The following is a 55100-nucleotide window of genomic DNA, read 5'->3' as shown; positions in this document are numbered from 1 at the left end:
CACTACGACGACGAGGCCGGCGTCCTGACGACCCACAACGCCGTGCACCTGGGGATCGCCGCCCAGACGCCGAACGGCCTGATGGTGCCGGTGGTCCGCCACGCCGAGGCGCGCGACCCCTACGACACCGCGCTGGAGATCGCCCGCGTCTCGGGCGCGGCCAAGGACGGCTCGGCCAAGCGCGAGGAGCTGTCGGGCTCGACCATCACCATCACCTCACTGGGAACCCTGGGCGGCATCACCCACACCCCCATCATCAACCACCCCGAGGTCGCCATCGTCGGCCCCAACAAGATCCAGGAGCGGGTCGTGGTCCGGGACGGTCAGATGGTCGTGCGCAAGATGATGAACCTGTCCTCCAGCTTCGACCACCGCATCGTCGACGGCCACGACGCGGCGGTGTTCGTGCAGCGGATCAAGGGGCTGCTGGAGCATCCCGCGACGTTGTGGATGGGGTGACATGAGATATGTGCTGTTGGGAGCGGTTTCGGCCATTTTGATCTTGGGCGCTTCGCCCGCCATGGCATGTTCAATCGCCACGTGGACGCCGTCTGAACGCGAGAAAATCTACAGGATTTCCCAGCGCAACTTGGCGGCTGAAGCCGACACCATCTTCGTCGCTCGCGCGTCTCCCAGTCGGCCATCCGCCGACGACCCGTTCAACTCCGTCCGCACGGTAACCCCCGTGGCCATGGCCAGGGGCGAAGGGCTTTTACCGCCGGTCGAGGACCAGACGCTTCACTGCATTACGCGCCCAAGGCGAGAGGAAATCATCGTCGTCTTTGCACGAAATGACGAGAACGGCGTCTCTCGCGAGATCTCGAGCTACCCGTTGCAAGACATACGAATACCCTCTGTTCACCGGCAGGCGCGGACTGCTCTTCGAGAAGCTGAACGTTGATGCAAACCCTCAAAACCAAAGTCCTCATCATCGGCGCCGGCACCGGCGGCTATGTCGCCGGGATTCGCTGCGGGCAACTGGGCCTGGACACCGTGCTGGTGGACGGCGGCGACGGGCTGGGCGGGACCTGCCTGAATGTCGGCTGCATTCCCTCCAAGGCGATCATCCACGCGGCCAACAAGTTCGAGACCGTGGCCAAGGCGGCCGCCGGCGGCACCCTGGGCATCACGGCGTCCGCACCGGCCATCGACATGACCCAGACGGTGGCGTGGAAAGACGGCATCGTCAAAAAGCTGAACGGCGGCGTCGCGGCCCTGCTGAAGAAGGCCAAGGTCAAGGTGGTGAAGGGATGGGCGACCTTCTCCGACGCCAAGACCTGCACGGTGAAAACCGACGACGGCGACATCACCATCACCGCCGAGCACGTCATCCTGGCCACCGGCTCCGAGCCGGTCGAGCTGCCGTTCCTGAAGTTCGGCGGCGACGTCATCTCCTCGACCGAGGCCCTGTCGCTGGACAAGGTGCCCGGCAAGCTGGTGGTGGTCGGCGGCGGCTATATCGGGCTGGAGCTGGGCATCGCCTATCGCAAGCTGGGCGCCGAGGTCACCGTGGTCGAGATGGCCGACCGCATCCTGCCGCTCTACGACAAGGCCCTGACCGACCCGGTCGCCAAGTGGATGGAGAAGCACGGCGTCAAACTGATGCTGGGCGCCAAGGCGGGCGGTTTTGAGAACGGCAAGCTGAACGTCACTGACCGCGACGGCCAGGCGATCAGGCTGGACGCTGACAAGGTGCTGGTCACCGTCGGGCGCAAGCCGCGCACCCAGGGCTTCGGCCTGGAGAACATGGGCGTGGCCATGGCCGGGCCCTTCGTGAAGATCGACGACCGCTGCGCCACCAGCATGAAGAATGTCTGGGCCGTCGGCGACCTGACCGGCGAACCCATGCTGGCCCACAAGGGCTCGGCCCAGGGCGAGGTCGTCGCCGAAATCATCGCCGGTCACGACAAGCGGTTTGACCCGGTGACCATCGCCGCCGTCTGCTTCACCGAGCCCGAGATCGTCTCCGCCGGCCTCGGCCCGCAGGAGGTCGAGGGCCGCGACGACGTAATCCAGGCGGTCTTCCCGCTGATGGCCATCGGCCGCGCCCTGGCCATTGAGGCGGGCGAGGACGGCGGCTTCGTGCGCGTCATCGCGTCGAAGAGCGATCACCGTCTGCTGGGCGTCCAGGCCGTCGGCCAGCACGTCTCTGAACTCTCGAACAGCTTCGCCCAGATGCTGGAGATGGGGGCGGTGCTGGAGGATGTGGCGGGCACCATCCACGTCCACCCGACCCTGGGCGAAGCCTTCCACGAAGCCAGCCTGCGGGCGCTGGGCCACGCGATTCATCTTTGAAGGGCCGCGGTCGTCGGCCCTGCGGGACCTCCCGACCCGACGCGGCCTGGCTCTAGTGTTCGCCATGCGTGGGGGCGGTGCTCGCGGCCTCACATGAACCTTTGTTCATGAATCGCTGTCGCGCGTTGCCGTGGGCGGAACGGTCGTTAAGGTTCGGGGGCATCATCGCCCACGAGGATTTTTCGTCCATGCGCCGTGTCTTTCCGCTTGTCGCCGCAGCCGCCCTTCTGGCGCCGACCACCCCCGTCCTGGCCCACGCCGCCGCAGAAGCCCCGCCGGCCCTGACGGCCGCCCAGGCCGCCGAACTGCGCGGCGCGCCGGTGTCGGAGCTGGTCGCCCGCGTCGACATTCCGTGGTCGCGCTTCCAGCTGGACAACGGCCTGACCGTGCTGGTCCACGAAGACCGCAAGGCCCCCGTCGTGGCCGTGTCGGTCTGGTACAACGTCGGCTCAAAGGACGAGCCTCAGGGTTCGACCGGCTTCGCCCACCTGTTCGAACACCTGATGTTCGGCGGTTCCGAGAACTCGCCCACCAGCCACATCCAGACCATGAGCGCCGCCGGCGCCACGGGCCTGAACGGCACGACCTGGTTCGACCGCACCAACTATTTCCAGACCGTGCCGACCCCGGCGCTGGAATACACCCTGTTCATGGAAAGCGACCGCATGGGCCACCTGCTGGGCCAGGTCGGCCAGGAGGTGCTCGATCTGCAGCGCGGCGTCGTCCAGAACGAAAAGCGCCAGGGCGACAACCAGCCCTACGGCCTGACCTACTACGCCACGCTGGAAGCGCTGTTCCCCGAGGGACACCCCTATCGCCACTCGACCATCGGTTCGATGGCTGACCTGGATGCCGCCAGCCTGGAGACGGTGCGCGACTGGTTCCGTGACAACTACGGCCCGAACAACGCCGTGGTGGTCCTCTCGGGCGATATCGACGAGGCGACCGCCCGCACCCTGATGAACCAGTATTTCGGCCACATCCCGCGCGGCCCGGTCAACGACCCGGCCCAGGCCGACGTCCCGACCCTGGCGGCCCCGGTCGAGCAGGTTCTGCACGATCGCGTGGCCCAGACCCGCATCAGCCGCACCTGGGCCGTGCCGGGCATGCTGGACGCGGATGCGGTGCCGCTTAGCGTCGGCGCCTCCATCCTGGGCGGCCTGGCCAGCTCGCGTCTGGACAACGCCCTGGTGCGCGGCGACCAGACCGCCTCGAGCGTGTCGGCCGGCAACTCGGCCTTCCAGCGCGTCGGAATGTTCAGCTATTCCGCCATGGTCAAGCCGGGCGAGGACGAAGCCGCCGTGGCCCAGCGCATGGATGCGGTGCTCGCCGACCTGATCGCCAACGGCCCGACGCAGGACGAGATCGACCGGGTCGTGACCCAGTACGCCTCGCGCCGGATTCAGGGCCTGGAAATGGCCAACGGCAAGGCGTCGGTCCTGGCCGAAGGCCAGCTGTATGCCGGCGATCCCGACTTCTACAAGAAGGAGCTGCAGGCCTATGCGGCGGTGACGCCGGCCCAGGTCCAGGCCGCCATGCGCAAGTGGCTGAGCCGTCCGGTCTACAGCCAGATCGTGCGCGCCGGCGAGCGCGAGGCCTATGTCGAGGCCGCCGCCACGCCGTCGGGCGCCACGCCCGCCCCAGCCGCCGAGATCCAGCGCGTTCAGCGCGACCCGGCGCCCCAGATCGGCCAGGTCGCCAACGTCGACTTCCCGGCCGTCGAGCGCGCCACCCTGTCGAACGGCGTGCAGGTCGTCTACGCCCAGTCGACCACCGTGCCGGTCACCCGCGTGTCGCTTGACTTCGACGCCGGCGTCACGGCCGACCGCGCCGACCGACTGGGCGCGCACACCCTGATGCTGAACGTGATGGAGGAAGGCACCACCACACGCGATTCAAACGCCCTGGCCGAGGCCAAGGAGCGTCTGGGCGCTTCGATCAACGTCGGCTCGTCCATGGACCGCACCTCGGTCAGTCTGTCGGCGGTGACGACCAATCTGGACCCATCGCTGGCCCTGCTGTCGGACGTGGTGCGCAACCCCGCCTTCGCCCCGGCCGAGGTCGAGCGTCTGCGCGCCCAGCGCCTGACCGCGCTCGCCAATGAGCGGACCCAGCCCGCCGGCCTGGCCGGCCGCGCCCTGCCGGGCCTGCTGTACGGCGAAGCCAACCCCTATGGCCGTCCGTTCAACGGCTCGGGCGACGAAACGGTCATCCGCGCCCTGACGCGCAACGACCTGGCCAGCGAGCATGCGACCTGGATCCGTCCGGACAACATGCAGCTGTTCGTGGTTTCGGACCTGCCGCTCTCGGAGCTGACGCCCAAGCTGGAGGCTGCCTTCGGCGACTGGCGCGCCCCGTCGACGCCCAAGGGGACCAAGAGCTTCGCGGCCGACATCCCGGCCACGACCAGCCGCATCGTCCTGATCGACCGGCCGCAGTCGCCCCAGTCGCTGATCCAGGGCGGCTTCGTCCTGCCGGTGTCGGGCACCAACGACAACCTCACCCTGACGACGGCAAACGTCGTGCTGGGCACGGACTTCCTGTCTCGGATCAACGCCGACCTGCGCGAGACCAAGGGCTGGTCCTACGGGGTGCGCGGCAACATCAGCCAGCTCCAGCACCGCATGCCCTACATCATCAATGCGCCGGTCCAGGCCAACCGGACCGGCGAGGCGATCCAGGCCCTGATGGACCAGTACACGCGCTTCCTGACCGCCGAGGGCGTCACCCCGGCCGAACGCGAGCGCACCGTGCTGGGCGACACCCGCGGCCTGGCGGGCAGCTATGAGACCTCGGCGCAGATCCTGGGCGCCCTGCGCTCGAACGCGCTGTACGGCCGTCCGGATGACTATCAGGAAACGCTGGCGGGCCGCATCAACGCCCTGACGGCGGCCGAGATGGACGCCGCCGCGCGCGCCAACATCGATCCCTCGCGCTTCGTGTGGGTGGTCGTGGGCGACGCCGCGACGGTCAAGCCGCAGCTGGACGCGCTGGGTCTGCCGGTCGAGGTGCGGTCCGCCGCTCCGGCCGCGGCCGCGCCGGCGACGCCTGCGGCTCAATAACCAGGGGCGACCTTGGGGGCACGGAAGGGCCGGTCGGAGTTCGCTCCGGCCGGCCTTTTCTTTTGCGTCAGAGCCAGTCGGCCAGGGGTTCGCGTGCCAGGATGGCGTCGTAGCTGGGACGCGGGCGCACCACGGCCCAGCGGTCGCCGTCGACCAGCACCTCGGGGACCAGGGGCCGCGTGTTGTATTCGCTGGCCATGACCGCTCCATAGGCGCCGGCGCTCATGAAGACGGCCAGGTCGCCGGCCTGGAAGGGCGGCAGGTCGCGGTCGCGCGCGAAGGTGTCGCCGGTCTCGCAGACCGGGCCGACGATGTCGTGCGGCGCGGCCTCTCCCGCGCGGGCGCGCACCGGCTCCAGCGCATGGAAGGCGTCGTACAGCGCGGGCCGCATCAGATCGTTCATGGCCGCGTCCAGCACCAGGAAGCGGCGGCCGTCGGTCCGTTCCGTGACCTGGATCACACGGCTGACCAGAACGCCGGCGTTGGCGGCCAGCAGGCGGCCCGGCTCGAAGGCGGCTTCGACCTTCAGGCCGTCAAGCACCCCGGCGACCATGGCGACATATTCGGCCGGCGCGGGCGTCGCGGCGTCCCCGAAATAGGGCACGCCCAGGCCGCCGCCCAGATCGAGGCGTGTCACCTCCAGACCCTGGCCGCGCAGCCGCTCGGTCATGTCGCGCAGAACCTGGAAGGCGGCGCGCAGCGGCTCCAGCGTCGTGATCTGGCTGCCGATGTGACAGGCCAGGCCCACCGGCCGAACGTGCGGCGAGGCCGAGGCGCGGGCGTAGAGGTCCATCGCCTCCTGAACCGGCACGCCGAACTTGTCGCCCTTGCCGCCCGTGGTGATCTTGGCGTGACCGCCGGCGCCGACGTCCGGGTTGACCCGCACGGCCACCTCGGGCCGCGCCTGAAGCGAGGCGGCGACGGCGATCAGCCGGTCCAGCTCGGCGCCCGACTCCAGATTGATCTGGCGCACGCCGGCCTGAATGGCGAAGGCCAGCTCGGCATCGGTCTTGCCCACGCCCGAGAAGATGATCCGTTCGGCCGGCACGCCCGCGGCCAGGGCGCGGCGGATTTCGCCCTCCGACACGGTGTCGGCGCCGCAGCCCAGCCGCGCCAGGGTCGCCAGCACCGACAGATTGGAGTTGGCCTTGACCGCAAAGGCGATCAGGGCGTCGCCCAGCGCGTCTCGATGGGCGTCGCAGGCGTCGCGCAGCAGGCCGTAGTGACGGCGCAGCGTCGCGGCCGAATAGACATAGACCGGCGTGCCGACCTCGGCCGCGATCGTCTCGAGCGAAGCGCCCTCGGCGTGCAGGGCGCCGTCCCGAACGTCGAAGTGATGCAAGGTCGGCTTCGCCCTAGCGCGGCTGTTCGCGGCCGGCGGCGGTGCCGCCGATCAGGTTGGGCGGGCCGCCGTCGATCGGCATCTGGCTGGACGGGCGATTGACCGTGGCGGGCTCAGGAAGTGCGGGAGCGTTGGCGTCGCGCGGCGCGCGCTCGGTCTCGCGCGGGCTCTCCAGATCGGCCATGCGGCCGCAGGCGCCGGTGGACAGCAGCGCGGCGGCGCCTACGAGGATCAGTATCTTTTTCACAGGCGCTCTCTCCAGGATGCGATGCGGGCCCGGACCTGGTCCGGCGCGGTGCCGCCGAAACTCTGACGGCTGGCGCAGGAAGCCTCGGGGCTCAGCACCTTGTAAACCGCTTCGGTCACGCCCGGTTCAAGCGATTGCAGTTCCGCCAGCGACAAATCGGCCAGGCCGACGCCCAGGGCCTCGGCCCGCTTGACCGCGGCGCCCGTGACGTGGTGCGCCCGGCGGAACGGCAGGTTCAGCTCCCGCACCAGCCAGTCGGCCAGGTCGGTGGCGGTCGAAAAGCCCGCCCCGGCCGCCGCCGCCATGCGGCCCGTGTCGGGGTGCAGTGCGCGGACCATGGCGGTCATGGCGTTCAGCGCCAGGTCCAGCGCATCGAACGCCTCGAACACCGGCGGCTTGTCCTCCTGCATGTCCTTTGAATAGGCCAGCGGCAGGCCCTTCATGACGGTCGACAGGGCGACGAAGCCGCCCATGATCCGGCCCGTCTTGGCGCGCACCAGTTCGGCGGCGTCGGGGTTGCGCTTCTGCGGCATGATGGACGAGCCGGTGGTCAGGTCGTCGGGCAGGCTGGCGAAGCCGAACATGGGCGTCATCCACACCACGATCTCTTCGGCGAAACGCGACAGGTGGCCGGCGCAGATCGAGGCGGCGGCCAGGCTCTCGAGCGCGAAGTCGCGGTCCGACACGGCGTCCAGCGAATTGCCCATCGGCCTGTCGAAGCCCAGCTCGGCTGCCGTCATCTGGCGGTCGATCGGAAACGGCGAGCCGGCCAGCGCGGCGGCGCCCAGGGGGCTTTCGTTCATGCGCGTCCGGGCGTCGGCGAAACGGCCCGCATCGCGGCCGAACATCTCGACATAGGCCATCAGATGATGGCCCAACGTCACCGGCTGGGCGGTCTGTAGGTGGGTGAAGCCGGGCATCAGGTCGCCCGCGTGCTGTTCGGCCCGGTCCAGCAGGACGGACTGCAGGGCCTGAAGCTGGGCCACCGTGCGGTCGCAGGCGTCGCGCACCCACAGGCGGAAATCGGTGGCGACCTGGTCGTTCCTGCTGCGCGCGGTGTGCAGACGGCCCGACGGCTCGCCTATCAACTCCGACAGGCGCGCCTCCACATTCATGTGGACGTCTTCGAACTGGTCGCGGAAGGGGAAGGTCCCGGCCTCGATCTCGGCCTGGACCTGATCCAGTCCGTTAAGAATGGCCTGGCCGTCGGCGGCGGACACAATCCCCTGCTGGATCAGCATGCGGCAGTGGGCGCGCGAGCCGGCCAGATCCTGAGCCCACAGACGGCGGTCCACGCCGATGGAGACGTTGATGGCCTGCATGATGTCAGCCGGCCGCGACGAAAAGCGCCCGCCCCACATGTCTTGACCCGCGCTGTTCGCGGGGGCGTTAGTCGCCGCATCGGCATCAGGACGCGAATTCATGACGGAACTCTCGAGGCGGCGGGCGTTGGCGATGACCGCTGGCGGCGGCCTGGCCCTTGCCCTAGCGGCGTGCGGCGACGGCGACAACCGTCAAGGCGGCCTGAACCGTCGCGCCCTGGGCGGCCTGGAGATTCCTGAGGCCGCGCCAGCGCCCGACATCCCCTTCCTGGACGCGGACGGGCGAGAGGTCCGCATCGCCGATTTCGCCGGTAAGGTGTTGGTGCTGAACCTGTGGGCCACCTGGTGCGCGCCGTGCCGGCTGGAGATGCCGACGCTGGCCGCCCTGGCCCTTCACTTCGCAGACAATGCCGAGGTGCAGGTCGTGCCGGTCAGCGTCGATGTGGGCGACACGGCGACGACCCAGGCCCGCGCCTTCATCGGCGAGAACGCGCCCCTGCCCTATTACGCCGAGCCGAAGTTCCGCCTGCCCTTCGCCTTCGGCGCAGGCGGCAAGATGCCCCAGACGGTGCTGATCGACCGGCTGGGGCGGGTCAGGGCATTGAAGGTCGGCGAAGCCGACTGGTCGAGCGACGAAGCCAAGGGCCTCGTTCAGACTTTGCTGAACGAGGCGGCGTCGACCTAGCGGACACGCTGGTCCGTGGCCGGATCGATGGCGCCCTCGCGGCCCTCGGCGGCGGCCTCGGCCTGGTTCTGCTCCAGGCGGGCGGCCACGTCGCCGGCCCCGCGCTCGACGGCCTGAGCGGCCTTCATGGCGCCGGCCTCGACCACCTCGCCGGCCTTGGCGGCGGCATCCTGAGCCTGTTCGCCGGCGGCGCGCGTCTCGGCCTCTGCCTGGTTCTGCTCGGCCTCGGTGCAGGCCGCGGCGGCGATGAGCAGCACGCCCGACAGGGCGACAGCGGCGGGTCGTGTGAAACGGATCATGGAGCGCTCTCCGAGAGTCAGAACTGAACCTTGGCCGTAACGCATGTCCGTCTGTGAGGTTTCAGACCGCCTTCAAGTCGAAAAAGCTACGAGCCGTTGAACCGTTCGGCGAACCGGCGGCACCTATTCCTCATGACGCCGCGCGCAACCTCAATCGACGCCGCCAAGGCCACCTCCGTGGCCGCCGAGACCCGTCGTCTGCTGGACCACTATCTGGTCGCGTCTGCCCGCGCCGGAGACCATCGCGCCTTCGCCGATCTGGTGCGGCGCTGGAACCGCAGGTTCGCCGCTCACGCCTATCGGCTGCTGGGCGACCCCGAGGCGGCGCGCGACGTCGTTCAGACTGGATGGCTGGACATCGCGCGAGGGCTTAATCGTCTTCAGGACGAGCAGGCTTTTGCAGCTTGGGCCTATCGGATCGTCTCTCGCAGATGCGCGCGCCACGTCGCCGCCCAGCGCGGCCGTCGCGAGCTGGATCGCGCGGTGCTGGCCGAGCCGGAGGCCGAGCCGGTTCGACTCGATGTCGAAGGCCGTGACCAGTTGCGGCGCCTGCGAGCGGCGATCCAAACACTGCCGCCGCCCCAGCGAGCGGCCATCGCCCTGTTTCATTTCGAGGACCTGAGCATCGCCGAGATCGCCGTGGCCCTCGATGTCCCGGCGGGCACCATCAAGACCCGCCTCATGCACGCACGACGCCGTCTGCGCGCCGTGCTGGAAGGAGACGACCATGACTAGCTCGGACCACATCATCGACCAGACGCTGGCCGAGGAGGAACGCGACCTGCTGCGCCGCATCGGCGAAGACCCCGGCCATGTGCAGCAGGCCCTGTCTCTTTTCGCGGGGCGTTCGGGCTGGGTCAGCGGCGTGCTGCTGGCGGTTCAGGCGGCAATGTTCGTCGGCGGCGTCTGGACCGGCTGGCGGTTCTTTCAGGCCGAGGAGGCCTTGACGGCCCTGCACTGGGGCCTGCCTTCGGCGGTGCTGCTGATCATGGCGCTCATGCTGAAACTGGCTCTGTGGCCCGTCATGCAGACCAACCGTCTGCTGGCGGCGCTGAGGCGGCTGGAGCTTCTGACCGTCCAACGGCGGCACGAAGTCGATTGAGCCGGCGCCAGTCGTCCGCGATGAAAATCGAAAGCGACAACTTCGCGGAACAAGGGTAGATTAGCAGTGCTCCGCTGAGAGAACACGCCAAGTCGCACATGAAGAGCCAGATCGATCCCGTCGTCGCAGGTGTTGCGGCCTTCGCCATGCAGGCGGTCACCTTTGAAGCCCTGATCCAGCGCGGGCTGATCACACTGGACGAGGCGCGATCGCTCACAGCATCGGCCATCTCGCGGTTCGACGACCCTACCCGCTCTCATGTCGAATTCGCGATCAGGTCGGCTTTCCCGGGACTATTCGATCCGCCGCCGGAACGGCCGTCCTGATTATCAGGCGTGCGGCGTGGTGGCTGGAGGCGGGATCGAACCGCCGACCTGTGGGTTATGAATCCACCGCTCTAACCATCTGAGCTACCCAGCCCCGGCGCTCGCGGTCGCAGGGACCGCGCGGGAGGGCGTGCCTATATCGCCGCAGGCCGTCGCGTTCAAGGGGCCTTTGCGGCGCGACGTGACGCCGCGCATGCGCAACGCTAGCGTGGCCTTATGTGTTGTCGGATCAACTTCCCTGTTTTCGCCTCCGAAGGATCGCCATGCGCCCGATGATCGCCGCCGCCTCCGCCTCCCTGCTCGTTCTGGCCGCCGCGTGCGGGGCCAACAGTGAAACCCAGCAGGCGGCCCAGCCCGGCCAGCCTGTCGAAACGCGCGCGGCGCAAGGGACGGGTCAGTCGCCAGCCTTCGAAGGCCAGACGCGCGCGCCGGGCGTCACGACGCAGCAGGCCATGAGCCATTCCGTCGTGGCCGAGGGGCTGGAGCATCCGTGGGGCCTGGCCCTTCTGCCCGACGGCCGCTGGCTGGTGACCGAAAAGCCCGGCCGCCTGCGCATCATCACCGCCGAGGGCAATATCGGAGAGCCGATCACCGGCCTGCCGCGCGTGGACGCTCGCGGCCAAGGCGGGCTTCTGGATGTGATCGTCGGGCCGACGTTTGGTCAGGACCGAATGATCTATTGGAGCTACGCCGAGCCGCGCGACGGCGGCAACGGCACGGCGGTGGCGCGCGGGCGTCTGGCCGATGACGGCCGCTCGGTGGAAAACGCCCAGGTCGTGTTCCGCGCCCAGCCGACCTACGACGGCGACAAGCATTTCGGCTCGGCCCTGGCCTTTGGCGGCGACGGCCACCTGTTCATCACCCTCGGCGAACGCTCCGACCGTCCGATCCGGCCGCAAGCGCAGGACCTCGGTTCGCACATGGGCAAGGTTATCCGCATCAACGCCGACGGCTCGGTCCCCGCCGATAACCCCTTCGTCAACCAGCAGGGCGCCCTGCCCGAGATTTGGTCGCTGGGCCACCGCAACGTCCAGGGCGCGGCGATCCAGCCGGGCACGGGTGCGCTCTACACGGTGGAACACGGCACCCGCGGCGGCGACGAGGTCAATCTGACCGAAGCCGGCAAGAACTACGGCTGGCCTGAGGTCGCCTATGGCGTCGAATACAGCGGCCAGGCCATTCCCGAGGCCGTTACGGCGCGCGAGGGGACGGAGCAGCCGGTCTATTACTGGGACCCCTCGCCGGCCCCCGGCAACGCCGCCTTCTACGAGGGGGCGATGTTCCCTGGCTGGAACGGCAACCTGCTGGTGGCGCAGTTGAAGGACAAGCACGTCTCGCGTCTGGTCATCGAGAACGGCCGTGTCACGGGCGAGGAGCGTCTTTTGACCGATCTCGGCGAGCGCATTCGTGACGTCAAGGTCGGGCCCGACGGCGCGGTCTGGGTCATCACCGACGAGCGCGACGGAAAACTCGTTCGCCTCGCCGCGCGTTGAGTCCGAAGCATACAGGAGGAGATCGACATGAAACTCGCCATCACCACCAGTCTGGCGGCCTTGGCCCTGACACTGGGCGCCTGCGGCACGACCGGTCCTGATCGTTATCAGACCGAACTGGCCAAGCTCGAAGCCGACTGCACCGCCAAGGACGGCGTGCTGCAAACGACCGGCGCGACGACCGGTCAGGCCTCGCGCGATTACGCCTGCCGGATCACCCAGGCAACGCGCATCCCGCCGGCTCGCTGACGCGCTTCTTACTTGACGTTGACGTAAACGTAGGGTTTTTGGCGGGCGAGTTTCTATTCCGCACTCGCCCCCCATGGCCTGCCTGACGCGCGACGGCTGACGGATCGAACCTGGGGGCCTCAGCCAGTGAGACGCCCATGGCCGACGCCTATATCTTCGACGCAGTTCGCACGCCCCGCGGCAAGGGCAAGAAGGATGGCAGCCTGCACGAGATCACGGCGCTGAGCCTGGCCTCGCAGGTGCTGGAGGCGCTGCGCGAGCGCAACGATCTGGATACCTCCAAGGTCGACGACGTCATCCTGGGCTGCGTCTCGCCTGTGGGCGAGCAGGGCGCCGACATCGCCCGCACGGCCGTGTTGAACGCCGGCTGGGCCCAGACCACGGCGGGCGTCCAGATCAACCGCTTCTGCGCCTCGGGCCTTGAAGCCGTGAACATGGCGGCCGCCAAGGTGAAGTCCGGCGAGGCCGAGTTCGCCGTCGGCGGCGGCGTCGAGGCCATGAGCCGCGTGCCGATGGGGTCGGACGGCGGCGCCTGGCCGGTCGATCCGTCCTCGGCCTTCCCGACCTATTTCGTGCCGCAGGGCGTCTCGGCCGACATGATCGCCTCCAAATGGGGCTTCAGCCGCGACGACGTGGACGCCTATTCGGTCGAGAGCCACAAGCGTTCGGCCCGGTCGTGGGAAGAGGGCCGGTTCTCCAAATCGGTCGTTCCGGTCAAGAACCAGCTGGGCCTGGTCCAACTGGACCGCGACGAGACCATCCGCCCCAACACCGACATGCAGACCCTGGGCGCGCTGAACCCGTCCTTCGCCATGATGGGCGAAATGGCCTTCGACGCCGTGATCCAGCAGCGCTATCCCGAGGTCGAGCGGGTCAATCACGTCCACACGCCGGGCAACAGCTCGGGCATCGTCGACGGTTCGGCCGGCGTGCTGATCGGGACGCTGGATGCGGGAAAGGCCCTGGGCCTGAAGCCGCGCGCAAAAATCCGCGGCGCCGCCTCGATCGGCTCGGAGCCGTCGATCATGCTGACGGGCCCCGAGTTCGTGGCCAACAAGCTGCTGGGCCGGTTGGGCATGGCCAAGTCCGACATTGACCTGTGGGAGCTGAACGAGGCCTTCGCCGCCGTCGTGCTGCGGTTCATGCAGGCGCTGGACATCCCGCATGACCAGATCAACGTCTGTGGCGGCGCCATCGCCATGGGCCACCCGCTGGGCGCCACCGGCGCCATGATCACCGGCGTGGTGCTGGACGAGCTTGAGCGCTCGAACAAGGAAACCGCCCTGATCACCCTGTGCATCGGCGGCGGCATGGGCACCGCCACCGTCATCGAACGCGTCTGATCCGAGAGAACTGATCCAATGGAAAACTTCAAGATCGACGTCGACGCCGACGGCATTGCGCTCATCACCTTCGATGTGCCGGGCCGCTCGATGAACACCCTGACCGGCAAGGTCATGGCCGAGATTCCCGAATGGGTCGAACGGGTGAAGACCGACGACGCCATCAAGGGCGCGGTGCTGACCTCGGGCAAGACCTCGGGCTTCTGCGCCGGGGCGGACCTGGGCGACATGGCTTCCGGCATGCTGGGCGGATCGGATCTGCAGGCGGCCTATGACGCGGGCTGGCGGCTGAACGGCGCGTTGCGCGCGCTGGAGACCTGCGGCAAGCCGGTGGCGGCGGCGATCAACGGCTTGGCGCTGGGCGGCGGGCTGGAGCTGACGCTGGCCTGCCACTACCGCGTGGTCGAGAACGACAATAAGATCCAGCTGGGCCTGCCCGAGATCAAGGTCGGCCTGTTCCCCGGCGGCGGCGGCACCCAGCGCCTGACGCGCCTGGTCGGCGTGCAGGCGGCCATGATGGCCATAAGCGAGGGCAAGTCCTTCCGCCCCAACGACGCCAAGGGCGCGGGCATCGTCCATGAGGTGGTCGAAAAGGGCCAGTCGGTCGAGGCCGCCAAGGCCTGGATCAGGGGCGGCGGGAAGGCCGTCCAGCCGTGGGACGAGAAGAGCTTCAAACTGCCCGGCGGCGGCCCCTATCACCCGGCCGGCATCCAGAACTTCCTGGTCGGCAACGCCATGGTCCGGAAGCAGAGCTACGGCAACTATCCGGCCGTCACCAACCTGATGAAGGCCGTCTATGAAGGCGTTCAGGTGCCGATGGACGCGGCGCTGCGCATCGAGACGCGCTACTTCATCAAGACCCTGATGACGCCGCAGGCTCAAGGAATGATCCGCTCGCTGTTCCTGTCCAAGCAGGAGCTGGACAAGGGCGCGGTGCGTCCGGCCGATCAGCCCAAGTCCGATCCCAAGAAGGTCACGGTACTTGGCGCCGGCATGATGGGCGCGGGCATCGCCTATGTGCAGGCCATGGCCGGCATCGAGACCATCCTGATCGACCGCGACCAGGAGGCGGCCGACAAGGGCAAGGCCCACGTCGAGGAGTTGCTGAAGAAGCGCCTGTCGCGCGGTCAGCTGACCCAGGACAAGTACGACGCCCTGCTCGGCTCCATCACGGCGACCACCGACTATGATCTGATCAAGGGTTCCGACCTGGTGATCGAGGCGGTGTTCGAGAACCGCGAGATCAAGGCCGACGTGACCAAGCGCGCCGAGGCCCAGCTGGCGCGCGGCGCCGTGTTCGGCTCCAACACCTCGACCCTGCCGATCTCGGGCCTGTCCGAGGCGTCGGTGCGGCCCGAAGACTTCATCGGCATCCACTTCTTCTCGCCGGTCGACAAGATGATGCTGGTCGAGATCATCATGGGCGAGAAGACCGGCCCGGCGGCGCTCGCCAAGTCGCTGGACTACGTCATGAAGATCCGCAAGACGCCGATCGTCGTCAACGACGGCCGCGGCTTCTACACCTCGCGCTGCTTCGCCACCTATGTGGCCGAGGGCCTGGCGATGCTGGAAGAGGGCTACGCCCCCGCCCTGATCGACAACATCGGTCGCGCCACCGGCATGCCGCGCGGTCCGCTGGAAATGCACGACGACGTGGCTCTGGACCTGTCGGTCAAGGTGTCGAAACAGACCAAGGCCGACCTGGGCGACGCCTATGTGCCGCTGCCCGGCGCGCAGATCGTCGAGAAGATGGTCGAAGAGCTGGGCCGCTACGGCCGCAAGAACGGAAAGGGCTTCTACGACTACGACACCAAGCCCAAAACCCTGTGGAAGGGCCTTTCAGACCTGGCGCCGGTCACCATCGACGACTCGACGCCCGAGTTGGTCGAGGACCAGAAGCGCCGCCTGCTTTACCGCCAGGCGGTCGAAGTCGCGCGCTGCTGGGAAGAAGGCGTGATCGACGATCCGCGCGAGGCCGACGTGGGCGCCATCCTGGCCTGGGGCTTCGCGCCCTGGACCGGCGGCCCGATCACCATGATCGACCAGATCGGCCTCAAGGCCTTCGTGGAACAGGCCGACGCCTATGCCGCCAAGTACGGCGAACGCTTCAGCCCACCGCAGCTGCTGCGCGACATGGCCGCCAAGGGCGAGACCTTCTACGGCAAGTTCGCCGGCCAGAAGCAGGCGGCGTAAGCCGCCTCGCCACCACCGCTCATCCTCTCAGCCTTGGGGATGGGCGGGCGGGGCCTCAGCGCTTCTGAGCATACCCCAAGCGCTGGTTCAGCTTTTCGATGAGGTCGATGGCCGTCTCGGCCACGACCGAGCCGGGCGGATAGACCGCCGCGACCCCGGCATCCAACAGGGGCTGAACGTCGGCCGGCGGGATCACGCCGCCGACCACAACCATGATGTCCTCGCGGCCCAGCTTCTTCAGCTCGGCCATCAAGGCGGGCGCCAGGGTCAGGTGACCGGCCGCCAGGGACGAGGCGCCCACGGCGTGGACGTTCTTCTCGACCGCCTCGCGCGCAGCCTCCTCAGGCGTCTGGAACAGGGCGCCGGCGGTCGCCTCCAGACCCAGGTCGCCATAGGCGGTGGCGATCACCTTCTGGCCCCGGTCGTGGCCGTCCTGGCCCAGTTTGGCGATCAGGATGCGAGGCGGGCCGCCATCGTTCTCCACAAAGGCGGCGACCATGTCGCGGGCGCGCGACACGCGCGGATCGGCGCCGGCCTCGCGGCCATAGACGCCGGACACCGTCTTCACCGTGGCGACGTGCCGGCCGAAGGCCGCCTCCAGCGCATCCGAGATTTCGCCCACCGTGGCCTTGGCGCGCGCCGCCTCGATGGCCAACTGCAGCAGGTTGGCGTCGCCCTTCGCACCTTCGGTCAGGGCGTTGAGTGCGGCTTGCGTCGCCGCCTCGTCGCGCTCAGCCCGCAGCCGCTTCAGCTTGTCGATCTGGGCGGCCAGAACGGCGGCGTTGTCGACCTTCAGCACCGGAATGTCGTCGGCCTGGTCGTTGATGTAGCGGTTGACGCCCACGACCGTCTGCTGACCGGTGTCGATGCGGGCCTGGGTCTTGGCGGCCGCCTCTTCGATGCGCAGCTTGGGAATGCCCGCCTCGATGGCCTTGGCCATGCCGCCCAGCCGATCGACCTCGGCCATGTGGGCGCGCGCGCGCTCGGCCAGGTCGTGGGTCAGACGCTCGACATAGTGGCTCCCGCCCCACGGGTCGATGACGCGGGTCAGGCCGGTCTCCTGCTGCAGCAGAATCTGGGTGTTTCGGGCGATGCGGGCCGAAAAGTCGGTCGGCAGGGCCAGGGCTTCGTCCAGCGAATTGGTGTGCAGGCTTTGCGTCTGGCCGCCCGCGGCGGCCATGGCCTCGACCATGGTGCGCGACACGTTGTTGAACACATCCTGGGCCGCCAGGGACCAGCCCGACGTCTGGCAGTGCGCGCGCAGCGACAGGCTGCGTTGATCGGACGGCGCAAACCGCTCGGCGACCTTCTCGGCCCACAGCAGGCGGCCCGCGCGCATCTTGGCCACCTCCATGAAATAGTTCATGCCGATGGCCCAGAAGAAGCTGAGACGCGGCGCGAACCGGTCCACCGTCATGCCGGCGTCCACGCCCGCCTGGATGTACTCCAGCCCGTCGGCCAGGGTGTAGGCCAGCTCCAGGTCCGCCGAGGCCCCCGCCTCCTGCATGTGATAGCCGCTGATGGAGATGGAGTTGAAGCGCGGCGCGTGCTCGGCCGTCCAGGCGAAGATGTCCGAGATGATCCGCATCGAAGGCAGAGGCGGATAGATGTAGGTGTTGCGGACCATGAACTCCTTGAGGATGTCGTTCTGGATGGTCCCGGTCAGCTTGGCCGGCGCCACGCCCTGCTCCTCGGCCGCGACGACATACAGCGCCAGCACCGGCAGCACCGCGCCGTTCATCGTCATGGAGACCGACATCTGATCCAGCGGAATGCCGTCGAACAGCGTGCGCATGTCGTAGATGCTGTCGATGGCGACGCCCGCCATGCCGACGTCGCCGGCCACGCGCGGGTGGTCGGAATCGTAGCCGCGGTGCGTGGCCAGATCGAAGGCGATCGACAGCCCCTTCTGACCGGCCGCCAGGTTGCGGCGATAGAAGGCGTTGGACTCCTCGGCCGTCGAAAAGCCGGCGTACTGGCGGATGGTCCAGGGGTTGGACGCATACATGGTCGGATAGGGGCCGCGCATATAGGGCGCGAAGCCCGGCAGGCCGTGGATCGCTTCGATCCCTTCAAGCGCGTCGGGACCATAGGCGGTCTGAATCGACAGGCCCTCGGGCGTCAGCCAGGGATCGCGCGCCGGGCCTAACGCCGTGGCGGACAGGTCCAGCGGCAGTTTGGCGAAATCAGGCGTGTTCATCGGCCGGTCTCCGCCTGGACTTCAAAGGGTTCGGCGAGCCGGACCGGGGCCAGGGCGCCGGGGGCGGTCTCGACCGTTTCGGCCGAGAATTCGACCGAGATCGGTCGCGGATCGGGATCGACGAACTGGGTCACGCCGACCATCTGCGCGGCGCCATCCTTCAGCGCCGCTTCGGCCTGGGCGCGGGCGCGGGCGACGCGGGGCTGGATCAGGCCGGCCTTGAGGGTTTCGACCACGCCGCCTTCGGACTCTATCCACTGGAACTCGGCCCAAGCGGCCTGGGCCAGGTCTCGGGTGCGGTGATCCAGGAACCAGCTGCCGGCGGCAGGGTCGTCGACGCGACCCAAGTTGGCTTCCTCCATTAGCACCAGCTGCATGTTGCGGGCCTGGCGCCGCGCAAAGGCGTCGGGGCGGCCCTCCGCGCGGGTGAAGCCGTCCAGCACGATCGCGTCGGCGCCCCCTGCCCCGCCCGCGAAGCCCGCCGCAGTCAGCCGCAGCAGATTTGGCCAGGGGTCGCGGCGGCTGAGCATCCGCCGCGAAGATCGCGCCTCGATCACGGCCGGCGTCTCCGCCCCAAAGGCGCGACTGACATTGGCCCACAACAGGCGCAGGGCCCGCAGCGCGCACAGGCTGTCGAAATACTGCTGATCCACCGCCAGGCCCAAGACAATGCTATCCAGCGCACGGTCGCGGTCGAGCCCAGCCGCCATGCCGGCGCGGACATAGCCGACGGCGGAGGCCAGAGCGAAAGCCAAAGACTGCGCCAGCGAACCGCCGGCCTCGTGCACCACCTGGCCGGACGCCAGGAAGAAGCGCGCCTCGGGATAGGCCCCGGCGTGGCGCGCGGCGGTGTTGGCCGCCAAGGTCACGTGATCCTCGATCGGGCGCGGCGAGCCGCCGGCCCGCGCGAAGGCGGAGATGGGGTCCATGTGGAACAGCAGCCGCGCACGCGGCGAGCCCTTGGCCACGACCGCCAGGGCGTTGGCCGCGTCGGGTCCATCGATGCCGGCGTCCAGCGCGACCGGGGCCAGCTCCAGCGCGACGCCTTCCAAGGCGCGGCCCAGGGGATCGGGATCGGCCAGAACAGCGCCCGAGATCAACAGGCTGGCGGCGCCGTTCTGAAGTTCAGTCAGGACCGCAGCGTTGACGGCGGCAGGATCGTCGCCCTCGACCGTGGCGCGCAGATCCCAGGCGCGGCCCTCGGCGTCCGAGGCGCGCGGGGCGGACAGGGCGCCTGCGCCATTGGCCGGGGAGTACAGCGGTCGGATCGCCAGCCCGTCGGCGTCGAGGTGGACAAGACCTTCCAGCGGACGGCCCTTCAGCGCCTTTTCGGCCTCGGTCCGCCAGTCGGCGGGCGTGGGCGCGGGAAAGGAATGGGACATCTGAACTCCACGGACGGCTGACGGCCCGCATATGGGACACACCGCCCCGCCCCGTCCAGTCGCGCCCACAGCCGACGCCTCGACCTCACAGCGCCCGGCGATGATCCCGCCGCAGCGTTCGCGCCTGTCGGACCGAAAGCCCCGGGAGCGAACAAGTCCTGTGTCGAATGCAACAAACGGAAGCCGCACTCACCAAAAAAGCGGTTTCTTCAATGCTTTAGATGTCTTGAGAGGCGATGGTGGACGCGACAGGGATTGAACCTGTGACCCCTACGATGTCAACGTAGTGCTCTCCCGCTGAGCTACGCGTCCGCCTTGGCGGCCCTGGAGTTTGGCTCCGGGGCGGGAAGGCGCGGTCTATAACCCGGGGTCCGCGCGGATCGCAAGGGCCAAAACGCTCCAATCGGATCAGGCGGCGACCATCTTCTCCACCTCGGCCACCAGGTCGCGCAGATGCACAGGCTTGGACAGGACCTTGGCCTGGGGGGAGGCCTGGGCGGCGCTGAGCGCGACGGCGGCGAAACCGGTGATGAACATGATGCGCAGGCCGGGCTGCTGGGCCGCGGCGGCGCGCGCGACTTCGATTCCGTCGGCGCCGGGCATGACGATGTCGGTCAGCAGCAGGTCCCACGGCCCCTGATCCAGGGCGTCGATGGCGTCGTCGCCATTCTCGCAGGCGACCACCTCGTGGCCCGCCTTCTCGAGGGCGCGGCTGAGGAAGCCGCGAAGGGAGCCGTCGTCTTCGGCCAGAAGAATGCGCGCCATGCAGGGAGAAATCCGAACTCGAGTTGGGAGGAGCCTAGGATCGGACCGGTGAATCGGCCATGAAAATTCGGACCATGCCGTGTCGCGGCGGGGGAAAACCGCTAAGCGGAGCCATGACGCCGGATCGGCCAGCCCTGAACTCGACCTTTGCGCTGACGCCCGCGCGGGGCGCCGGCGGGCCGCTGGTGTTCGCCTCGCCCCACTCGGGCCGGGCGCGACCCGACGACATGCGCCCCCGGGCGGACCTGTCCGAAGCCAGCCTGTGCAGCGCCGAGGATCGCGGGGTGGACGCCCTGATCGCCGGCGCGCCGGAACTGGGCGCACCGGTGCTCGCCGCGCAGATCAGCCGGACCTATGTCGATCTGAACCGCGCGCCCGAAGCGCTTGATCCGGCGCTGATCGACGGGGCGCCCGAGACGAGCGACCCCAGGGTGCGCGCGGGGTACGGCGTCATTCCCAGACTGACCGGCGACGGCCAGGCGATCCATGACCGTCGCCTGACCCGCGACGAGGCCGAGCGTCGGCTGGAAACGGCCCACCGCCCCTATCACGCCGCCCTGACGGCGCTGATGCGGGCGACACACGCCGCGCACGGGCGGGCGGTGCTGATCGACTGGCACTCCATGCCCGCGCGCGTGGGCGGCGTCGATGTGGTGCTGGGCGACCGGCATGGCACGAGCTGCCGGACGGCGCTGACGCGCCAGGTGCGCGCCCTGTTCGAGCGCGAGGGGCTGAGCGTGGCGCTGAACCATCCCTACGCGGGCGGCTGGTCCACCCAGGCCTGGGGACGGCCGAACGAGGGCTTTGAGGCGCTGCAGATCGAGCTGAACCGGGCGCTGTACTGGGACGAGGCGGCCAGTCGGCCGGGCTTGGGCATGGCGCGCCTCGCCGGTCTGATCCGTCGTGTGACCGAAGGGCTGATCGGGCAGGACTGGCGGTAAAAAAAAGCCGCGCCCGAGGGCGCGGCATATAAAGTCTATAGGGAGGAAACGCCCAGGAAGGGCATGACGCCCGAAAGCGTCGATCAGCAATCTAGGTTGCAGCGCACAATGCGTCAAGACGCGACTTTCGCCCCACGATCACGAGTCGTTACGCTTGATATCGCCTCGACCAATGGGGCCCGAGCCCCACATCAGCAAAAATCGTCCACGGGACGCTTCGCAGGCGCACCCAAACTAATCAACGATCAGTCTGCGCGCCTCGCGGATGGCGATAGCGGCCGGCGATGCTTCCTGGCGCCAGATCAGAAGGCAGAAGACGCCGACCACCCCGATTGCCAGCCAGACCGGCCCGAAAAGCCAGGCCGCGGCGGCGATGGCGAAATAATAGCCCCTCACCCCCTGGCTGAAAGCGTTTAGCGCGGGGTTCAGCACCCGGCCGGTGGCCGCGCCGAAAGCCTCGCGCTCGCGCCCCTCGATCTCGGGCGCCGCCCCGATCAGGGCGATTGTGTAGTTCATCTGCCGGATCGACCAGATGAAATCCATCAGGCCGCGCGCCAGACAGATGAGCACCAGGGCCAGCTTGGCCTCCAGCAGGCGGGTCGGCACGTTCTCGGCGCCGACCGCCGCGAACCCCCTCAGCGCCGCCTCGCCGCCGAACAGCACCCCGGCCACGGCTGCGATCAGCAGCAGATTGGTCGAGGCGAAAAAGGAGGCGGAGTTGATGGTGTGGCCCATCAGCTGGGCGTCGATCAGCCGGATTTCGCGCCGGGTCATGGCGGTCATCCAGGCGTGACGGACATGGGCCATGTCGGCGTTCAGCGAACCGCTGCGCCGGGCGATGAAGGCCAGCAGCGGGCCGTAGCCCAGCCAGCACAGGCCGAACAGAACGACCGCCGACCAGTCCCAGATGCTCATCATATCCGCCTTCGTTGCGCCCCGCCCTTCCTGAGGGTCTGCGCCTTCTCAAGCAAGCGCCGCTTGCCCGAAAGCGCCGCACGGCCTATCACGCCGCCCTCCCCGTTCGCAGCCGCACAGTGCAGAACCCATGAACCTCGACGCCATCCCCGTTGGACCCAACGCGCCTTGGGACGTCAACGTCGTCATCGAGATTCCTCAAGGGGGATTGCCGGTTAAATACGAGATGGACAAGGCGTCCGGCGCTCTGTTCGTCGACCGCTTCCTGCACACGGCGATGTACTATCCGGGCAACTACGGCTTCATCCCGCACACCCTGTCCGATGACGGCGACCCGTGCGACGTGATCGTGCTGAACCCGACGCCGGTGGTGCCCGGCTGCGTCATCCGCTCGCGCCCGATCGGCGTGCTGATGATGGTCGACGAGGCCGGCGGCGACGAGAAGATCCTGGCCGTGCCGGTCGACAAGCTGAACCCCTACTACACCGACGTGGCGAGCTATCGTCAGCTGCCCGCCATCCTGATCGAACAGATCGAGCACTTCTTCACCCGCTACAAGGACCTGGAGAAGGGCAAGTCGGTCACGGTCAAGGGCTGGGGCGACGCCGGCGAAGCCGCCGAGCTGATCGCCGCGGGCATGCGCGCCCACCAGGACAAGATCAAGAAGGCCGCCGCCAACGCGGCCTGACGGTCACGCTTGGGACCGAGCCCAGGACGCCCATATCGGGCGGATGAATATCTACACCATCGGCTATGAAGGCGCGGCCCAGCCCGAGGTCATCGGGCGGCTGAAGGCGGCGGGCGTGCGCCTGCTGGTCGACGTGCGCGCCGTGGCCGCGTCGCGCCGTGCGGGCTTTTCCAAGACCCTGCTGGGCGAAAGCCTGAAGGCCGAGGGCGTGGACTATCTGCATCTGCGCGCGCTGGGCACGCCCAAGGCCGGGCGCGAAGCCGCACGCAAGGGACGCATAGAAGAGATGCGGGCCATCTTCGCCGACCACATGGCCGAGCCTGAGGCCGAAACCGCTTATCAGCAGCTCCGCGCCCTGGCGTCCGAACAGCCGGTCGCCTGCTGTGTTTCGAGGCCGAGGCCTGCGGCTGTCACCGCGCCGTCCTGGCCGAGCGTCTGGCGTCGGAAAACGGCTTTGCGGTGGTGAACCTCTAAGACGCCCTGCCCGCCTCGTGCGCCAAAAGCCAGCGTTTGCGCTCCAGACCGCCAGCATAGCCGGTCAGGGTTCCGTTGGCGCCCACGACGCGGTGGCAGGGCGCGATCAGGGCGATGGGATTGGCGCCGTTGGCCAGGCCGACAGCCCGCACCGCGCTCGGCCGGCCGATCATGGCGGCCAACTGGGCGTAGCTGCGGGTCTGGCCCGCCGGAATGGTCTTCAGCGCCGCCCAGACCTGCCGCTGGAAGTCCGTGCCGCCCGTGCGGGTCGTCAGGCCTTCCAGCGCGTGCGCGTCGCCGTGGAAATAGGCCTGGACCGCAGTGCGAACGGTCTCGGGGGCACGGCCTTCCGACAGGTCGACGGCGCCGTAGTGCCGCGCCAGCAGCGTCATCATGCGTGGCTCGAAGTCCACGAAGTCCAGCGCGCGCACCGCGCCATCGGCGTCGGTGACCAGCAGCACCTCGCCCAGCGGCGTCTCGATCCGGTCCAGCGTCAGGCGTTCAGGCGGCGACATCGCGCGTCTCCATCGTCTTGAGATACAGCGCCCCATAGGCGCGCCAGGGTCGCCAGGCATTCGCGCGCTCGGCCAGCGTCTTGGTAAAATCCTCGGGCAATCGATCGCTGGGCGTCGTGTCGTCCGCCTCCAGCCAGTCGCCCGCCAGCCTCAGCCCCGGCCGCGCCTCAAGCGCCGACCGCAGGCCGGAATCCACCGCCAGATCGGCGGCGATAGCCTCCGGATCGGCCGATAGGTCAAACACCCGCCGCACCCGCGCCAGCACGCCCGGCAGAACCCGCAGGTCCGGCGTCTCGACCTCGACCGCCAGCCGGCCCTTGTCGAACCGAGCCGACACCGCGCCCGCTGCGCCGTCGACCTCGGGCGACAGGGCGCGCCGCCAGACGCCGGCCTGCACGCTGTCGCCGCGCGTCAGGAGGGCCGCCAGCATCGCTGCTTCGTCGTAGGGCGCGCGATAGGCCAGGCTCAGCCTGACGCCGCCGCCGTCGCCGCGCGTCGCCCCCCGTCGCAGGGCCGAGGGCGGTCGGCCATACAGGGCCTGGAAGGTCTCGTTGAAGCGCCGCACGCTGCCGAAGCCCGAGGCCAGCGCCACCTCGGCCATGCCCAGATCGGTCTCCTGGATCAGCGCCTTGGCCAGCAGCACGCGCCGGGTCTGGGCCACGCTGACCGGCGCGGCGCCCAGATGTCGTCTGAATAGCCGCCGCAGTTGTCGCTCGCCCATGCCCAGCCGGGCCGCCAGGGCGTCGACGTCACCTTCATCCAGCGCCCCCGCCTCGATCAGGGCCAGGGCCCGGCCGACGATGGCCGAGGTGCCCTTCCACGCCCCCATGTCGGGCGCCGTCTCGGGCCGGCAGCGCAGACAGGCGCGGTATCCCGCCTCTTCCGCCGCCGCCGCGCTGGGAACGAAGCTGACGTTCTCGCGTCGAGGCGTGCGGGCCGGACAGACCGGCCGGCAATAGATCCCCGTCGTCTTCACGCAGGTGAAGAACCGGCCGTCGAACCGCAGGTCGCGCGTGGCGACCGCGCGGTAGCAGGCTTCGGGCTCCAGCGGTTGGTCCATAGGCTCAGAATGAGCCCGCCGCCCGCCGATGTCTCGCGGTTTTCGGACCTCTGCGTTCAGGGCCTCAGCGCTCGCCCGTCGCCAGCCGCCACAGGTTCAGCACGATGCTGACGGCGCAGCCCAGCAGGGTGAAGGCCTGGTGTGCGGTGATGTCAAGCTTGGTGGTCAATGTGTGTTTGAGGCGGCAACCTCGCCATTTAGGAAACCTGACCCCTCAATCTCCGTTCTCTTGCCGAAATCCGGAGACAGGCTGATGACCCGCACAACCGCTTTCGCTGCCTCGCTCGCCGCCCTGACGCTCGCTGCCGGCGCGGCCCAAGCCCAAACGCAAACCCCGCCCAACCAACAGCAGCAGGCGCTCGGCGCGGTGCTTGGCGCGCTGTTCGGCGACCGCTTGGGCGTTTCAACTAATCTCGACGCACAATGGGCGCGCGGCCAGAGCCCGCTCGGCGCCCAGCGGGCCCAGTTCGACACGCGCGTGGATACCGAGCTCCGCTCCGGCCGCCTGACCAACACCAACGCCACCCGACTTAAGGCCGAATACGCCGATCTCGTCGCTCTGGAGGCCCGCTACGCCGCCGACGGGCGGTTCACCACACAGGAACGCAGCGACCTCGCCGACCGCTACGGCGCCCTCACCCAGGTCCTGGCGGAAGGCGGCTACGCCCAGCCATCAGGCTCCACCGCCGCCTCGGCCGCGGAGGGCCGCGCCGACTTCGACCGTCGGGTGGACGCCGCCGTTTCCGCTCGCCGTGTAACTCGCACCGAGGGCACCCGGCTAAAGACCGAATACCAGGCCGTGGTCACCGCCGAGGCCGGATACATCCGCGCAGGCGGCGTCAGCGCCAGCCAGCGCGCCGATCTGGACGCGCGCCTTGACGCCCTGGACGTGCGCGTCGGTGACGCCCCGGCAACGACCACGCCGACGGCTCAAGACTACCGCGGCCGCCTGGCCGCGATCGAGCGCGCCCTGCCGTCTTCCGGTCTGGCCACAGCCGCCCAGACGCAGCTTCGTGTCGAACACGGCGACCTGTCTCGCCTGGAAGCCGCCTACACCCGCATCAGCCCCAGCGCCGACGACCGCGCCTACATTGAGCGCCGCCTCGCCGACCTGGAAACCCGCGCCCGCGTGCGCCGTTAAGACCCGATCTCAGGTTCGCTCCGCGCGTCTCAGCGACGCGCGGACCTTTGCGAAAGGGTGTGCGCCACTTCGCGGCAAAAGGCGGCGGAGCGGGGCTCGCCTGTCCGCCCGGCTTCGTAGGCCTCCGCCATCAGGGTCTGAACGCTGTTGGGCCGCTGGCCGCGCTCCGGCCGGAAGGCAGCCTTTAACCGTTCGACATTCGCCCGCGGCCAGTGCGCTTCGCAGGCGCCGAAGGTCCGGTAAAGCGTCTGCATGGTCTCGACGGCCTGGACCATATTTGCGTTCTCTTCCGGTGTAAGGCGCGGGGGCGTGCTCGGCGACGCCTGCTGTGCGACCGCGGCCGTGTTGATCCCTAGGACCATCCAAGCGCCCAGGATCGCAACCGCCACACCATGGCTCAAAGTTTCGCTGCGCATTGTCGCCTCCTAGTTGTCAGCCCGCACCCTCAAGTCATCCCCTGGTCGAGTCAAGCAAAGCTCCCGTCACGAACACAGCCGCCCGTCCTCGGCCTCCAGGTGCAGGTGGTCGTCGTGCAGGCGGTTGTAGTCGGGCGACAGGGTGGTGCCGAAGATGGCGCAGGCGTCGTCGCGGATGCGGCGCAGGAAGCGGGCTTCGGGCGTGTTGCCATGCCAGTCGTTGCTGATGGTGATGCGGCGCCCGTCGCTGAGACGCACGCCGGCGATGTCGATGGCGGCGGCGCGGGCATGGGCGCTGGGCCGGCCGGTCGCGGCGCTATTCACATTGCGGCAGGCGTAGACGCCCATGTGGTCGATCTGATCGACGCGCGCACCTAAGATCTCCATGGCTGCAGGCTCAACCGACTGACGCCGCCAGACGCTGAGCGCCACCGCCAGGCGGCAGGTCATGACCGGCTGAGCCGGCGCCATGCGCGAGCGCACGCCATAGTCCGCGCCCAGCGCCCCCGCCCGCTCGATGCGACAGACCTCGGTGTTGGCCCGATCCGGTACGGGAGTGAAGGTCACGCGCGCGGCGCCCAGGACCGAGGCGCAATCCTCGGGCCGCATGGCCGCCCGCGCCACGGCGCCGCGCGTGCCGCCATCGATTGGGGCGTCGATCGAAAACGCCGCGCCCGATCCCACGCCCGCTCCGCTCCAGGGCGAAGGCGGCGATGACGGCTGTCCGTAAGGCCCCACGCGCGGCGCATCCGGGATCAGCCGCCCGCAGCCTGCAGCCGCCAGCATCACGCCGCAGCACAGCAGGGACTTGAGAAGGCGCGCCGAAGTCATTGTTCCCTCCTAGCCGGATTCTCAGCCGGCTCACGCATAGCGAATGTGTCGCAGTTACACGGCGGCGCTTCGCCCGTAGAGAGCGGCGCGCCTGATAGGCGTTCGCATTCGCATTCACGGAAGCCACCGATGCCTCCCCGCACCACCACCGCCCTGTTGTGCGCCGCCCTTTGCTCGGCCGCCCCGGCCGCCTTGGCGAGCACGGATGTCGCTACGACCAATCCCGACAGCCCGCAGGTGGTCGAATCCATCGTCGTGGTCGGCTCGCGCGAAGCCGCGCGGCGGGCAGGCGGATCGGCGGCCTTCATCGACGCCGCCGAGCTGAGGGTGTTCGACAACGCCGACGTCAACCGCGTCCTGCGCCAGGTTCCCGGCGTGGCGTTGCAGGAGGAGGACGGCTTCGGCCTGCGTCCGAACATAGGCATCCGGGGCTCGGGCACGGACCGCAGCGGCCGCGTCGCCGTCATGGAGGACGGCGTGCTGATCGCCCCGGCCCCCTACGCCGCCCCCGCCGCCTATTATTTCCCGCGGATGGCGCGCATGAGCGGCGTCGAGGTGGTGAAGGGCCCGGGCGCGATCAAATACGGCCCGCTGACCACCGGGGGCGCAATCGGCTTTTTCTCCACGCCCATTCCCGAAGGCGAGGCGGGCGACTTCGCCGGCCGCGCCTCGATCCTGGTCGGCGACGACCGCGCGCTTCAGGCCCATGCCTGGGCCGGCGGCTGGGCCGGCGTGGGCGGCGGCTGGGAGGTCGGGGGCCTGATCGAGCTGCTGCGCGAGCGCAACGACGGCTTCAAGCGACTGGACAACGGCGGCCCCACAGGCTTCGAAATCGACGACGCCGTCATCAAGCTGGGCCTGCGCGACGTCGGCGGCCACCACGCCCTGACCTTCAAATACCAGAACAACGGCGAACGGTCGGACGAGACCTATCTGGGCCTGACGCTGGAAGACTTCCGCGCCGACCCCTTCCGTCGCTACGCCGGCAGCCAGGTCGATGTCATGGACGTCGAGCATGAGACGTTCCAGCTGACCTACGGTCTGGAGCTCACCGACCGCATCAGCCTGACCACCACCGCCTATCGCAACGAGACCAGCCGCGCCTGGTACAAGCTGAACGACGTGCGCAATGCCGCCGGCACGGGCTGGGTCGGCATCAGCGCGGTCCTGGCCGATCCGCAGACCTACGCCTCCGAGATGGCGGTGCTGCGCGGCGCGCCCGGCTTCGTCAGCCCGGCCCAGGCCTTGCGTGTGCGCAACAACAACCGCGCCTATCTGGCCGAGGGCGTGCAGTCGGTCCTGACCGCCCGCTTCGACACCGGCGCGCTGGACCACACGCTCGAGGTGTCGGCCCGCTGGCACCGGGACAGCGAAGACCGCTTCCAGCGCGACGACGTCTATCGCATGGCCGACGGCGACATGATCCTGACCGCGCGCGGCGTCGACGGCGCACAGGAAAACCGCGTGGGCGAGGCCGAGGCCTGGGCCTTCTTCGTGCGCGACACCATCCGTGTGGGCGCGCTGACCGTCACGCCCGGCCTGCGCTATGAGACCATCGACCTGACGCGCACCAACTATCCGACCAGCCCCCCCAGCCGCGCGACCCCGGCCTCGGTGGTCGAAAGCAATGTCGATGTCTGGATCCCTGGCGTCGGCGTCACCTACGACCTGACCCCTGAACTGAGACTGGTCGCCGGCGCCCACCGCGGCTTCGCTAATCCGGGGCCGGGCTCCAGCGTCGATCCCGAGACCTCCTGGAATTACGAGGCCGGCGTGCGCTTTCAGCGTGACGCCCTGTCGATCGAGGCCATCGCCTTTCTGAACGACTACGACAATCTGCTGGGGACCTGCACAGCATCCACGGGCGGGGGCTGCGCCATCGGTGACCAGTTTTCGGCCGGCGCGGTCGAGGTGCGCGGGGTCGAGGTCGCGGGCCGTTGGGACGCGGGCCGGTCGCTCGGCCTGTCGTTCGGCGCGCCCCTGTCCCTGGTCTATACGCTCAGCGACGGCGAGTTCGGGACCAGCTTCCAGTCCAGCTACGGTCCCTGGGGGTCGGTTCAGTCGGGCGATGAACTGCCGTATCTGCCCCGCCACCAGCTGACCCTGAACGCCGGCGTGGATTTCGGCCGCTGGGGCGTCAACGTCTCGGCCAACCGCGTTTCGGCCGCGCGCGCGGAGGCCGGCTCGGGGGCCATCGCCGACGATCAGCGTATCGACGCGCGCACCCTGGTCGACGCCTCCGCCCGCCTTCGCCTGACCGATCGGGTCGAGCTGTTCGGCCGCGTCACCAACCTGACCGACGAGGTCTACAATGTCGCCTTCTCCCCCGCCGGCGCCCGGCCTGGGGCCCCGCGTCAGGTCCTGGCCGGCGTGCGCATGACCTTCTAATCGGTCAGGAAGAACAGCTCCTCGACCGTCACCCCCAGAGCGCGCGCCAGCGTCAGGGCTAGGACGGTCGAGGGGATGAAGACGCCGTTCTCCACCGTGTTGATCGTCTTGCGCGACACCTTGGCCCGGTCGGCCAGCTCGGCCTGGGTCAGGCCGGCGGCGGTGCGGATCGCCTTGAGGTTCGACCCCAGCCGCGCCTCACTCATCTTCTGGGTCCGCCGCCTTGTCCATGAAGGCGAACCGCAACGCCGGCACGGCGCCGCCGGCGGCCAGCGCCAAGGCCAGAGCAACCGGGGTCCAGTCCGGCCGCCAGAGGCTGATCGCATAGACCACGCTGACCCCCGCCAGCAGCGCCACATAGCCCCAGGTCATGGCGCTGGCGCGAAGCACGCCCGTCCATTCGTCCTCCAGATACTTGCGGGCCTTGCGCGAGCCGCCGTCCCAGCCGTGGATCAGCGCCAGCACCAGCCAGGCCATGACCGCCACCATCAAGGCGAAGGTGACGATCGCATAGCCGCCTTCCCCCGCTTGGATCTTGCCGATCGAGTTCAATCCGGGCCCCAAGATGCAGACGCACGCCACGCTCAGGCCGAACAGCTGCGAACGGCGTTGCCGCTGTTCCGTGTCTCGTCGTCCCATAACCCCCTCCATGTCACCTTCGGGTTACATGTAACCTGTGGGTGACACGCGTCAAGCCCCCCAATCGCGTCTCGCCCAAGGCAACCCGCCGCCCTTTCCGCGCGCTCTGGCGAGAGGCCCCTGCTCGTCCTAGATTGTGTTCATGAACCGTTCTTCTGCTCCGAAGGGCTCCGCGCCCCGTCTGACCAAGCCCGTGCACGTGCCCGGCAAGGTGGCCGAGGCTCCGGCCGCCTTTCTGCGCGACGACGAGGGCAACAGCGCCAGGGCCGCTCCCAAGACGCCTCATATGCCGATGTTCGCGCCGGTCACCGGTCCGCGCCTGACGCCCGAGGAGGCGCCCGGCGCGCCGACGGACTGGGTGCCGCACCGACCGTCTCGCGCGCTGGACAAGAAGCGCCAGAAGTTCCGGCTGCAGACGACCTACACCCCCGCCGGGGACCAGCCCGCCGCCATCGCCGAATTGGTCGAACAGGCCGGGGCGGGAGAGCGCGATCAGGTGCTGCTGGGCGTCACCGGCTCGGGCAAGACCTTCACCATGGCCAAGGTGATCGAACAGACCCAGCGCCCCGCCCTGATCCTGGCGCCGAACAAGACGCTGGCGGCTCAGCTGTACAGCGAGTTCAAGAGCTTCTTTCCGGACAATGCGGTCGAGTATTTCGTCAGCTACTACGACTACTATCAACCCGAAGCTTATGTACCAAGAACAGACACTTACATCGAAAAGGATAGCTCGATAAACGAGCAGATCGACCGGATGCGCCACTCGGCGACGCGGGCGATTTTGGAGCGGGACGATGTGATCGTGGTGGCGTCGGTCAGCTGCATCTACGGCATCGGGTCGGTCGAGACCTACACCGCCATGACCTTCACGCTGAAGGCGGGCGATCAGATCGACGAGGCGAAGCTGCGGGCCGACCTGATCGCGCTGCAGTACAAGCGCAACGACATGACGTTCGAGCGCGGCATGTTCAGGAAGCGCGGCGACACGCTGGAGATCTTCCCCGTCCACCTTGAGGACCGCGCCTGGCGCATCAGCCTGTTCGGCGACGAGATCGAGGCGATCCAGGAGTTCGACCCCCTGACCGGCAAGAAGACCGTCGATCTGGACGAGGTCACCGTCTACGCCGCCAGCCACTATGTCACGCCGCGCCCGACGCTCAACCAGGCCATGACCGGCATCAAGGCCGAGCTGAAGGAGACGCTCGACTGGATGGTCGAGAACGGCAAGCTCTTGGAGGCCCAGCGCCTGGAACAGCGCACCCGCTTCGATCTGGAGATGATGGAGGCCACAGGCTCGTGCGCCGGCATCGAGAACTACAGCCGCTGGCTGACCGGGCGCAGCCCCGGCGAGCCGCCGCCCACCTTCTTCGAATACATCCCCGACAACGCCCTGCTGTTCGTGGACGAGAGCCACGTCACCGTGGGCCAGATCGGCGGCATGTACCGGGGCGACTACCGCCGCAAGTCGACGCTGGCGGAGTACGGCTTCCGCCTGCCCAGCTGCATCGACAACCGCCCGCTCAAGTTCGACGAGTGGAACGCCATGCGGCCCCAGACGGTCCACGTCTCGGCCACGCCCGGCAAGTGGGAGATGGAGCAGACCGGCGGCGTCTTCGTCGAACAGGTCATCCGCCCCACCGGCCTGATCGACCCGCCGGTCGAGGTGCGCCCCGTCTCGGGCAAGACCCGCAACCAGGTCGACGACGTCATCGACGAGGTGAAGGCCACCACCGCGCGCGGCTATCGCTCCCTGGTCACCACCCTGACCAAGAAGATGGCCGAGGATCTGACCGAATATATGCACGAACAGGGGGTGCGCGTGCGCTACATGCACTCCGACGTCGACACCCTGGAGCGGATCGAGATCCTGCGCGACCTGCGCCTGGGGACCTTCGACTGCCTGATCGGCATCAACCTGCTGCGCGAGGGGCTGGACATTCCCGAGTGCGGCCTGGTCGCCATCCTGGACGCCGACAAGGAGGGCTTCCTGCGGTCCGAGACCTCGCTGGTCCAAACCATTGGACGGGCTGCGCGCAACGTCGACGGCCGCGTCATCCTGTACGCCGACCGCATGACCGGCTCGATGGAGCGCGCCATGGGCGAGACCGAGCGCCGGCGCGAGAAGCAGCAGGCCTACAACGCCGAACACGGCATCACGCCCGAAAGCGTGCGCCGCGACATCAAGGAGATTCTGGAGAGCCCCTACGAGAGCCGCGAGCTGGACCGCCTGACCCGCCCCGGCGTCGCCGAGGCCGCCAAACCCTTCGTCGGCTCCAACTTCCAGGCCACGCTCAGGGACCTGGAGGCCAAAATGCGCGAGGCCGCCTCCAACCTGGAGTTCGAACAGGCCGCCCGCCTGCGCGACGAGATCAAGAAGATGAAGCTGCTCGACCTGGAGTTCGCCAACGAGGCCCTCACCGCCTCAGGCGAAGAGGTCGACAAGTCCGCGCCGAAACGGTGGCGGGCAGAGGCGGCGGCCGAGAAGGCGGAGCGGTTCAGGAAGGGGCGGTGAGCTACTGGTCCGATTAATCAGGCGAGCACAGCGTCAACGCGAGCGTCCGAGCGAATATGAACTGGGACCGGAGATGCTTGCGGGTTCCACCGACTCAACTTTAGGCTCTTCCGATTAGAGGGGGAAGCCCGGTGCCAGCTTCAGTATTTGTAGAACTTTTTGCCAGCGACAAGCGCTATCGCCGATGGTTCACAAAGTGGTGGAGGCAAGACTTCTCCCTCGGAGGACGTAACTCGTTCTTGGAGAGAAATTCCTATTTTGACAAAATAGATTTCGGAGGTCGCCGATGGCCAAGAGAGTGGATGCCGCCTCACGACTTGGAAGGAAAAATAAACCCTCACTTCCTACTTATTAATGCAGGCGATCTAAATCATTACAAATGGTCCTTCAATAAGACTATATCGGGAACATTTATAGGATCAGATTCGCTTGACTTGCTGTCAAACCTATCTAACGACCTGTCGTGGTGCGCATTTTCAAATTCCCTAACCGGGTCAAGTAGAAATCAGGAAGTTATTATTGCAAACGCCCTAATGCGAGGGAGCGTTAATCTATCTATTGCTGCACACGGATCGAAGATAAATCTCAGCAGAACACTAATACTAGGCTCTGTCAATTTGGCACTGCCTAATGCATCTCATTTAGATGCGTCTCTATCGTGCATTGACGGGAATTTTACTGCCTCTGGAGACAGCCTATCTACCGTAGCCATTAACGCCCGCGTAGGCGGAGACTTCTCAATACAAGGAACTGTAAATGCCAGCCGGATCAAAGTTAATAACTTTACCGCGCGGCAGTCAACCACCCGGAGGATTGTCAGCAGTAGCATCATAATCGACAATGCTCGCATCCACGACCTCGATATAGGGGGGAGTTACGACGAAGTATCCGCTCGTAACATCGCGTCTAGGGATATCAATATTAGTTGCGCGGGCGCGAAGAAGGTCGACGCGTTTGGCGCGATCGCAAAATCATTTCTAATATCAAATGATGTTGAGCAAATAAACATAGACAACGTGAGGGTAATGAACCTCCGTTTGTCGAGAATAAGATCCACAGAAATTGCAGCAAGAAAAGCGATCATATCTGGCTTATTTCACGCGCAAGAACTAGACGTGAAGAGCTTTTACTTAGACCAGTCATCCGTTGAGGATAGTTGCCTGTTCGAGAGGTCGCAATTTCACGAACAGCTATCTGCAAACGGCTCGGTGTTTAGGGCAGAGGCGTCGTTCAGTCGATGTGGTTTTCCTGGCGCGCTTCGTTTTCGCTCCTCGGTTTTCCAGAAAGGGGCAAACTTTAGAACCGGTAGTGGAGCCGACGTAAGTAGTGACGTGAAATACTCGCAAGTCGGCGAAGCCGATTTTCATGGCGCTCTGTTTTTTCCAAACCAGAATGAGGTCTGTGCTGATTTTGATGCTCGGCAGTTCTTAGAGGCAGCAAATTTTGAAACTGCAAAATTTGAAGGTGTGGCTAAGTTCTTTGGGTGCCAGTTCCATGAGGACACAAGCTTTAGGGGCGCGGAGTTCAAAATCGTTCCGCCCGCTTCGAGCTACTCCCAAGCATTGCGCAATCTGCCGTGGCAAAATATCATCTTAGAGTGGAAGACGCATACCGCGCCGTTCGTCCATCTACACGAAATTGCCAGAAGGTTTTTGCGCGATCTTAAGGCCCCCTTGGCTGCGAGGCGCGGTGACCATAACCGCCGCCTTTCCAACTACGAACGCTCCTACAACGCCTTGAGGCAGAGGTTTGAAAAGATTGGGAACTCGAAGGAGGAGCGTCGCTTTCACACTTACGAATTGAGAGCAAGACGACAACGCATTGATGCCAATGCGACCCTTCTAGAAGGAATTTTATCTGGTGCTTATGACTTATTTAGCTTGTACGGCCAGAGCATATCTCGACCATTGATAATCCTTGTCTTGTTTGTTTGGTTAGGCTTTTCCGCGCTGTACTACGCCATGGCATGGGATTTTGGACTGAACCAAGCGGTAGAGTCGTTAGTATTTTCTGCTAGGCAGATAATCCGGCCATTTTCTGCTTGGGGTCGAGAATTTTTAATTCCTGCAAGTTACTCTGATCAATCATACAATACACTTTTATCCGAATGGACCGGAAATCTAATAGGTATAGGCAGCGACGCAACCCTAATAAAGACAACCATCGTACGGATACTTGCTTCCATACAGTCCGTTTGCGGATTAATACTTCTTTTCCTAACCGGTCTGGCGGTAAAGCGAACATTTGGGGTGAGTTAGGCGCCCGCAAGGCTTCGTGACCGAGCATCATCATTCAAGCCGATTCCGCTTGGCCACTGCTTCACGCACTCAGGGGAAGGTCGGGTGAGTTCGATGGGCAAGAACACTATCGGTGTACCAAGACCACCCCGCTCCACGTCCGATCCTGACGCGCCCGTCCGCTACGCCTCTCCTCCATGGAGTATCGCCGTCAGCCCAAGATCCGCTCTGAAGAGACCTGGCACGAGATCCGTCGGGCGTGGGAGCGGGGCGAGACGGGGGCGTCGCTGGCGCTGCGGTATGATGTGGGACTGGCGAACCTGTGGCGGCGGCGCGCCTCGGAGGGGTGGCGCAGGCTGAGGACGGGCGAGGCGCCGCCGGTCGAGCCGGTGGAGGGCTGGGTGCGATACGCACAGCGCCAGCGCGAGGCCTTCGACCGGCGGTTGGAGGACACGCGCGAACTGGCGGAATGTCTGATGAAGGCGGCTCGGGACGATCGGCTGAGCCTGGCGCCGACCTTTCACCTTCCTTGGCTGTATCACTGGCGGGCGGATCATCTGGGGGCCGAGGCCGCCGCCCGGGACCGGGCGCGGGCGCGCGAGGCGGGTCATGCGTGGGCCGAGGTCTTCTGGCGCGACGACGGCACGCTGCGGCCGCTGGAGACGCTGGACGAGGAGATGGCGCGGCTGGAGCCCGAGGAGCTGCGCGAGGCGCTGGGCCTGCCGCCGGGGGTGGAAATCGAGCCGGGGATGGGCTGAAGACGGGTTTTCGCCCGTGGCGGGGCCGGCCGCTTTGCGCACCGGGCCGGGCCTCGCTATACCGCCCGCACCCTTTTCCTTCCCGACCACAGACAGAGAGAGCGCATGGCCAAGATCAAGGTCGCAAACCCCATCGCGGACATCGACGGCGACGAGATGACCCGGATCATCTGGCAGATGATCAAGGACAAGCTGGTCTTCCCGTACCTGGACCTGGAGCTGGACTATTACGACCTGGGCATGGAGCACCGCGACGCCACCGACGACCAGGTGACGATCGACGCCGCGCACGCCATCCAGAAGCACGGCGTCGGCGTGAAGTGCGCCACCATCACCCCTGACGAAGCCCGCGTGGCCGAGTTCGGCCTGAAGAAGATGTGGAAGTCGCCCAACGGCACCATCCGCAACATCCTGGGCGGCGTGGTCTTCCGCGAGCCGATCATCTGCTCGAACGTGCCGCGCCTGGTGCCCGGCTGGACCCAGCCGATCGTCGTCGGCCGTCACGCCTTCGGCGACCAGTACAAGGCCACCGACTTCCTGATGCCGGGCGCCGGCACCCTGTCGATCAAGTTCGTCGGCGACGACGGCCAGGTGATCGAGCACGAGGTGTTCAAGTCGCCGGGCTCGGGCGTGGCCATGGGCATGTACAATCTGGACGACTCGATCCGCGACTTCGCGCGCGCTTCGTTCAGCTATGGCCTGAACCGCAACTATCCGGTCTATCTGTCGACCAAGAACACCATCCTGAAAGCCTATGACGGCCGCTTCAAGGACCTGTTCCAGGAAGTGTTCGACGCCGAATACGCCGACAAGTTCAAGGCCGCCGGCCTGACCTATGAGCACCGCCTGATCGACGACATGGTGGCCGCGGCCATCAAGTGGTCGGGCGGCTTCGTCTGGGCGTGCAAGAACTACGACGGCGACGTGCAGTCCGACGTGGTGGCGCAGGGCTTCGGCTCGCTGGGCCTGATGACCTCGGTGCTGATGACGCCCGACGGCCGCGTGATGGAGACCGAAGCCGCCCACGGCACCGTGACCCGCCACTATCGCCAGCATCAGAAGGGCGAGGCCACCTCGACCAACTCGATCGCCTCGATCTTCGCCTGGACCCGCGGCTTCAAGCACCGCGCCAAGCTGGACGGCAACGCCGAGCTGAACGAGTTCGCCGAAACGCTGGAGAAGGTCGTGGTCGACACCGTCGAGTCGGGCTTCATGACCAAGGACCTGGCGCTTCTGGTCGGCGACCAGCAGAGCTGGCTGACCACCGAAGGCTTCCTCGACAAGGTGTCGGAGAACCTCCGCAAGGCCCTGCCCCACCTGGGCTGAGCCATCACCCAATCGTCAGGCCCGCCGGATCGCCTCCGGCGGGCCTTTCTGATTTTATGACGATATTCGAAGGCCGGGAGGGCTCATGGGTCGCAAGCGCATCGTCGGGGCGGTCGTCGTCCTTCTGGTCCTGTTCGCCGCCGTCTGGCTGGCCTCGCCGATCCTGACCGCGCGCGCGGTGATCCAGGCCGGCAAGGACGGCGACGAGGCGCGGCTGGAGCAGCACGTCGACTTCCCGTCGCTGCGGGACAGCCTCAAGGACGAGCTGGGGGGGCGTCTGGCGCAGGAGATGCGCGACGACCCGCGCTTGTCGGACAGCCTGGGCGGTCTGGGCATGCTGCTGGCGCCATCGCTGGTGTCAGGCGCGGTGGACGCCCTGGTCACGCCGCGCGCCGTGGCCTTCATGGTCCAGGAGGCCCGCGCACCCGAACCCGCCGACGCCGTCCGCCCCGTCGAGGCCGAGCCCGAAGCCGCGCGCGAGCCCGGCCGCCGCGTGCGCCAGGCCTGGGGCTATCGCGACCTGAACACCTTCGCCGTCACCCTGTGGCGCGAGGACCGGCCCGACGACCGCATCGCCCTGCTGCTGGAGCGACGCGGCCTGTTCGGCTGGAAGCTGGCCGCCGTGGACCTGACGCCCAACGGTCTGGACTAGGCGTTCAGGGCGTCGCGGACGGCCTGCAAGCCGGCCTCGGCCTTGGCGCCGTCCGGCGCACCGCCTTGGGCGAAGTCGGGCTTGCCGCCTGCGCCCTGCCCGCCCATGGCCATGACGGCCGCGCGCGCCAGGTCGGCCGCATTGACCTTGCCTGCCATGTCGGAGGTCGCCGCGACCGTGACCGCCGCCTTGCCGTCCGACACGCCGATCAGGGCGACGACGCCCGAACCGACCTGTTTGCGGAAGTCCTCGGCCACGCCGCGCAGGCCCTTGCCGTCCACGCCGTCCAGGACGCGGGCGATCAGCTTGACGCCGTTGATCTCTTCAGGCGCAGCGCCTCCGCCTGAACCGCCGCCCAGCGCCAGCTGCTTCTTCAGGTCGGCGACCTGCTTCTCCAGCGTGCGCACCGAGCCCGACAGGGCTTCGACGCGGGCCGGCACGTCGGCGGGCTGGATCTTGAAGCCCTGCGCCAGCTTGCGAGCGACATTGGCCTGGCCCAGCAGATACTGGCGCGCGGCCTCGCCCGTCAGGGCCTCGATGCGGCGCACGCCGGCGGCGATGCCGGTCTCCGACACGATCTTGAACAGGGCGATGTCGCCGGTGCGGGCCACATGGGTGCCGCCGCACAGTTCGACCGAGTAATCGCCCTCGCCGGTCAGCGCCTTGCCGAGCGTCAGCACGCGTACTTCGTCGCCGTATTTCTCGCCGAACAGGGCCACGGCGCCGGCCTCGATGGCGGCTTCCGGCGACATCAGCTTGGTCTGGGCCGGCAGGTTCTGGCGGATGACCGCGTTCACCTCGTCCTCGATGCGGGCCAGCTCGTCCTCAGTGACCGGGGCGTTGTGGCTGAAGTCGAAGCGCATGCGCTCGGCGTCGACCAGTTGGCCTTTCTGGGCCACGTGCGGGCCGAGCACGTTCTTGAGCGCGGCGTGCACCAAGTGGGCGGCCGAGTGATTGGCGCGGGTGGTGACGCGGGCGTCCGGCTTCACGCGCAGCTGGACGCGGGTCCCGATTTCGAGCGTGCCGGCCGTCACCTCGATCTGGTGGGCGTACAGGTCGCCGCCGTGCTTCTGGACGTCCAGCACGGTTCCCGAACCGCCAAGACCTCTAGAATCCACCCATTCGACCTCGCCCTGATCGCCGGCCTGGCCGCCGCCCTCGCCGTAGAAGGGGGTCTGGTCCAACACGACCTCGGCGGTCTGGCCGGTCTCGACGCGATCCGCCGGCTGGCCGTCGTGGACCAGGGCCAGAACCTCGCCCGAGCCGTCGACGCCGTCATAGCCGGTGAAGACCGTCGGCCCCAGGCGATCGCGCAGGGCCAGCCATTCGCCGGCGTTGGCGGTCTGTCCCGAGCCCTTCCAGTTGGCCTTGCCGCGTTGCTTCTGCTCGGCCATGGCCGCGTCGAAGCCTTCGATGTCGACGGTGAAGCCGCGACGGCGCGCCTCGTCCTGGGTCAGGTCCAGCGGGAAGCCGTAGGTGTCATAGAGGCTGAAGGCGGTCTGGCCGGCGATCATGCCGCCCTCGGCCAGGTCGCGCGTTGCGTCTTCCAGCAGGCCCATGCCGCGGCCCAGCGTGGTGCGGAATCGGATCTCTTCCTGCTTCAGCGTGTCCTCGACAAAGGCCTGAGCGCGCTTCAGCTCGGGGAAGGCCTCGCCCATCTCGTCGACCAGGGTCGGCACCAGGCGGTGCATCAGCGGGTCAGACGCGCCCAACAGGTGCGCGTGGCGCATGGCGCGGCGCATGATGCGCCGTAGGACATAGCCTCGGCCTTCGTTGGACGGGGTCACGCCGTCGGCGATCAGGAAGGACGACGAGCGCAGGTGGTCGGCGATGACGCGGTGGCTGGCGGCCTGCGCGCCTTCCGCCTTGGTCGAGGTCGCGTCCTCGGACGCCGCGATCAGGGTCTGGAACAGGTCGGTGTCGAACACCGAGTTCTTGCCCTGAAGCACCGAGGTCATGCGCTCCAGACCCATGCCGGTGTCGACCGAGGGCTTGGGCAGGGAACGGACGATCTCGTCGTTCTCCTTCTCGAACTGCATGAAGACGTTGTTCCAGATCTCCACAAACCGGTCGCCGTCCTCGTCGGGCGAACCCGGAGGGCCGCCGGGAACGTGGTCGCCGTAGTCCCAGAAGATTTCGGTGCAGGGGCCGCAGGGGCCGCTGTCGCCCATGGCCCAGAAGTTGTCCGAACCGGCGATGCGGATGATCTTGTCGTCCGAGAAGCCCGTGACCTTCTTCCAGATCGCGGCGGCCTCATCGTCGTCGATGTAGACGGTGACCAGCAGGCGCTTGGGATCCAGGCCGAAGTCCTTGGTGACCAGTTTCCACGCGCTGTCGATCGCGTGTTCCTTGAAATAGTCGCCGAAGGAGAAGTTCCCCAGCATCTCGAAGAAGGTCAGGTGGCGCGCGGTGTAGCCGACGTTGTCCAGGTCGTTGTGCTTGCCGCCGGCGCGCACGCATTTCTGGCTGGAGGTGGCGCGCGGATAGGGCGGCGTGGCCGCGCCGGTGAAGTAGTCCTTGAACGGCACCATGCCCGCGTTGACGAACATCAGCGTCGGGTCGTTCTGCGGCACCAGGGGCGCGGAGTGGACCTTGGCGTGCCCGTCGGCCGCGAAATAGTCGAGGAAGGTCGAGCGGATCTGTTTCAGGCTGGCCATGGTCGGTCTAACGCGCGTCTTCGAGGGGAAGAGGCGCATATAGAGGCTGCGGCGCTTTCAGGCCATGCCTTGCGTTTCGGAGGCGTCAGGCCTGTCGGAAGCCCAGCACGTCCTGCATGTCGTAGAGGCCCGGCTGGCGGCTGCGCACCCAGGCGGCGGCGGCGACCGCGCCCTTGGCGAACAGGCTGCGGTCGATGGCCGAGTGCGACAGGGTCAGCACTTCATCCTCGGACGCGAACATGACGGTGTGATCGCCCACCACGCCGCCTGCGCGCAGGGCCGCGAAGCCGATCTTGCCCGTCTCGCGCTCGCCGGTGATGCCGTCGTAGGGCGCGCTGCGCAGTTCGGCCAGGTCGGCCCCGCGCCCCGCCGCCGCCGCCTCGCCCAGCATCAGGGCGGTGCCCGAAGGGGCGTCGACCTTGCGGCGGTGATGGGTCTCAAGGATTTCGATGTCCCAGTCGCGCGCGTCCAGACGCAGGGCCGCGTGCTCGACCAGGCCGATCAGCATATTCACGCCCAGGGAGAAGTTGCCGCTGCGCACGATGGCGACGGTTTCGGCGGCCTTTTCGATCTCGGCCTCCTGCTCGGGCGTCAGGCCGGTGGAGCCGATCACCAGGGCCGGCCCGCCGCGCTCCGCCGCCTGCCTGGCCAGCGCTACGGACGCCTCGGGCGTGGAGAAGTCGATGACCACGTCGCATAGGCTGAGGTCCGGCGTCTCGCCCCAGTCGTAGCGGGCGGCGACGACGACGTCTTCACGCGCGTCCAGCACCTGGGAAACGGCCCGGCCCATGCGGCCGCGCGCGCCCGATATGCCGACGTGGAACAGTTCGCTCATTCAGGCCTCCCCCCGAAGGTCGTTATTGCGCGGTTTCGCCGCCCAGAATATCGGCCCAGAACCGCTTGGCCTTGCCGGTGAAGGAGGTGTTGCGCGGCGTCTGGGTGTCGCCGAGCGATCCCGCCAGCTCCTCCAGCAGTTCCTTCTGACGGGCGGTCAGGTCGGTCGGCGTTTCGACGAACAGCTCGACCACCAGGTCGCCGCGCTGACGGCCGTTCAGGTGGGGCATGCCCTTGCCGCGAATGCGAACCGTCTTGCCGGTCTGAGCGCCGGCGGGGACCTGGACCTGGGCCTTGCACTGGCCGTCGCAGGCCTCGGACACCAGGCAGGGCGCCTCGATCACGCCGCCTAGGGCCGCCGTCGTCATGGTGACCGGGACGGTGACCAGCAGGTCCAGATTGTCCCGCTCGAACAACTCGTGCGAGCGGACCGACAGGAAGACATAGAGGTCGCCGCGCGGACCACCGCGCTGGCCGGCGTCGCCCTCGCCCGTCAGGCGGATGCGCGAGCCGTCGTCCACGCCGGCCGGCACCTTGAGCGACAGGGTGCGGGTCTTGCGGACCTGGCCGTGGCCGTGACAGCCGGTGCAGACGTCGGCGGCGGCGATGCGTGAGCCGGCGCCGCCGCAGGTCGGGCAGGTGCGTTCAACCTGGAAGAAGCCGTTCGCCTGACGGATGCGGCCCGCGCCCTGGCAGGTCTGGCAGGTCGAGGCCTTGGCCCCCGGCTTGGCGCCCGAGCCGTCGCATACGTCGCAGGTCAGGGTGGCGGGCACCGTGATCTCGACGTCGGCGCCCTTGTAAGCCTGCTCCAGGGTGATCTCGAGATCGTAGCGCAGGTCCGAGCCGCGACGCGGGCCGCCCTGCTGGCCCCGGCCGCCGCCGCGTCCGCCGAAGGCGTCGCCGAACGCATCGCCGAACACCTGGGAGAAGATGTCGTTGATGTCGTGGAAGCCGGCGCCCTGGCCGAACGGGTTGCCGCCGCCGGCCTGGCCGTTGACGCCCGCATGGCCGAAGCGGTCGTAAGCGGCCCGCTTCTGCTCGTCCGAAAGGACGGTGTAGGCCTCGGAAATCTCCTTGAAGCGCGCCATGGACTCTTCCGAACCGCCGTTGCGGTCCGGGTGGTGCTTCATCGCCAGCTTGCGGTAGGCGGACTTCAGGCCCGGCGCATCGATGGTGCGCTCGACCTCCAGAATTTCGTAATAATCACGCGTCGCCATCAGGCGTGGATCCTCTGAACTTCCCGCCGGCCGCGTCCTCTCTTGAAGGAAGATCGCCTCGCCGGATCGACCCGGCTGACATGGGCGCCCGGGTCATTGATGCAAGTTTTATGAAACGAACCCCCGCTCGCGAAGGCAAGCGGGGGTCGCGGTTTTCAGTCGGCCTGTGTCTTTCAGGCGCTCTTCTTGTCGTCGGAGTCCGAGACTTCCTCGAACTCGGCGTCGACCACGCCGTCCTCGGCGGTCGGGGCTTCAGGGGCGTCGCCGCCCTCGGCCTGACCCTGCTGAGCCGCATACATGGCCTCGCCCAGTTTCATCGAGGCCTGGGCCAGGGTGTTGGTCTTCTCGCGCAGGGCCTCGGGGTCCGAGCCTTCCTTGGCCGCCTTCAGATCGTCGAGGGCGGACTGGATGCCGGCCTTGGTGGCCTCGTCGACCTTGTCGCCGTGGTCGGCCAGGGCTTTTTCGGTCGAGTGGATCAGGGCGTCGGCCGAGTTCTGGGCCTCGACCAGCTCCTTGCGGGTCTTGTCGGCCTCGGCGTTGGCTTCGGCTTCCTTGACCATCTTGTCGATGTCGGCGTCCGACAGGCCGCCGTTCGCCTGGATGCGGATCGACTGTTCCTTGTTCGTGGCCTTGTCCTTGGCGGTGACGTGCACGATGCCGTTGGCGTCGATGTCGAAGGCGACCTCGATCTGCGGCATGCCGCGTGGCGCCGGCGGAATGCCCATCAGGTCGAACTGACCCAGCACCTTGTTGTCGGCCGCCATGGGACGCTCGCCCTGGAAGACCCGGATGGTCACGGCCGACTGGTTGTCATCGGCGGTCGAGAAGACCTGGCTCTTCTTGGTCGGGATCGTCGTGTTGCGCTCGATCAGCGGGGTGAAGACACCGCCCAGGGTTTCGATGCCCAAGGTCAACGGGGTCACGTCCAGCAGCAGCACGTCCTTGACGTCGCCTTGCAGAACGCCCGCCTGAACGGCGGCGCCCAGGGCCACGACCTCGTCAGGGTTCACGCCCTTGTGCGGCTCCTTGCCGAAGAAGGCCTTCACGGCCTCCACGACCTTGGGCATGCGGGTCATGCCGCCGACCAGGACCACCTCATCGATGTCCGAAGCCTTCAGCCCGGCGTCGGCCAGGGCCTTCTTGCAGGGCTCGATGGTGCGCTGGACCAGGTCTTCGACCAGGGCTTCCAGCTTGGCGCGCGACAGCTTGATGTTCAGGTGCAGCGGGCCCGAGGCGTTCATGGTGATGAACGGCAGGTTGACCTCGTACTGGGTGGTCGAGGACAGCTCCTTCTTGGCCTTTTCGGCCTCTTCCTTCAGGCGCTGCAGGGCCAGCTTGTCCGAGCGCAGGTCGACGCCCTGCTCCTTCTTGAACTCGTCGGCCAGGTAGTCGACCAGACGCAGGTCGAAGTCCTCGCCGCCCAGGAAGGTGTCGCCGTTGGTCGACTTCACCTCGAACACGCCGTCGCCGATCTCCAGGATCGAAACGTCGAAGGTGCCGCCGCCCAGGTCATAGACCGCGATCTTCTGACCGTCGTTCTTGTCCAGGCCATAGGCGAGCGCCGCCGCGGTGGGCTCGTTGATGATGCGCAGGACTTCCAGGCCCGCGATCTTGCCGGCGTCCTTGGTGGCCTGACGCTGGGCGTCGTTGAAATAGGCGGGAACGGTGATGACGGCCTGGGTGACCTTTTCACCCAGATAGGCCTCGGCGGCCTCCTTCATCTTGCCCAGGATGTAGGCCGAGACCTGCTGGGGCGAATAGTCCTTGCCGTGGGCCTTCACCCAGGCGTCGCCGGTCGGGCCCTTGACGATCTCATAGGGCACCATGCCCTTGTCCTTGGCCACCACGGGATCGGTGAAGTTGCGGCCGATCAGGCGCTTGATGGCGAAGAAGGTGTTGGTCGGGTTGGTCACCGCCTGGCGCTTGGCCGGCTGGCCGACCAGCACTTCGCCGCCGTCCTGGATGGCGACGACCGAAGGGGTCGTGCGGTTGCCTTCCGCGTTCTCGATGACCTTGGGATTCTTGCCGTCCATGACGGCCACGCACGAGTTGGTGGTGCCCAGGTCGATGCCGATGATCTTGGCCATGGGTGTCTCTGTCTCTCCGTTCGGCGGGCGATGCGGCGGCCTTCGAAGGAAGCGCCGCGCTTGACCGCCCCCAGGGGGTTGAAAAGCTTAGGTCTGACTATGGATGGCCCCACGATTTGCGGGGTTTCTCCGGGTTGGCTCGGATATGGGAAAGGCCCCGGCCCCCGCAAGGCCTTTTGTCGCTTTCTAGCGCCCCGTGGAGCCGAAGCCGCCCGCGCCGCGCGCGGTGTCGTCCAGGCTGTCGACCTCGACCGGCGCGGCCTGTTCGACGCGGGCGACGACCATCTGGGCGATGCGCTCGCCCCGGCGGACGACGAAAGGCTCATGGCCCAGATTGATCAGGATGACGCCCACCTCGCCGCGATAGTCGGCGTCGATGGTGCCGGGCGTGTTCAGGCAGGTGACGCCGTGCTTCAGCGCCAGGCCAGAGCGCGGGCGCACCTGGGCCTCGAAGCCGGGCTCAAGCGCCATCTTCAGACCCGTGGGGATCAGGGCGCGCTGGCCGGGCTCTAGCGTCAGCGGCGCGTCCTCGGCCACCGCTGCGCGCAGGTCCATCCCGGCCGAACCGGCGGTCTCATAGGCCGGCAAGGCCAGGCCCTCGGCGTGGGGCAGGCGCAGAAAGCGGACAGTGCTCATCAACGGGTCTCGAAATGGCGGGCGACACGGTCGGCCAACTGGCGCGCGACCTCGGTCTTGGACTGGCGCGGCCAGGGTTCGGCCTGACCCTCGCGGGTGAACAGGATGACCTGATTGCCCTCGGCGCCGAAGACGTCGTCGGACACGTCGTTGCCCACGATCCAGTCGCAGCCCTTGCGGGACAGCTTGGCGCGGGCGTTGGCCTCCAGGTCCGCCGTCTCGGCGGCGAAGCCGATGACCAGGGCGGGTCGGTGCGAGCCGGGGGCGGAAACGCCCGCCAGAATGTCGGGGTTTTCGATCAGGGCCAGGGTGGGCGGACCGCCCGGCGCCTTCTTGATCTTGCCGGACGCCACGCCGTCGACGCGCCAGTCGGCGACGGCGGCGCTCATCACCGCGATGTCGGCCGGAAGCGCAGCGTGAACCGCAGCCTTCATCTGAGCCGCCGTCTCGACATCCACCCGCGTCACCCCGACGGGCGCCGGCAGGGCGGTGGGGCCGGACACCAGGGTGACCTCGGCGCCCAAGGCGGCCAGGGCCGAGGCGATGGCGTAGCCCTGCTTGCCGCTGGAGCGGTTGGTCAGGCCGCGCACCGGATCGATGGGCTCGAAGGTGGGGCCGGCCGTCACCACCGCGCGGCGGCCGGCCAGGGGTCGCGCGGCCTCGCCAGCCAGCAGGTCGCCAATGGCCTGAAGGATCGCCGCCGGCTCGGCCATGCGGCCCGGACCGTATTCGCCGCACGCCATCTCGCCGTCGTCCGGCCCGACCCAGCGCACGCCGTGAAAGCCCTCGAAGCCGGACAGGCGCTCGACGTTGGCCTGGACCGCCGGATGGGTCCACATCCGCACATTCATGGCCGGGGCCATCAGCACCCGCTTGTCGGTGGCCAGAAGCGTGGTCGAGGCCAGGTCGTCGGCCATGCCGTTGGCCGCCTTGGCGATCAGGCCCGCCGTCGCCGGCGCCACGACCACCAGATCGGCCCAGCGCGAAAGTTCGATATGGCCCATGGTGGTTTCTTCGTCGGGCGCGAACAGGGCCTGGCGCACCGGGTGGCCGGACAGGGCGGCCAGCGACAGCGGGGTCACGAACTCCGCGCCGCCGGTCGTCAGCACAACCCGCACCTCGCCGCCCGCCTTGCGGATCAGGCGGATCAGCTCCAGCGCCTTGTAGGCGGCGATGCCGCCGCCGACGATCAGGAGGATCTTGCGCGCGCTCAGGTCAGGCTGGGCCATGCGCGTCCTCTAGCCGCCCGCATCGTTTCGGTCGAGCCGCGCAAAAAAGAACATTGCAAGAACCCGAACGATCCGCTTAGGTTGCTCCCGGCGGGTTGTTCTATGGGAGAGGGAAGTGCGCCGGATCATCACACTTACAGCGGCGTGCGCCGCGATGCTGGTCGCTGCATGCGACAACGGAGCCTCTGCGGTTCAGACCCGGGACCGGACCGCCGAGGCGGCGACGGACACGGTTCAACTGGTCGCCGCAACTGCGCCGGAGACGTCTGACGGCGCTCCGGCTGAAAAGCCGCCTGTCACGGCCAATCGGCGCGAGACCGCCGACGCAAAGGTGCAGCGCCTTTACGATCGAAACGGCGCGGCCTTCGGCGCCCGGTCTGCTGACGACTATCTGGCAAAGGTGTGGGCCTTCACGGTCTCGCCGCCGCGCGACGCCGAAACGGTCAAGCGCCCGAACGGGGACACCCTGATCTACCAGGCCTCGACCAACACCTTTGCGGTCGTGGCGCGCGACGGCACGCCGCGCACCATGTTCAAGCCGGATGACGGCCCGACCTATTGGGCCCAGCAGAAGGATCGCGCGCCGACCTTCGGCCAGCGCCGCCAGACAGAATAGGGCTCAGTTCTCGTCGTCTGCGTCGCGACCAGCCAGTTCGCGCGCCATGTCCAGGAGCAGCTTCTGGTGGCGGGCGGACAGGCTAGGGGCAAGCCGGGCCAGTTCGATCGTATGGCGCGTGGCGGGGAAGTCATGCTCGAACGTCGGAGCGTCGCCCTCGGCCATTCCCGCCTGAGCCTGCTCGGTCAGCCCCTGGAAGAAGTAACTGACATCGACCTTGAAGAAGCGCGCGATGTCCCAGAGCTTGGACGCCGAGATGCGGTTGGCGCCCTTTTCGTACTTCTGAATCTGCTGGAAGGTCAGCCCTAGGGCGCGGCCCAGGTCACTCTGATTATACCCAAGGCTGATGCGCTTTTCACAAACGCGTCTGCCGACGTGTTTATCGACCGGATGGGGACCGTCGGGCCCGCCGCCTCTCGCCATTTTTTAGTTCCCGCTCACGAATTCGTTATCGCGATCGGCAGAAATGCGCCGCTCGCGCACGGCTGTCACGTTAATTCTCTTCAGGTGCGAAATATGAGGTCACGTCGTGCGGACCCCTTGTCCGCGCCAACGTCCGAGAAGCCCGACGCCGGCCGACAGAACCACAAGAATCCAGAACAGGACATCGCCCCAGCGACCATAGGGCGTCACCGTCGCTGCGCGCGGCAGGCGCGCGTCGATCACGCCCGCTTCGCCCGGCTCAAGCCGCTCGCTGTCCAGGATGCGGCCCCAGGGATCGATGAGGGCAGAAATGCCCGTGGGCGTGGCGCGCGCGACCGGCAGACCGGTCTCGATGGCGCGATAGCTGGCCAGGTTCAGGTGCTGGCGCGGCCCCGATGTGCGGCCGAACCAGGCGTCGTTGGAGACATTGGCGATCCAGGCGGGGCGCCCCTCGGCGCTCGGCGTGAAGCCTGGATATAGGCTTTCGTAGCAGATCAGCGGCTGGACCGGCGCGGCGTTGGGCAGGCGGATCGGAGCCGGCGTCGGTCCGGCCGAGAAGTCGGACGGCACGTGCACCAGGCTCCGCACGCCGAGCCGGCTCATCAGCGCGCCCAGCGGCAGATATTCGCCGAACGGCACCAGCCGGTGCTTGTCGTAGACGGCCGCGATGCGCATGCCGCCCTCGGGCAGACGCTCCAGCGCGAACAGGCTGTTGAAATAGCGCGCGCCGTCCTCGGCCGTGGGGTCCGGCTCGCCGCGGCCCAGGCCGATCAGCAGGGTCTGGCCGGGCGTCAGCGCGCCGGCGATCAGATCGGCGTCAGGGCCGGAGAAGACCTGGTTGGCTGTGGCCGGCAGGGCGCCCTCGGGCCAGATCACCACGTCGGGGGTCACGGCGCCCGGTTGCGCGGTCAGAGCGACATAGCGGTCGACGATGCCGCGATAGGCCTCGGGCGTCCATTTGGACTCCTGATCGACATTGGCCTGGACGATGCGGATGGTGGTCTGGGACGGCGCGACGACCGCAGCCGACAGCCGCGCCTGGCCGAAGACGAACAGGGCCGCGAGCGCGGCCGCGCCAAGGCCGGCCACCGCCGCACGCCGAGGCCGAGCTGCGGCGTCGAACACCACGCCGAAGGCGGCGAAGGCCCCGACGGTCACGAGGCTCAGCCCATAGACGCCGACCACCGAGGCGAACTGCGACATGGCCCCGCCGGCCGCCCAGGCCGCGCCCGCAGGGTTCCAGGGAAAGCCCGTCAACACATGGCCGCGCAGCCACTCCAGCAGGCAAAACAGGGCGGCGAACACCAGCGCGCGGCGCGCGCCCGCAGGCGCGAACCGGCGATACAGCGCCGTCGCCGCCCCGAAGAACAGTCCCAGCCCCATGGGCAGAAGGCTGGCGGCGAAGGGCGCCATCCAGGCCTGTTCGGGATTGACGAAGAAGGCCTCGGCCACCCACCAGCAGCCGATGAAGAAATAGGCGAAGCCGGCCAGCCAGCCGACCCAGAAGCCGCCGCGCATACGCCCCGACCGCTCGGCCAGCAGCATCAGCAGCGGATAGCTTAACAGGCCCGGCAGCACGCCGAACGGCGGGTGGGCGAACGCCATGCCCGCCCCCGCCAGCAGCGCCAGCGCAATCCGGCTCCACCGGCCGGTCAGCACGCGGTCCAGCATTTCAGTCAGGCTCCACCGCATAGGGATCGGCCACGCCGAGCGCGGCCAGGATCGTGCGCTCCTCGGCCTCCATGGCCTCGGCCTCGGCATCGTCCTCGTGGTCGCTGCCCAGCAGATGCAGCACGCCGTGGACGGTCAGGTGCGTCAGATGATCGGCCAGACTCTTGCCCTGAGCAGCCGCCTCGGCGGCGCAGACGCCAGACGCCAGGATCAGGTCGCCCAGATGCGGCCGGGCGCTGTCGGGCGCAGGAAACGACAGCACGTTCGTCGGCCGATCCTTGTCGCGGAACCGGCCATTGATCTCGGCCACGGCCGCGTCGTCGGTCAGCAGCACGACGACGTCCCCCTGGACGGTCCCCAGCGCCGCCTGGGCCGCGCGCTCGACTATGGCCTCGACCGCGTCGATGGCGCGCCAAGCCTCGTCCTCGACCTCGACTTCGATCATGCGGGCGCGTCGAGCTCGGGCGCCGCGCGGTAGCTGGCGGCGTCGGCGTCGTAGGCGCGCACGATCCGCTCGACCAAGGCGTGGCGCACCACATCCTCGGCCTTGAAGGCCTGGACGCCAACACCCTCGACCTTCTCCAGGATGCGCAGCGCATGGCGCAGGCCCGAATCGCGCGGGTTCAGCAGGTCGATCTGCGACGGGTCGCCCGTGACCACCATGCGTGCGCCCTCGCCCAGGCGGGTCAGCACCATCTTCATCTGAAGGCGGGTCAGGTTCTGGGCCTCGTCGATGATGACGAAGGCATGGCTGAGCGTGCGGCCGCGCATGAAGGCGATGGGGGCGGCTTCTATCTCGCCCTTCTCGCGCCGGCGACGGACGTCATCGACGCCGAGGATGTCGTTCAGCGCCTCCCAGATGGGGGCCAGATAGGGGTCGACCTTCTCGTTCAGGTCGCCGGGCAGGAAGCCCAGCTTCTCGCCCGCCTCGACGGCCGGGCGGGTGATGACCAGCCGGTCCACCTGTCCCCGTCGCAGAAGAGAGGCGCCATAGGCGGCCGCCAGGAAGGTCTTGCCCGTGCCCGCCGGCCCGACGCCGAAGGTCAGTTCGCAGCGGCCCAGCATTTCCAGATAGCGGGCCTGAGCGGCGGTCTTGGGTGCGATGGCGCCGCGTCGGCCCACCGGCAGGGCGGGCGTGTCGGCGACCGACTTGGCGCTCGATCCCTGGCCCGGTCGCGGCTGGGACATGGCGGCGCCGACGGCGGTGCGCACATCGGCCTCGGTGATCTCTGCGCCCGTCTCGGCGCGCTGGGCCAGGGTTTCGATGACGCGCTTGGCCTGAGCGCGATCGCGCGCCGAGCCATTGATCGACACCCCGCCGCCGGGCGTCTCCACCAGCACCTTGAAGGCGTCCTCGATCAGGGCGACGTGGCGGCTGTTCGGCCCGATGACGGCGCGCAGCGCCATGTCGTCCAGCGCCAGAAACTCGGACTCTCTCGCCATGGATCAGTTGTTCCCTACCGCGCGGCTCACGGAGCCTCGCTTCTTAAGGGGGCCCCGATCGCCTGGCTGACGGCGCCTCGCTGCTGGAGGTGCGCCGCCTGTGAATGTATGAGCCGTCCCGCCAGGCTGTTCTGCTGGCCGCTGACGATCTCGACCGGAACGATCTGACCGATAAGATGATCCGCGTCGTCGACGTGAACCGACTGCAGATAGGGCGAGCGGCCGATGGCCTGGGCGCCGTGGCGGCCCTTCTTCTCGAACAGCACCGGCAGGATGCGCCCGGCCTGGCTCTGGTTGAAGGCCGTCTGCTGCTCCAGCAGCAGGGCCTGAAGCGTGTGCAGCCTCGCCTTGGCGACCTCGGGCGCGACCTGCGCCGCCATGGTGGCCGCCGGCGTGCCGGGCCGGGGCGAATAGATGAAGCTGAAGGCCGAGGCGTAGCGCACGCGCCGGACCAGATCCATCGTGTCCTCGAAATCGCGATCCGTCTCGCCGGGGAAGCCGACGATGAAGTCGCCCGACAGCGCCATGTCGGGCCGCGCCGCGCGGATGCGCTCGATCAGGTCGAAATACTTCTGGCGCCCGTGCTTGCGGTTCATCAGGCGCAGCAGGCGGTCGGACCCCGACTGCACCGGCAGGTGCAGATAGGGCATCAGGGCGTCCAGCTCGGCATGGGCGGCGATCAGGTCGTCCGACATGTCGTTGGGGTGGCTGGTCGTATAGCGGATGCGGTCGATGCCGGGGATGTCGGCCAGTGCATAGGCCAGTCGCGCCAGGGTGGACGGGTTTCCATCCGCGCCCTCACCGTCATAGGCGTTGACGTTCTGGCCCAGCAGGGTCAGTTCGCGCACCCCGCGATCGGCCAGGGCTCGCGCTTCGTTCAGGACGGCGGCGACCGGCCGCGACCATTCCGCGCCGCGCGTATAGGGCACCACGCAGAAGGTGCAGAACTTGTCGCAGCCTTCCTGCACCGTCAGGAAGGCCGTCACGCCGTCGCCGCCGCGCGCGGCCGGCAGGGCGTCGAACTTGTCGACGGGGGCGAAGTCCGCGCCGATGCGCTCGCCACGCGCCCGCGCCGTGCGTGTCAGCAGTTCGGGCAGCTGGTGATAGGCCTGGGGGCCGACGACCAGGTCGACCGCCGGCTGGCGGCGCATGATCTCTTCGCCCTCGGCCTGAGCCACGCAGCCGGCGACGGCGATGGTCATGCCCCCCTGCCCCGCCTCGCCGCGCGCCTCCTTGAGCACCCGCAGCTTGCCCAGTTCGGAATAGACCTTCTCGGCCGCCTTCTCGCGGATATGGCAGGTGTTCAGGATGACGAAGTCGGCGTCGTCCGGCGTCTCGGTCGGCGCATAGCCCAGCGGGCGCAGCACATCGGCCATGCGCTCGCTGTCATAGACGTTCATCTGGCAACCGTAGGTCTTGATGAACAGACGCTTGGTCGCCTGCCCGGCCTTCGGGTGTGCAAGGGTGTCGCTCATGTCCGGCTTATGGTCGCCGAAACGGGCGTGGGCAAGGCGGCGGCGGCCTCACACCTCGATCTTGTCGGGGTCCACGGTCGCGGCCTGGCGGCGATAGATCAGCCCTTCGCGGTCCTCGGGCGACGCGCCGGGGATGGCCTTGCCGTAAAGCTCGAGCTTGTGGCCGACCAGTTCAAAGCCCAGACGCTGGGCGATCTCGGTCTTCAGCCGCTCGATCTCGGCGTCGAAGAATTCGATGACCTCGCCCGTCTTGGTGTCGATCAGGTGGTCGTGGTGGTCGTCGCCGGCCTCTTCATAGCGGCTGCGCCCGTCGCCGAAGTCGTGCTTCTCGACCACGCCCGCCTCTTCGAACAGGCGCACGGTGCGATAGACGGTGGCGATGGAGATGTGCGGATCGATAGCCGAGGCGCGACGGTACAGCTCCTCGACATCCGGGTGGTCCTCGGCGGACGACAGAACGCGGGCGATCACCCGACGCTGTTCGGTCATGCGCATGCCGCGTTCGACGCAGAGTTTTTCGATCCGATCCATGGAGCGGGACAATAGGCGGACGATCACGCCCTGGGAAGCCGCGCGGGCAAGTTGAGAGTGAGAATAAGGGCGTCGGCGGCAGGCCCGTCCCGACGCGCATAATAGGCCTTTCGTCGCCCAGCCGCCTCGAAGCCCGCGCGGGCGTAAAGGGCGCGGGCGCCGGCGTTGTCCTCGGCTACCTCCAGGAACAGCCGCTCGGCCCCCAGCGCGGTCGCCGCCACGGCCGCGCGCTGCACCAAGGTCAGCCCCAGCCCGGCCCGACGCGCCGCCGGGCGGACCGCCAGGGTCAGGATTTCCGCTTCGTCGGCGACCACGCGGACCAGAACGAAGCCGTCGACCTCGACCTCGGCGGCCACGCCAGGCTGCGCCAGCAGGTCGGCAAAGGCTTCGGCCGACCAGGGCGCGTCGAAGGCCTCGGCGTGCAGGGCCGCCAGGGTCGCTGCGGCCGATTGGCTCATGTCACGCGAACGCGGGGCGCGCCCGGCTTGCGGCTGGGCGGCGTGGCGTCGGGCGCGCGCAGATACAGGGGTCGCGCCGGCTCGTCCGCCGAGGCGGCCTGCGTCAGGCGGGCCAGCGCCTCAGGCGAAGGCGCAGGGCGGTCGTCGATGTCGCAGTCGTCCTGGACCAGCAGGGCGGCGCCGGAGCCGATCAGGCGCACAGGTTCGTCGGCCAGCCGCTCAAGCGCGATGGCGGCGCGGGCCTCGTCCAGGCTGAGGGCGCGGGCCTCGTCCAGCGGGCGGCCGTCGCGGAACAGGCGCGCATAGACCTGGCCCCGCCGCGCATCGATGGCCGCCAGCACCAGGCCGGAGCCGCCGTCCGCCGCCAGGGCGTCCAGGGCCGAGACGCCGACCACGGGGCGATCCAGCGCGGCGCCCAGGCCGAGAGCGAAGGCCAGCCCGACCCGCAAGCCGGTGAAGGAGCCAGGCCCGACGGTGACGCCAATCCGGTCCAGGTCGTCGAAGGTCAGGCCAGACGCCGCCATCGCGTCGCGCGCCAGACCGCCCAGCCGTTCCTGATGGCCCTTGCTCATCACCTCCTGGCGGACGGCCAGAGGCTGGTCATCCTCAAACACGGCCGCCGTGCAGGCGCCCAGCGCCGTGTCGATCACCATCAGCCGCATGACGCCGCCTCCCCGCCCGTGCGGATCAGGCCGCCAGGACCTCGACCAGCTCGCGCAGCGCGCGCCGAACCTGAGGATCGGGCACGCGGTTCAGCGGATCGAGCGGCGGCGGCGGGCCCATGTCCGCGCCCATCGGCGGGAAGAAGGATTCGACGCCACAGCCCAGGGCCGCCGCCAATCGGTGCAGCCGCGAGGCCGAGACACGGTTCTGGCCGGACTCGTATTTCTGAAGCTGCTGGAAGCTGACGCCCAGCCGCTCGGCCAAGGCCGACTGCGACAAGCCCAGCGCCTGACGCCGCTCCAGAATCCGCTCCGCTACATGGGCGTCGATCGAGTCGGCGATGCGGGCGCGATTGGGCATGGGCGTCTCCAGGTTGAGAGCCGCACCGTTTCATGAAACGACCCGCATTACAACCTTTTCGTTTCATTCCGCATCCAGCCTTGCGGTGACCGCCGAGACCTCGGCCACCTCCGCCCGCGCCAGCGTCTCGCGGCGCGCGCCGTCCGCGGACGCAAGCAGGATCAGATGATCGGCGTCGGCCTGATCGAACAGCCGCACCCGCTGGGCCCCGTCGAGCGTGCGAACGACGCAGCCCTGACCCCTGCGGGGCCAGCGGCCGATCTCGTATTCCAGCACCACGCCCGATGCGGCCCAGGGCGCCAGGTCGTCGCTCGACAGCCGCAGGCGTTCGCGTCGGACCGTGGAAGCCTCCTCGAACGCGCGGCCCTTGGCCTGCACGCCGGTTGCGGGCTCGGGCGGCGCCGCCCCATCGGAGCGCGCCGCGGTCAGGGCCAGGTCTTCGGTGGTGGCGTCCAGCGCCGCCGTCAGCCGCTTCTGGACATCGGGTCGATAAAGGCCCTGCCGACGGCCCGCCTCGTACAGCCCCCAGCCCTGGCTGGTCAGACCGCAGCGCGCGCCGGCCTCCGCCTGGCTGAAGCCGCGCGCACGACGAAGCTCGGCCAGGGCGGCGCCCAAGGCGATGGCGTCAGCGTCGGGATTGAATCGAGCCATGACCGATCATGCCGCGCACGGCCGCCTCAGGCCATGCGAAATCGTTTCAGCGGATCAGATCGTCTGTTCGACGCTGGTCACTTCGGGGATGTAGTGGCGCATCATCTGCTCGACCCCGGCCTTGAGCGTGGCCGAAGACGACGGGCAGCCGGCGCAGGCGCCGCGCATGCGCAGAGACAGCACGCCCGTGGCCTCGTCGAAGGAATCGAACAGGATGTCGCCGCCGTCCTGAGCCACCGCCGGGCGGATGCGGCTGTCCAAAAGGCCTTTGATCTCGGTCACGATCTCGCTGTCCTGAGCCGTGTCCTCAGCGACCGCATCACCACGAAGGGTCGGACGGCCCGAAACGAA

General features: G+C 67.9%; 54 protein-coding genes and 2 tRNA genes (2 of these 56 only partly in view). 23 read left to right on the top strand and 33 right to left on the bottom strand.

What is annotated here, in order from left to right:
- From ACK4I0_RS03205 to ACK4I0_RS03190, 4 genes are all read left to right on the top strand, one after another.
- On the top strand, window positions 1-459 hold the end of the coding sequence (locus tag ACK4I0_RS03205) for a 2-oxo acid dehydrogenase subunit E2 (protein WP_409607931.1). 1200 nt of this gene lie to the left of the window's left edge; the window shows 459 of its 1659 coding nt (coding positions 1201-1659); the start codon falls outside the window, past its left edge; it ends in the stop codon at window positions 457-459.
- 1 nt (window position 460) lies between these two features.
- Entirely contained in the window at window positions 461-901 is a 441-nt protein-coding gene (locus ACK4I0_RS03200; RefSeq protein WP_409607929.1) for a hypothetical protein, read from the top strand.
- Window positions 901-2295: a dihydrolipoyl dehydrogenase gene (lpdA, locus tag ACK4I0_RS03195; RefSeq protein WP_409607927.1), complete on the top strand. Its 1395-nt coding sequence runs from the start codon at window positions 901-903 to the stop codon at window positions 2293-2295. The genes ACK4I0_RS03200 and lpdA overlap by 1 nt, the downstream gene beginning before the upstream one ends.
- Window positions 2296-2483: 188 nt before the next feature.
- Window positions 2484-5357 (top strand): M16 family metallopeptidase, encoded by a 2874-nt coding sequence (locus tag ACK4I0_RS03190; RefSeq protein WP_409607925.1) that lies wholly within the window; start codon window positions 2484-2486, stop codon window positions 5355-5357.
- A 67-nt stretch (window positions 5358-5424) separates the two neighbouring features.
- Here the strand turns inward: ACK4I0_RS03190 and lysA are convergent, their stop codons facing one another.
- The 3 genes from lysA to argH are packed head-to-tail and all read right to left on the bottom strand — an operon-like array spanning window position 5425 to window position 8307.
- The gene (gene lysA, locus ACK4I0_RS03185; protein ID WP_409607923.1) at window positions 5425-6699 is read right to left on the bottom strand and encodes a diaminopimelate decarboxylase; all 1275 of its coding nucleotides are present in this window, start codon (window positions 6697-6699) and stop codon (window positions 5425-5427) included.
- 13 nt (window positions 6700-6712) lie between these two features.
- Complete coding sequence (locus ACK4I0_RS03180; RefSeq protein WP_409607921.1) at window positions 6713-6946, bottom strand: hypothetical protein; 234 nt, start codon at window positions 6944-6946, stop codon at window positions 6713-6715.
- Window positions 6943-8307: an argininosuccinate lyase gene (gene argH, locus ACK4I0_RS03175; RefSeq protein WP_409608091.1), complete on the bottom strand. Its 1365-nt coding sequence runs from the start codon at window positions 8305-8307 to the stop codon at window positions 6943-6945. The genes ACK4I0_RS03180 and argH overlap by 4 nt, the downstream gene beginning before the upstream one ends.
- A 61-nt stretch (window positions 8308-8368) precedes the next feature.
- Between argH and ACK4I0_RS03170 the strand changes: the two genes are divergently transcribed.
- A complete protein-coding gene (locus ACK4I0_RS03170; protein WP_409607919.1) occupies window positions 8369-8953 on the top strand; it encodes a TlpA family protein disulfide reductase in 585 nt (194 codons plus the stop codon).
- Here ACK4I0_RS03170 and ACK4I0_RS03165 read toward each other — a convergent pair.
- Window positions 8950-9252, bottom strand: coding sequence for a hypothetical protein (locus tag ACK4I0_RS03165; RefSeq protein ID WP_409607917.1), 303 nt, complete (start codon window positions 9250-9252; stop codon window positions 8950-8952). The genes ACK4I0_RS03170 and ACK4I0_RS03165 overlap by 4 nt on opposite strands.
- A gap of 132 nt (window positions 9253-9384) precedes the next feature.
- On the opposite strand from ACK4I0_RS03165, the gene ACK4I0_RS03160 reads away from it, so the two are divergent.
- The 3 genes from ACK4I0_RS03160 (at window position 9385) to ACK4I0_RS03150 (ending at window position 10680) form a co-directional block, all read left to right on the top strand.
- The gene (locus tag ACK4I0_RS03160; RefSeq protein ID WP_409607915.1) at window positions 9385-9987 is read left to right on the top strand and encodes an RNA polymerase sigma factor; all 603 of its coding nucleotides are present in this window, start codon (window positions 9385-9387) and stop codon (window positions 9985-9987) included.
- Window positions 9980-10354, top strand: a complete 375-nt coding sequence (locus ACK4I0_RS03155; RefSeq protein WP_409607913.1) for a DUF6768 family protein — start codon at window positions 9980-9982, stop codon at window positions 10352-10354. The genes ACK4I0_RS03160 and ACK4I0_RS03155 overlap by 8 nt, the downstream gene beginning before the upstream one ends.
- Window positions 10355-10452: 98 nt before the next feature.
- On the top strand, window positions 10453-10680 hold the full coding sequence (locus tag ACK4I0_RS03150) for a hypothetical protein (RefSeq protein ID WP_409607911.1): 228 nt from the start codon (window positions 10453-10455) through the stop codon (window positions 10678-10680).
- Between the two features lie 17 nt (window positions 10681-10697).
- Here ACK4I0_RS03150 and ACK4I0_RS03145 read toward each other — a convergent pair.
- Window positions 10698-10774, bottom strand: a tRNA-Met gene (locus ACK4I0_RS03145).
- A gap of 169 nt (window positions 10775-10943) precedes the next feature.
- Between ACK4I0_RS03145 and ACK4I0_RS03140 the strand changes: the two genes are divergently transcribed.
- The 4 genes from ACK4I0_RS03140 (at window position 10944) to ACK4I0_RS03125 (ending at window position 15958) form a co-directional block, all read left to right on the top strand.
- On the top strand, window positions 10944-12173 hold the full coding sequence (locus tag ACK4I0_RS03140; protein WP_409607909.1) for a PQQ-dependent sugar dehydrogenase: 1230 nt from the start codon (window positions 10944-10946) through the stop codon (window positions 12171-12173).
- Window positions 12174-12200: 27 nt separating this feature from the next.
- Complete coding sequence (locus ACK4I0_RS03135) at window positions 12201-12422, top strand: hypothetical protein (protein ID WP_409607907.1); 222 nt, start codon at window positions 12201-12203, stop codon at window positions 12420-12422.
- 137 nt (window positions 12423-12559) lie between these two features.
- A complete protein-coding gene (locus tag ACK4I0_RS03130) occupies window positions 12560-13765 on the top strand; it encodes an acetyl-CoA C-acetyltransferase (protein ID WP_409607905.1) in 1206 nt (401 codons plus the stop codon).
- A gap of 18 nt (window positions 13766-13783) precedes the next feature.
- Window positions 13784-15958: a 3-hydroxyacyl-CoA dehydrogenase NAD-binding domain-containing protein gene (locus ACK4I0_RS03125; RefSeq protein ID WP_409607903.1), complete on the top strand. Its 2175-nt coding sequence runs from the start codon at window positions 13784-13786 to the stop codon at window positions 15956-15958.
- A gap of 55 nt (window positions 15959-16013) precedes the next feature.
- On the opposite strand, the gene scpA is transcribed toward ACK4I0_RS03125, so the two are convergent.
- The 4 genes from scpA to cpdR all read right to left on the bottom strand — a co-directional run bounded on the left by scpA (window position 16014) and on the right by cpdR (window position 20305).
- Complete coding sequence (gene scpA, locus ACK4I0_RS03120; RefSeq protein ID WP_409607901.1) at window positions 16014-18158, bottom strand: methylmalonyl-CoA mutase; 2145 nt, start codon at window positions 18156-18158, stop codon at window positions 16014-16016.
- A complete protein-coding gene (locus ACK4I0_RS03115) occupies window positions 18155-19540 on the bottom strand; it encodes a methylmalonyl-CoA mutase family protein (RefSeq protein WP_409607899.1) in 1386 nt (461 codons plus the stop codon). Before ACK4I0_RS03115 ends, scpA begins: the two co-directional genes overlap by 4 nt.
- Window positions 19541-19777: 237 nt before the next feature.
- Window positions 19778-19852: transfer RNA gene (locus tag ACK4I0_RS03110), tRNA-Val, on the bottom strand.
- A 96-nt stretch (window positions 19853-19948) separates the two neighbouring features.
- Entirely contained in the window at window positions 19949-20305 is a 357-nt protein-coding gene (cpdR, locus tag ACK4I0_RS03105) for a cell cycle two-component system response regulator CpdR (protein WP_135066976.1), read from the bottom strand.
- Between the two features lie 113 nt (window positions 20306-20418).
- On the opposite strand from cpdR, the gene ACK4I0_RS03100 reads away from it, so the two are divergent.
- Window positions 20419-21246: an N-formylglutamate amidohydrolase gene (locus ACK4I0_RS03100; protein ID WP_409607897.1), complete on the top strand. Its 828-nt coding sequence runs from the start codon at window positions 20419-20421 to the stop codon at window positions 21244-21246.
- Window positions 21247-21480: 234 nt separating this feature from the next.
- On the opposite strand, the gene ACK4I0_RS03095 is transcribed toward ACK4I0_RS03100, so the two are convergent.
- On the bottom strand, window positions 21481-22161 hold the full coding sequence (locus ACK4I0_RS03095; protein WP_409607895.1) for a DUF599 domain-containing protein: 681 nt from the start codon (window positions 22159-22161) through the stop codon (window positions 21481-21483).
- A gap of 130 nt (window positions 22162-22291) precedes the next feature.
- On the opposite strand from ACK4I0_RS03095, the gene ppa reads away from it, so the two are divergent.
- Together ppa and ACK4I0_RS03085 are read left to right on the top strand one after the other, a co-directional pair.
- Window positions 22292-22849: an inorganic diphosphatase gene (gene ppa / locus ACK4I0_RS03090; RefSeq protein ID WP_409607893.1), complete on the top strand. Its 558-nt coding sequence runs from the start codon at window positions 22292-22294 to the stop codon at window positions 22847-22849.
- Between the two features lie 43 nt (window positions 22850-22892).
- Complete coding sequence (locus tag ACK4I0_RS03085) at window positions 22893-23315, top strand: DUF488 family protein (protein ID WP_409607891.1); 423 nt, start codon at window positions 22893-22895, stop codon at window positions 23313-23315.
- A gap of 4 nt (window positions 23316-23319) precedes the next feature.
- Here ACK4I0_RS03085 and ACK4I0_RS03080 read toward each other — a convergent pair whose 3' ends face one another.
- Window positions 23320-23838 carry a methylated-DNA--[protein]-cysteine S-methyltransferase gene (locus ACK4I0_RS03080; RefSeq protein WP_409607889.1) on the bottom strand — a complete coding sequence of 173 codons (519 nt, stop codon included), beginning with the start codon at window positions 23836-23838 and terminating at the stop codon, window positions 23320-23322.
- Entirely contained in the window at window positions 23825-24898 is a 1074-nt protein-coding gene (locus ACK4I0_RS03075) for a bifunctional transcriptional activator/DNA repair enzyme AdaA (RefSeq protein ID WP_409607887.1), read from the bottom strand. The genes ACK4I0_RS03080 and ACK4I0_RS03075 overlap by 14 nt, the downstream gene beginning before the upstream one ends.
- Window positions 24899-25151: 253 nt before the next feature.
- On the opposite strand from ACK4I0_RS03075, the gene ACK4I0_RS03070 reads away from it, so the two are divergent.
- The gene (locus ACK4I0_RS03070) at window positions 25152-26039 is read left to right on the top strand and encodes a hypothetical protein (protein WP_409607885.1); all 888 of its coding nucleotides are present in this window, start codon (window positions 25152-25154) and stop codon (window positions 26037-26039) included.
- Between the two features lie 29 nt (window positions 26040-26068).
- Here the strand turns inward: ACK4I0_RS03070 and ACK4I0_RS03065 are convergent, their stop codons facing one another.
- Together ACK4I0_RS03065 and ACK4I0_RS03060 are read right to left on the bottom strand one after the other, a co-directional pair.
- Window positions 26069-26314, bottom strand: coding sequence for a hypothetical protein (locus ACK4I0_RS03065; RefSeq protein ID WP_409607883.1), 246 nt, complete (start codon window positions 26312-26314; stop codon window positions 26069-26071).
- Between the two features lie 207 nt (window positions 26315-26521).
- A complete protein-coding gene (locus ACK4I0_RS03060; protein WP_409607881.1) occupies window positions 26522-27286 on the bottom strand; it encodes an extensin family protein in 765 nt (254 codons plus the stop codon).
- A 129-nt stretch (window positions 27287-27415) separates the two neighbouring features.
- Between ACK4I0_RS03060 and ACK4I0_RS03055 the strand changes: the two genes are divergently transcribed.
- Window positions 27416-29674 (top strand): TonB-dependent receptor family protein, encoded by a 2259-nt coding sequence (locus tag ACK4I0_RS03055; RefSeq protein ID WP_409607879.1) that lies wholly within the window; start codon window positions 27416-27418, stop codon window positions 29672-29674.
- On the opposite strand, the gene ACK4I0_RS03050 is transcribed toward ACK4I0_RS03055, so the two are convergent.
- Together ACK4I0_RS03050 and ACK4I0_RS03045 are read right to left on the bottom strand one after the other, a co-directional pair.
- On the bottom strand, window positions 29671-29880 hold the full coding sequence (locus ACK4I0_RS03050) for a helix-turn-helix transcriptional regulator (RefSeq protein WP_409607877.1): 210 nt from the start codon (window positions 29878-29880) through the stop codon (window positions 29671-29673). The two genes, ACK4I0_RS03055 and ACK4I0_RS03050, sit on opposite strands and share 4 nt — an antisense overlap.
- Window positions 29873-30313: a hypothetical protein gene (locus tag ACK4I0_RS03045; RefSeq protein ID WP_409607875.1), complete on the bottom strand. Its 441-nt coding sequence runs from the start codon at window positions 30311-30313 to the stop codon at window positions 29873-29875. The genes ACK4I0_RS03050 and ACK4I0_RS03045 overlap by 8 nt, the downstream gene beginning before the upstream one ends.
- 142 nt (window positions 30314-30455) lie before the next feature.
- Between ACK4I0_RS03045 and uvrB the strand changes: the two genes are divergently transcribed.
- The 5 genes from uvrB (at window position 30456) to ACK4I0_RS03020 (ending at window position 37798) form a co-directional block, all read left to right on the top strand.
- Entirely contained in the window at window positions 30456-32825 is a 2370-nt protein-coding gene (gene uvrB / locus ACK4I0_RS03040) for an excinuclease ABC subunit UvrB (protein WP_409607873.1), read from the top strand.
- A gap of 302 nt (window positions 32826-33127) precedes the next feature.
- Complete coding sequence (locus ACK4I0_RS03035; RefSeq protein ID WP_409607871.1) at window positions 33128-35083, top strand: hypothetical protein; 1956 nt, start codon at window positions 33128-33130, stop codon at window positions 35081-35083.
- Window positions 35084-35259: 176 nt separating this feature from the next.
- Window positions 35260-35820 (top strand): hypothetical protein, encoded by a 561-nt coding sequence (locus ACK4I0_RS03030; RefSeq protein WP_409607869.1) that lies wholly within the window; start codon window positions 35260-35262, stop codon window positions 35818-35820.
- A gap of 105 nt (window positions 35821-35925) precedes the next feature.
- On the top strand, window positions 35926-37146 hold the full coding sequence (locus ACK4I0_RS03025) for an NADP-dependent isocitrate dehydrogenase (protein ID WP_409607867.1): 1221 nt from the start codon (window positions 35926-35928) through the stop codon (window positions 37144-37146).
- Between the two features lie 85 nt (window positions 37147-37231).
- Entirely contained in the window at window positions 37232-37798 is a 567-nt protein-coding gene (locus tag ACK4I0_RS03020; protein ID WP_409607865.1) for a DUF2939 domain-containing protein, read from the top strand.
- Here ACK4I0_RS03020 and alaS read toward each other — a convergent pair.
- The 6 genes from alaS to coaBC form a co-directional block, all read right to left on the bottom strand.
- Window positions 37795-40455 carry an alanine--tRNA ligase gene (alaS, locus tag ACK4I0_RS03015; RefSeq protein WP_409607863.1) on the bottom strand — a complete coding sequence of 887 codons (2661 nt, stop codon included), beginning with the start codon at window positions 40453-40455 and terminating at the stop codon, window positions 37795-37797. The two genes, ACK4I0_RS03020 and alaS, sit on opposite strands and share 4 nt — an antisense overlap.
- A gap of 85 nt (window positions 40456-40540) precedes the next feature.
- On the bottom strand, window positions 40541-41290 hold the full coding sequence (dapB, locus tag ACK4I0_RS03010; RefSeq protein ID WP_409607861.1) for a 4-hydroxy-tetrahydrodipicolinate reductase: 750 nt from the start codon (window positions 41288-41290) through the stop codon (window positions 40541-40543).
- 22 nt (window positions 41291-41312) lie between these two features.
- A complete protein-coding gene (dnaJ, locus tag ACK4I0_RS03005; protein ID WP_135061955.1) occupies window positions 41313-42506 on the bottom strand; it encodes a molecular chaperone DnaJ in 1194 nt (397 codons plus the stop codon).
- A gap of 173 nt (window positions 42507-42679) precedes the next feature.
- Window positions 42680-44593 (bottom strand): molecular chaperone DnaK, encoded by a 1914-nt coding sequence (gene dnaK / locus ACK4I0_RS03000; protein ID WP_409607858.1) that lies wholly within the window; start codon window positions 44591-44593, stop codon window positions 42680-42682.
- 186 nt (window positions 44594-44779) lie between these two features.
- Complete coding sequence (gene dut / locus ACK4I0_RS02995) at window positions 44780-45229, bottom strand: dUTP diphosphatase (RefSeq protein WP_409607856.1); 450 nt, start codon at window positions 45227-45229, stop codon at window positions 44780-44782.
- On the bottom strand, window positions 45229-46458 hold the full coding sequence (gene coaBC, locus ACK4I0_RS02990; protein WP_409607854.1) for a bifunctional phosphopantothenoylcysteine decarboxylase/phosphopantothenate--cysteine ligase CoaBC: 1230 nt from the start codon (window positions 46456-46458) through the stop codon (window positions 45229-45231). Before coaBC ends, dut begins: the two co-directional genes overlap by 1 nt.
- Window positions 46459-46573: 115 nt before the next feature.
- On the opposite strand from coaBC, the gene ACK4I0_RS02985 reads away from it, so the two are divergent.
- Window positions 46574-47074 carry an S-type pyocin family protein gene (locus ACK4I0_RS02985; RefSeq protein ID WP_409607852.1) on the top strand — a complete coding sequence of 167 codons (501 nt, stop codon included), beginning with the start codon at window positions 46574-46576 and terminating at the stop codon, window positions 47072-47074.
- Between the two features lie 3 nt (window positions 47075-47077).
- On the opposite strand, the gene ACK4I0_RS02980 is transcribed toward ACK4I0_RS02985, so the two are convergent.
- From ACK4I0_RS02980 to ACK4I0_RS02930, 11 genes are all read right to left on the bottom strand, one after another.
- Complete coding sequence (locus ACK4I0_RS02980; protein WP_409607850.1) at window positions 47078-47497, bottom strand: helix-turn-helix domain-containing protein; 420 nt, start codon at window positions 47495-47497, stop codon at window positions 47078-47080.
- Window positions 47498-47596: 99 nt separating this feature from the next.
- The gene (gene lnt / locus ACK4I0_RS02975; protein ID WP_409607848.1) at window positions 47597-49168 is read right to left on the bottom strand and encodes an apolipoprotein N-acyltransferase; all 1572 of its coding nucleotides are present in this window, start codon (window positions 49166-49168) and stop codon (window positions 47597-47599) included.
- A gap of 1 nt (window position 49169) precedes the next feature.
- Window positions 49170-49613, bottom strand: coding sequence for an rRNA maturation RNase YbeY (gene ybeY / locus ACK4I0_RS02970; protein WP_409607846.1), 444 nt, complete (start codon window positions 49611-49613; stop codon window positions 49170-49172).
- Complete coding sequence (locus ACK4I0_RS02965; RefSeq protein WP_409607844.1) at window positions 49610-50611, bottom strand: PhoH family protein; 1002 nt, start codon at window positions 50609-50611, stop codon at window positions 49610-49612. Before ACK4I0_RS02965 ends, ybeY begins: the two co-directional genes overlap by 4 nt.
- Window positions 50612-50637: 26 nt before the next feature.
- Entirely contained in the window at window positions 50638-52086 is a 1449-nt protein-coding gene (gene miaB / locus ACK4I0_RS02960; protein WP_409607842.1) for a tRNA (N6-isopentenyl adenosine(37)-C2)-methylthiotransferase MiaB, read from the bottom strand.
- A gap of 48 nt (window positions 52087-52134) precedes the next feature.
- Entirely contained in the window at window positions 52135-52617 is a 483-nt protein-coding gene (locus ACK4I0_RS02955; protein WP_409607840.1) for a Fur family transcriptional regulator, read from the bottom strand.
- A gap of 23 nt (window positions 52618-52640) precedes the next feature.
- Complete coding sequence (locus ACK4I0_RS02950; protein ID WP_409607838.1) at window positions 52641-53075, bottom strand: GNAT family N-acetyltransferase; 435 nt, start codon at window positions 53073-53075, stop codon at window positions 52641-52643.
- Window positions 53072-53737, bottom strand: a complete 666-nt coding sequence (gene tsaB / locus ACK4I0_RS02945; RefSeq protein ID WP_409607836.1) for a tRNA (adenosine(37)-N6)-threonylcarbamoyltransferase complex dimerization subunit type 1 TsaB — start codon at window positions 53735-53737, stop codon at window positions 53072-53074. The genes ACK4I0_RS02950 and tsaB overlap by 4 nt, the downstream gene beginning before the upstream one ends.
- Window positions 53738-53762: 25 nt before the next feature.
- The gene (locus ACK4I0_RS02940) at window positions 53763-54098 is read right to left on the bottom strand and encodes a helix-turn-helix domain-containing protein (RefSeq protein WP_409607834.1); all 336 of its coding nucleotides are present in this window, start codon (window positions 54096-54098) and stop codon (window positions 53763-53765) included.
- 63 nt (window positions 54099-54161) lie between these two features.
- Window positions 54162-54749 carry a helix-turn-helix domain-containing protein gene (locus ACK4I0_RS02935; RefSeq protein ID WP_409607832.1) on the bottom strand — a complete coding sequence of 196 codons (588 nt, stop codon included), beginning with the start codon at window positions 54747-54749 and terminating at the stop codon, window positions 54162-54164.
- Window positions 54750-54803: 54 nt separating this feature from the next.
- Window positions 54804-55100 carry the 3' portion of a NifU family protein gene (locus ACK4I0_RS02930; protein WP_409607830.1) on the bottom strand. It continues 267 nt past the right edge of the window, so only the last 297 of its 564 coding nucleotides appear in the window; its start codon lies beyond the right edge, outside the window; the stop codon is at window positions 54804-54806.

Origin of the sequence: Brevundimonas sp. (assembly GCF_046295775.1) — a bacterium.
GTDB lineage: Bacteria > Pseudomonadota > Alphaproteobacteria > Caulobacterales > Caulobacteraceae > Brevundimonas.
This window is presented reverse-complemented; position numbering and strand designations above follow the sequence as displayed.

Bases quoted from the DNA above. Each gene is read 5' to 3' on its own strand.
- ACK4I0_RS03200 (WP_409607929.1), top strand. From the start codon at position 461: ATGAGATATGTGCTGTTGGGAGCGGTTTCGGCCATTTTGATCTTGGGC.
- lpdA (WP_409607927.1), top strand. From the start codon at position 901: ATGCAAACCCTCAAAACCAAAGTCCTCATCATCGGCGCCGGCACCGGC.
- ACK4I0_RS03190 (WP_409607925.1), top strand. From the start codon at position 2,484: ATGCGCCGTGTCTTTCCGCTTGTCGCCGCAGCCGCCCTTCTGGCGCCG.
- argH (WP_409608091.1), bottom strand. From the start codon at position 8,307: ATGTGGGGCGGGCGCTTTTCGTCGCGGCCGGCTGACATCATGCAGGCC.
- ACK4I0_RS03170 (WP_409607919.1), top strand. From the start codon at position 8,369: ATGACGGAACTCTCGAGGCGGCGGGCGTTGGCGATGACCGCTGGCGGC.
- ACK4I0_RS03165 (WP_409607917.1), bottom strand. From the start codon at position 9,252: ATGATCCGTTTCACACGACCCGCCGCTGTCGCCCTGTCGGGCGTGCTG.
- ACK4I0_RS03160 (WP_409607915.1), top strand. From the start codon at position 9,385: ATGACGCCGCGCGCAACCTCAATCGACGCCGCCAAGGCCACCTCCGTG.
- ACK4I0_RS03155 (WP_409607913.1), top strand. From the start codon at position 9,980: ATGACTAGCTCGGACCACATCATCGACCAGACGCTGGCCGAGGAGGAA.
- ACK4I0_RS03150 (WP_409607911.1), top strand. From the start codon at position 10,453: ATGAAGAGCCAGATCGATCCCGTCGTCGCAGGTGTTGCGGCCTTCGCC.
- ACK4I0_RS03140 (WP_409607909.1), top strand. From the start codon at position 10,944: ATGCGCCCGATGATCGCCGCCGCCTCCGCCTCCCTGCTCGTTCTGGCC.
- ACK4I0_RS03135 (WP_409607907.1), top strand. From the start codon at position 12,201: ATGAAACTCGCCATCACCACCAGTCTGGCGGCCTTGGCCCTGACACTG.
- ACK4I0_RS03130 (WP_409607905.1), top strand. From the start codon at position 12,560: ATGGCCGACGCCTATATCTTCGACGCAGTTCGCACGCCCCGCGGCAAG.
- ACK4I0_RS03125 (WP_409607903.1), top strand. From the start codon at position 13,784: ATGGAAAACTTCAAGATCGACGTCGACGCCGACGGCATTGCGCTCATC.
- scpA (WP_409607901.1), bottom strand. From the start codon at position 18,158: ATGAACACGCCTGATTTCGCCAAACTGCCGCTGGACCTGTCCGCCACG.
- ACK4I0_RS03115 (WP_409607899.1), bottom strand. From the start codon at position 19,540: ATGTCCCATTCCTTTCCCGCGCCCACGCCCGCCGACTGGCGGACCGAG.
- cpdR (WP_135066976.1), bottom strand. From the start codon at position 20,305: ATGGCGCGCATTCTTCTGGCCGAAGACGACGGCTCCCTTCGCGGCTTC.
- ACK4I0_RS03100 (WP_409607897.1), top strand. From the start codon at position 20,419: ATGACGCCGGATCGGCCAGCCCTGAACTCGACCTTTGCGCTGACGCCC.
- ACK4I0_RS03095 (WP_409607895.1), bottom strand. From the start codon at position 22,161: ATGAGCATCTGGGACTGGTCGGCGGTCGTTCTGTTCGGCCTGTGCTGG.
- ppa (WP_409607893.1), top strand. From the start codon at position 22,292: ATGAACCTCGACGCCATCCCCGTTGGACCCAACGCGCCTTGGGACGTC.
- ACK4I0_RS03085 (WP_409607891.1), top strand. From the start codon at position 22,893: ATGAATATCTACACCATCGGCTATGAAGGCGCGGCCCAGCCCGAGGTC.
- ACK4I0_RS03080 (WP_409607889.1), bottom strand. From the start codon at position 23,838: ATGTCGCCGCCTGAACGCCTGACGCTGGACCGGATCGAGACGCCGCTG.
- ACK4I0_RS03075 (WP_409607887.1), bottom strand. From the start codon at position 24,898: ATGGACCAACCGCTGGAGCCCGAAGCCTGCTACCGCGCGGTCGCCACG.
- ACK4I0_RS03070 (WP_409607885.1), top strand. From the start codon at position 25,152: ATGACCCGCACAACCGCTTTCGCTGCCTCGCTCGCCGCCCTGACGCTC.
- ACK4I0_RS03065 (WP_409607883.1), bottom strand. From the start codon at position 26,314: ATGGTCCAGGCCGTCGAGACCATGCAGACGCTTTACCGGACCTTCGGC.
- ACK4I0_RS03060 (WP_409607881.1), bottom strand. From the start codon at position 27,286: ATGACTTCGGCGCGCCTTCTCAAGTCCCTGCTGTGCTGCGGCGTGATG.
- ACK4I0_RS03055 (WP_409607879.1), top strand. From the start codon at position 27,416: ATGCCTCCCCGCACCACCACCGCCCTGTTGTGCGCCGCCCTTTGCTCG.
- ACK4I0_RS03050 (WP_409607877.1), bottom strand. From the start codon at position 29,880: ATGAGTGAGGCGCGGCTGGGGTCGAACCTCAAGGCGATCCGCACCGCC.
- ACK4I0_RS03045 (WP_409607875.1), bottom strand. From the start codon at position 30,313: ATGGGACGACGAGACACGGAACAGCGGCAACGCCGTTCGCAGCTGTTC.
- uvrB (WP_409607873.1), top strand. From the start codon at position 30,456: ATGAACCGTTCTTCTGCTCCGAAGGGCTCCGCGCCCCGTCTGACCAAG.
- ACK4I0_RS03035 (WP_409607871.1), top strand. From the start codon at position 33,128: ATGCCGCCTCACGACTTGGAAGGAAAAATAAACCCTCACTTCCTACTT.
- ACK4I0_RS03030 (WP_409607869.1), top strand. From the start codon at position 35,260: ATGGAGTATCGCCGTCAGCCCAAGATCCGCTCTGAAGAGACCTGGCAC.
- ACK4I0_RS03025 (WP_409607867.1), top strand. From the start codon at position 35,926: ATGGCCAAGATCAAGGTCGCAAACCCCATCGCGGACATCGACGGCGAC.
- ACK4I0_RS03020 (WP_409607865.1), top strand. From the start codon at position 37,232: ATGGGTCGCAAGCGCATCGTCGGGGCGGTCGTCGTCCTTCTGGTCCTG.
- alaS (WP_409607863.1), bottom strand. From the start codon at position 40,455: ATGGCCAGCCTGAAACAGATCCGCTCGACCTTCCTCGACTATTTCGCG.
- dapB (WP_409607861.1), bottom strand. From the start codon at position 41,290: ATGAGCGAACTGTTCCACGTCGGCATATCGGGCGCGCGCGGCCGCATG.
- dnaJ (WP_135061955.1), bottom strand. From the start codon at position 42,506: ATGGCGACGCGTGATTATTACGAAATTCTGGAGGTCGAGCGCACCATC.
- dnaK (WP_409607858.1), bottom strand. From the start codon at position 44,593: ATGGCCAAGATCATCGGCATCGACCTGGGCACCACCAACTCGTGCGTG.
- dut (WP_409607856.1), bottom strand. From the start codon at position 45,229: ATGAGCACTGTCCGCTTTCTGCGCCTGCCCCACGCCGAGGGCCTGGCC.
- coaBC (WP_409607854.1), bottom strand. From the start codon at position 46,458: ATGGCCCAGCCTGACCTGAGCGCGCGCAAGATCCTCCTGATCGTCGGC.
- ACK4I0_RS02980 (WP_409607850.1), bottom strand. From the start codon at position 47,497: ATGGCGAGAGGCGGCGGGCCCGACGGTCCCCATCCGGTCGATAAACAC.
- lnt (WP_409607848.1), bottom strand. From the start codon at position 49,168: ATGCTGGACCGCGTGCTGACCGGCCGGTGGAGCCGGATTGCGCTGGCG.
- ybeY (WP_409607846.1), bottom strand. From the start codon at position 49,613: ATGATCGAAGTCGAGGTCGAGGACGAGGCTTGGCGCGCCATCGACGCG.
- ACK4I0_RS02965 (WP_409607844.1), bottom strand. From the start codon at position 50,611: ATGGCGAGAGAGTCCGAGTTTCTGGCGCTGGACGACATGGCGCTGCGC.
- miaB (WP_409607842.1), bottom strand. From the start codon at position 52,086: ATGAGCGACACCCTTGCACACCCGAAGGCCGGGCAGGCGACCAAGCGT.
- ACK4I0_RS02955 (WP_409607840.1), bottom strand. From the start codon at position 52,617: ATGGATCGGATCGAAAAACTCTGCGTCGAACGCGGCATGCGCATGACC.
- ACK4I0_RS02950 (WP_409607838.1), bottom strand. From the start codon at position 53,075: ATGAGCCAATCGGCCGCAGCGACCCTGGCGGCCCTGCACGCCGAGGCC.
- tsaB (WP_409607836.1), bottom strand. From the start codon at position 53,737: ATGCGGCTGATGGTGATCGACACGGCGCTGGGCGCCTGCACGGCGGCC.
- ACK4I0_RS02940 (WP_409607834.1), bottom strand. From the start codon at position 54,098: ATGCCCAATCGCGCCCGCATCGCCGACTCGATCGACGCCCATGTAGCG.
- ACK4I0_RS02935 (WP_409607832.1), bottom strand. From the start codon at position 54,749: ATGGCTCGATTCAATCCCGACGCTGACGCCATCGCCTTGGGCGCCGCC.